Genomic DNA, 57671 nt, shown 5'->3' on the forward strand with positions numbered 1-57671 from the left:
ACCGGGCGGGGGCTTTTTCATTTCGGACCTTACGGGAAACTCACCATCAATCCCGATGGGCATGGTTCTGTCTCTCGTATTTTAAACAATTCCCCCTTAAACTGCCCTGATGGAAACGACCGGCCGGCAAGGACCGGTCCGGAGGTCGGAATGGCAAGTTGGCAGTCGAGCATGGTGAAGACGGGCGCACTGGCCGCCCGTGTCAGCGCTGCGGAAATCGTGGCGATTGCCCGTGCCAATCTGGGCCTGGTGGTGGGTGATACCGCCTCGCTGGACTTCGTTCGCGAGGTCAACACCATCGCCGAAGGCCCCAACAATTCCTTCTATGTCGGCGAAGGTGATTCGCGCAGCAACGTGCTGGCCGCCGTCCGTTATGAATTGATCAATCCCCGCGCCATCGCCGACAATTGGTTGCTGGCCGGGGCCTATGCCGGAACCGAGGTTTCGGACTGGCAGGCCAGTGCCCGCGCCGGGGACCAGGTGCGGCTGAACTGGACGCCATCCGCCAATGAGGCCCAGCGCGCCCATGCCTTCATCGTCTCGGGCGTGAACCCGACCACGGGTGCCATCAGCCGCCTGGACACGACGGGCCGCAATGGTGCCGTGGCCGAAACCGTGATCAGCGCCGCCGATTTCACCGCCGCGATTCCCAACGAACTGCTGGTCTATCGCCTGCGCTCGGAATTCGATGCGCGCACCGGCACTGCCGCCGCCGACATCATGGCCGCCGCTTCCGGCAGCGCCGGATCGCTGCTGGATGGCGGATCGGGCAATGACAATCTGACCGGCAGCGACTATGCCGACATTCTGATCGGCGGGCTGGGCAACGACACGCTGACCGGAGGCGGCGGGTCGGATTTCCTGCGCGGCGGCAGCGGCGTGGACAGCATGGCCGGTGGGGCGGGTTCCGACAATTACGAGGTCGATGTTTCCGGCGACAAGGTGGTGGAGAATGAAGGCGAAGGCGTCGACAGCGTCTTCATCACCAACAGCTATACCCTGCCCGACAATGTCGAGAACCTGGTGATCGTATCGGTCGCCAGCCTGGTCGCCACGGGCAACGGGCTGGACAACATCATCCTGGGCTATAACGGCAATGACACGCTGAATGGCGGGACCGGCAGCGACACGCTGGAAGGCGGGGTGGGAAACGACCTGCTGAATGGCGGCACCGGTGCCGACGTGATGGTGGGTGGCACCGGCAACGACATCTATGTCGTCGATGACCTTGCCGACACGATAATCGAGGGGCTGGCCGCCGGCACGGACGAGGTGCGGACCACGCTGGCCAGCTACACGCTGGGCGCCAACCTGGAATTGCTGACCTACCAGGGTCGCGACACCTTCGCCGGCCTGGGCAACGCGCTCAACAACAAGCTGACGGGCGGGGCCGGCAACGACACGCTGGATGGCGCGGCCGGCAACGACACAATGATCGGCGGGGCCGGTGACGATACCTATGTCGTCGATGCCAGCGGCGATATCATCACCGAACTGGTCAAGGGCGGCACCGACACGGTGCGGACCAGCCTGCTGCGCTATTCGCTGGGCGCGGAGGTGGAGAACCTCGCTTATACCGGCACCGAGGGCTTTACCGGCACGGGCAACGCGCTCAACAACATCCTCACCGGCGGGGCCGGCAATGACCGGCTGAACGGCGGCAACGGCAATGACACGCTTCTGGGCGGGGCCGGTAACGACACCCTGGTCGGCAGTTCCGGCATCGACGAGATGACGGGCGGTGAAGGCCAGGACCTGTTCCAGTTCACCACGGTGATCGAAGGCCGCGCCACCGGTACCGTCACCCGTACCGGCATCGACCTGATCCGCGACCTGGATCTGGGCGGCGATGGTGGCGACTGGGCGGACCGCATCGACCTGCCCTTCACCGTGCGCACCATCGTGGAAGGCGGGGAGACGGCGATGACCGGCACGACGCTGGCCGCCGCCGTGAACCGCCTGTTCGCCGCCAGTGGCCCGCTCGCCAAGAACGGCACGGCCGGCATATTCATCTATGGCGAGGACAAGTATCTGGTGGTCAGCGGCATGGTCACCGGTCAGGTATTCGGCGCCGACGATTTCATCGTCAACATCACCGGCTATACCGGCGCGCTGGATATCGGCGATCTGATCTGAAGGCAGGGGCCGCCCGCCTCACATGCGCAGGATCTTGGCCATCGCCTTGCCCTTGGCAAGCTCGTCGATCAGCTTGTCGAGAAAACGGATTTCCTTCATCAGCGGGTCTTCGACGCTTTCCACCCGGACGCCACAGACCACACCCGTGATCAGGTGTCGCGATGGGTTCATCTGCGGCGCCTGACCGAAGAAATCCTCCACACTGGTTTTCTGCGCCAACGCACCATCCAGCGCCCCCTGGCTATATCCCGTCAGCCAGCGGGTGATCTCATCCACCTCTTCCTTGGTGCGCCCCTTCTTTTCCGCCTTGGCGATATAGTGCGGATAGACGCTGGCAAAGCTCGCGGAGAAGATGCGATGTCCGGTCATACGGCGTCCTTGGGCTTGGGGCCAAGCAGCGGCATCACGTCGACACTGTCGCAGGGGAAGATGGTGAAATGCGGATGACCCTCGAACAGTCTGGCCGCCGCGTCATGCGACGGGGCGCGCACGACGACGAAGACCGTCAGCTCATTGACCACATCCGCCACGCCATCGGGCGACGTGCGCTTGGTCGGACCCAGCGGCCCGCCCGCATAGACGATCACATCCTTGTGCGCCTCATCCCAGGCCTTCAGCGCGGCCAGCCCGATCTCGTCCGTGGCCCGCCGTTCCTCCGGCGTCATCGCGTACCAGGCCTGCCAGCGCGGGCTGGACTTGTTGCTGGTGAAAACCGCGAGATAGGTGTCGTTTGCGCTCATGGCCTCGCTCCCGGCGGGTTCTGGGCTGATCTGGGGTCGCCGCGGCTGCAATTATGGGCATGCGGCGGACACCCGTAAATGACGGCCTTGTATGATCATGCGCCAAATGTGCCTGTCCACGTTTCACTGGTGGCGTTTGCGCCATAATACCGCGTTTGCGCGGTATTATGGCGCAAACGCCACCGGAGGCCTGACATGAGCCTCTGGAAGCGGATCACCCTGACGTCACATGCTCGCCACCAACCCTCGCGAACCCGAGCGAGGCGTGAGATGACATATTCTCATTGTCGAGACGATGTCGCATCATGCTCAAATCATGATCCGCGAATTTATGTGGCTTTGCATTCGCCATTCTGTTTCCCCAATTCTATCCAGGCTGGACGTCTCGGGTGGGGTAGCGTCTGCGATTCTGATGGCCAAGCCTCTCGGAGCGGAGGCAACTATGCTTGAGACTTATGCCAGCATGGCACTGCAGTTTGTTATATATTTTATTATAATAAGATCAGTTGTTGGGGTTATTTCTTCTCCTTATTTTGCATGGAAAGACGAGAGGGCAAAATATCAAAGCACCCAATTAAAGCTCTCATCATTGGAGAGAGACATCAGGTATTCTGAGAGTGTCTCGAAACATGCCATGATGATTCGCAGTCATTTCATGACAATATTCTATAGGTCAACCGATCCAGACTCTAAATGGTCGGATATTTCTGACACAAATATGGATATACATCTGCTAAACGCGCTTGATGTAGTTGGTTCAGATAAACTTAGGGAACTTTCAAAAAAAGCAACTGCCTCCATAGTGGCGCTTCAATACAGATCGAGCAAGGAATATGAAAAAGAGGGAGGGATGAACGCAATTGAATGGGTTGAGTATGTAGAGTCATCGGATTTGATTGATAGAATTAATTTGGAATGTGGGAAAATAATATCAATGTGCAATGGTCACAATTAGATCATGTCAACCCTAATTGTGTCGCAGCCTATGTTCTTCATCGCGGCCAACATGAATGCCGCCGTGAAGCCACCACGGCTGAGTTTGCTGGCGATCGATGCTTTCGTCTCAGGGATGCCCTGATCCGTCAGGCGCTGCGCCAGTTCTTCATAGGTCACATTCCGACGCTTCAGCTCCGCTTTCACGATCCCCTTGGCGATCTCCGCCCACTGCGCATCCGTTGCCATGCTCGCACCATGTCGTTTCTGACTGATAGTTAGCATATTCGACATCTTTCGCGTTGACAAGGATTGTGGATAAGATAGCATATCTGACAACAACACGTCGGAAATGCTACCTCAATGTCTCAACACTTCCTCCTTTCCTCTGCCGCACGGACGATCAGCCTTCGGGCTGTTCTGTCCCTGACGGACGCGGATGCGTGGAAGCTGTTCCAGCGCATCCGCTGGCCGGCGACGGATGGCATGCCGGTGTGTGCGAAGTGTGGTTATGATCGTTGCTACGACGTCACCCGCGGCGCGACTCCGCGCTTCCGTTGCTCTGCCTGCCGCAAGGACTTCAGCCCGACCAGCGGGACGCTGTTCGCCTATCACAAGCTGTCGATCCGCGACTATCTGGCGGCCATCGTGCTGTTCGTGAACGCAGTGAAGGGCATCAGCGCCTTGCAGCTCGGCCGGGATTTGGACATTTCGTTCAAGGCCGCCTGGGTGCTGTGCCACAAGCTGCGCGAGGCCATGACGCTGGAGATGAAGGGCGCCAGTGTCGGTGGCGCCGGCAAGACCGTTGAGGTGGACGGCATGTATACGGGCGGCCATATCCGGCCTGCGAACCACAAGGAGGACCGGATCGACCGCCGTCTGGCCGCCAACCAGAACGGCAAGCGCAAGGTTGTGGTGGCCATCCGTGAGCGTGGTGGCCGCACCGTCACCGCCGTGTTCCCCAGCGAGGATGCCTCCACCGACTTCATCAAGGCCCGCGTCGCCAAGGGCACCGTGGTGCATACCGATGAGGCCACGACCTGGGATAGCCTGCGGGCCCGGTTCAAGATGCGCCAGGTCAACCACAGCGTCGCCTACAGCCATGACGACGCCTGCACGAACCTGGCGGAAAGCTTCTTCTCTCGGCTGCGCCGCGCCGAGTGGGGCCAGCACCATTGCATCAGCGACGCCTACCTGAACCGCTACGCTGCCGAGATGGGCTGGCGGGAGGATCACCGCCGCCAGCCCAATGGCACGCTGTTCAACCGCGTCGGTGCGCTGGTCGGTCAGTCCGCGATGTCCGTGGACTTCACCGGCCGGTGGCAGCGCAAGGCGGCTTGATCACTTCACGGCGATGTCGATGCCGCCTCTGGCGTTCTGGGTGAGTTCATAGGTCCACCTGACATCGCAACGAACCTCAAAACACCTGGAAAGCAGGCATTGCCTGACCAAGTCCGGCCTATTGCAGGTGTAACCGTTCAATCGCACATAGTTGACAAGTTGGCGTGCTGTCTCCATTGGCAGCGGCGCCACGATCTGGTCGCTGGTCATTTGGGTGGTCGGCTGTACCTGCGCTGACGCGCTGAACGGAAGCGCGGCAATCGCGACCGCGACGAATAGATATCGAAATGCCTTCATGATGAATATCCCCCGCATCCAACGTTACGAATCGGCTCGTTTCACAGGCCGAAAATTCGGATCGGCGACTGATCGTGTCCAATCGTCGGGATGCACGGGACCGCACCATTCTGCCCACGGATACTTGTTCCAGACCGCCCCCTTGTCATCGCCTTGTATCGATAGTTGATAGGGCGCCTCATTCACGAAGATGACCGCGAAGCGAGTCATACCGACATAGCCGCCCATCCGGTTCTTGGCGTTGAAAGCACCGCAGACGGCGAAGTTGCCGGAAGGGTCGATGGAAGTGAAATCGTATCGATATTGCACACTGGCCTGGTCAATCATCCCCGACGACACAGTGGCTTCGACAGGACCACGCCATTTCTCATCGACACTGCCGACGATCTTCTTGGCAGCGAAGCCGCTGTCCAGGCCAATTGCATCCGGAGCTGTTGTTTTACAGCCTGCTCCAACAAGGCCGGCGACCAAGCCGATGCATAAGAGGCGTACGCAGGATCTTAAATTCATATGGGAGTCCCCCGTGCGAGCCCGGCGACCGGCTGGCGCCGGGCGGTTGGCCGCATGCACACAGGGAGACATGCCCCACCTATTCCCCTGGACACGCCGGGATAACCGGGCGTCCGGGATAAGGGTATTGTATTCGGTGGGCCGCCCGACAAAGCGGGAAACCCTGTGTGAACGCGGACTGCGTACCGTCGTCGAGCGGCCAAGCCCTCAAACGGTGACAGCACTATGGCATGGGAGGATTATGATATCCAGTCATTGAGGCAATTGGGAATTGCCGTAATTGTCAGATGACGGGTCAGGAGCAGTGTCAGATTTGACACATGGGCTTGCGATCAGCAGAAGCCGCTCACACCAAATGTTGTCTCGAAAGGACTCGACTCTTCCGGTTGGGTATGGAATCCTGCAACCGTTTTATCGCTATTTCCGCTGAAATACAGATACGCCCCCGAACCGAATGGGCCGAGGGCGTACTTGATTGATCATCGGGGCTGGCACAGTGCAGGGAACGGCTTTCCATCCAACTCCCTGGGGGTGCAAGTCCCCTCAGCTCCACCTTTTTCATCGGTCATCCACGGCGCGCCAACGCTAGGAAGACCAAAACATCAACACCAAACCCAACCTGGAGAATGGTAGGTGATGCATGAAGACATGAAGAACCCCCTCATGTGCGCCCGTAGCTCAAACGGATAGAGCAGGTCCCTACTAAGTTCCCGGTTGCCAGTTCGAGTCTGGCCGGGCGCACCATTTTTCTACCCTTTTTTGACGGTGTTATGCAAGGCCGCATTTGATTGCGGTGCCAGAAGGTGGAGCATTTTGTCAGTTGGTTACTCATCCGAAATCATCCATCCATCTGCACTATCCATCACTAAACCCCGCTTCCTCAGTGACCGCAGGCCGCCTAGCACCACCAACACATGGCGCCTGACCGTGACATCGTCACGACCTGGAATGCCAAGGTGGCGCATCAGCATCGTGGCCAGCTCCGCAGAAGGAAGTGGCGTCTCAGAATCGCGCAGGGTATCCAGAATGAACGCCGTAACGTTGATGCTGCGGCGCGGGCCGCGCTTCTCGATTGGCTTGATCGTCTCGGGCGATGTGCAGCCCCACATGATCAGGCAGTGATCCAGCGCACGAAGGTCAATCTGGAGGGCGCCGATGCGGCGGCGCAGCTTGGCCATCTCGCCGGCAAGCTCGGCACGGCGGCGGATCAGACCAAGGAGAACAAGGGATGTTGCCATGGAATAATCGTACCGGAATCAGCCCGATACGACATGGCTACCGTGGTGGCGTTTGCGCCATAATACCGCGTTTGCGCCATAATGCCGGGCCGCCCTCGCAAATTCTGCATGTTGACGGATAATATCCGATATCGGATGATTTCACCTCCATCCGATCAAAGGACCCCAATCATGCGTTTTCTTACCCTGCTGGGCCGGCTGGCCCGGATAGTGCCCCCCCATCCCGACCTGCCGGATGTCATCCTTCGCGACCTTGATCCCGCCACGCGGCGCGCGCTGGAGGACACGGCGCGGCGGCATCGCCGGCCTTTTTCGTTCCGAATTCATCCGATATCGGAACTGACGGAATATAGGGACAGATTGTTCCTTGCAACCTTCCCGTCCTTCGGCGATAAATCCTTTTGAACCCTTCCCTGCCACCACCCAGCCAAGAGGAGAAATTTTCCATGGATAATCTGTTTAACCGTACCGGTACCAAGCGCGGGGTATCCCCGTGCGGTACCGGCTATCTGATGACCGCCCGACAAATCCCCCTCAACCAACAAACGATCTTCCGAACAATCGAGGGCAGTGATGAGCTTCTTCATGTCGCTGGGCAAGGGCCCGAAATTCTTCTTTGAACTGACCGACCGGCCCCATCGGGACGCCCCACGCACGCGCGGCTATGAAGTCCGGCGCGAGAATGGCGAGACCCTGATCTGGTTCGGCCGGCTGCATGTGATTTATACGCCGGGCCGCTGGCGCCCGGTGGCCAGGGGACCCACAAACGATGGCCGTCACCATGATGCCTACCAATCCAGGGACCGCCGCCTGGCATCCTGAAACGCTGGACCCGCTGGTCCGCGTCCTGGAAGCGCTCCGGACATTGGATCCCGACCTGCCCATCCAATATGCGCTGTCGTTCCTGACGATCGCGCAGAATGAGGGCCTGTCGATCCGCGATCTGTCGGAGCGGCTGGGCATCGCCCAATCCTCGGCCTCGCGCAATGTGGCGGCCTTGTCGAAGTGGCACAGCTTCGGCAAGGCCGGCCATGATCTGGTGCAGGCTGAAGAAGACCCGCGCGAGCGCCGCCGCAAGATCATCACCCTGACCGACAAGGGGCGTGAACTGGCGACGCAGCTGTCGGAGCTGATCCAGCCCCATCACCGCCCCACCTTACGCCGCACGGCGTAAGGTTTTCTCGTTCCCTCAGGCGCCGGGTGCCCGCATCCGTGGGCTTGGGCTTACGCGCCCACGTGGGCGCGGGCCGGCGGTCGCCGGCCTGCAGCGGTCTTCTATGAGCGCTGTTTTACTTGCCATAGGCCGCCAGGAACACCCTCACCGCCGCTGCGACGCGGGCCGCACGTTCCGCCTCTGTCATCGGCTGCAACACGCCCAGCAGGCCGCGCAGCTGCATATTGCCATTGACCAGGCCGATGAAATGTTCGGCCGCCTGCAACGGGTCCGGCGCGTTCAGCCGTCCCTCGCCATGCAGGCGTCTGACATAGGCGGCGATGCGGGAGAGGGAGACGGAGGGGCCGGTCTGATAGAAATGCTCGCCCAGCTCCGTATCCGACCCGGCCGACAGGATGACGCGCAGCAGGCAGATCATCTGCCCACCCATGATCAGGTTCAGGAAACGGTGGCCCAGATTGGTCAGCACCTCGGCCACCGGCCGGTCGGGATCGGCCATGGTCACCGGTTCGGTCATCCGTTCCGACCGGCGTACGACCATGGCGTCGAACAGCCGGTCCTTGGCGGTGAAATGCTTGTAGATGGTCTGTTTGGAGACGCCGGCCATCTCCGCCACCTTGTCCATGCTGGCGCCATAGCCATCCTGGATGAAGGCATCCTCGGCAGCGTCCAGGATGGCGTCGCGCTTGGCCATGTCCAGGGGACGGCCGGCGCGGCGCGGCGCCTTCGCATCGGGCTGTTCCATCACCATCGCACTCACTCCTGCCTCCACTTTCTTGTTAGTGCGCCCCTTCCGGCGCCCCGCGCAGCACCGGCCGCTTCACAAACGGCAGCGTCAGCAGCGCCAGCGTGAACACCACCCCCATGGCCAGGAACAGATCGGAGAAGGTCATCACCGTCGCCTGTTTCTGGATGGATGCTGCCAGCACGTGCAGGCCGGCCGTGGACGGGTCGGCACCCGTGGCTTCCGCCACGCGGCCCCCCACAGCGGCCAGGAAATTCTGCACCTCCGGCCGCGTCGGGTCGATCCAGTCATAAAGCACACGGCCATGCTGGGCCATACGCTCCGTGATCAGGGTATTGATCCCAGCCAGCCCGAAGGCACCGCCCAGATTGCGCATGAGGTTGAACAGGCCCGACGCGTTGGGCACCTGCTGCGGCGGCAATGTGCCCATGGCCAGCGACGTGATTGGGATGATGCAGAACATCAGGCCCGCCCCGCGGATCATCTGCGGCACCAGCAGCTGGTCGAACTGCCAGTCGGCGGTGACGGGCACGGAGATATAGAAGCTGACGGCCAGCAGGGTGAAGCCGATCCCCAGCACCTTGCGCACATCGATCTTGGATGACAGCGTGCCGGCAATGGGCGAGGACAGGAACTGGCAAATGCCCGTCACCACCATGGTGGCGCCGATCTGCTGGGCATTCAGCCCGCGCACCTGCCCCAGATAGAGGGGCAGCATATAGACCGAGCCATAGAGCCCGATGCCGATGATGAAGCCATAGATCGAGCCCATGGCGAAATTGACGTTGCGCAAGCTGCGCAGATCAACGATCGGCTTGTCATAGGTGAACATGCGCCAGAAGAAGCCGATGCCGGCCAATACCGCGACGATGGCGAAGTCGCGGATCGTCTCATCCTGGAACCATTGTTCGCGCGCCCCTTCCTCGATCACGTAATCCAGGCTGGCCAGGAAAATCGCCATCAGAGCGATGCCGGTCAGGTCGATGCCCTTCAGCAGCGACGGGTTGGGCTTGTCGATATCGATGCAGTTCCAGACGATGGCGGCCACGGCCAGACCCGGGATCAGATTGATCATGAACAGCCAGTGCCAGGAGAATTGCTCCGTCAGGAACCCGCCCAGCGTCGGCCCGATGGTGGGGCCCAGCGTGGCCACCAGGCCGATGACCACGGTCACCGGGGCGCGCCGTGCCGGGGAAAAGGCGGTGAAGCTGGTGGCGAAGACGGTGGGGATCATGCCGCCGCCGATGAAGCCCTGTAACGTGCGCCACACCACCAGTTCATCGAGCGAGGAGGATTGGGCGCAGAGCATGCTGGTCAGCGTGAACCCAAGCGCCGCCACCGTGAACAGGACCCGCGTGGACAGAAGCCGCGTCAGGTAACCCGAGAGCGGGATCATCACCACTTCGGCGATGAGATAGCTGGTCTGGACCCAGACGATCTCATCGGCGCTGGCCGCCACCCCGGCCTGGATCTGGCGCAGGCTGCTGGCCACGATCTGGATGTCCAGGATGGCCATGAACATACCGAACACCATGGCCACGAACCCGATCAGGGTGCGTTTGGAAATGCCGGCGGTGACGGGTGGTGGCGAAGCGGCCGGGACGGCCGGCAGCACCTCCCCGTCCAGGGTGGCGCTGCTGCTCATGGCCGCACCGCCACCTGCTGGGGAATGGTGATGTCGGCCTTGGCGATGCCGATCAGGTCACGGCCCTGCTGGCGGGTATCGACATGGGCCTCCACCGACAGGCCGGGGCGCAGGCGGCCGGCCAGCGGCCCGTCCTTTGGCAGGGCGATGCGCACGGGCACGCGCTGCACGATCTTGGTGAAGTTGCCCGTGGCGTTTTCTGGCGGCAGCAGGCTGAACTGTGCGCCAGACGCCGGGGACAGGCTGTCGATCTTGCCGGTGACCACCAGGCCCGGATAGGCATCGATGGTCAGCTCCACCGGCTGGCCCACGCGCAGCCGGCCGATCTGGGTTTCCTTGAAATTGGCGGTGATATAGGCGTCCTGGACGGGGACCAGCGACATCATCTGCGCACCGGCCTTCACGAACTGACCGACACGGGCCCCGGAACTGCCGACCACGCCGTCGATGGGCGCGCGGATGGTGCTCTTGTCCAGGTCGTTCTCCGCCAGGTCCAGGGCGGCCTTGGCCTCCTGCAAGGCGGCCTCCGCCTTGGACCGTTCGGTGGACAGGACCGACAACTGGTCGCGTTCGGCCACCAGGGCCGCCTGTGCCTTGGCCAGAGCAGCGCCGGCCTTCTGCGCGTCGGCCTGGGTGGTGGCCAGCTTCTGCTGGCTGGCGAATTCGCGGCCGGCCAGGGCCGTATAACGCTGGGCGTCGGCCCCGGCGCGGCGCTGTTCGGCCTGGGCCGAGGCGACGTTGGCTTCCGCTTGCCGGATCAAGGCACCTTCCAGCGTCAGGCGGCTGTCGATATTGGCGATGGAAGCCGCCGCCGCATCGCGCCGAGCCCGGGCCTGGTCGGCCTTGGCGCGCAGGTCGCGATCATCCAGCCGGGCCAGCACCTCACCCGCCCGTACCATCTGGTTCTCCACAACCTCCACCGCGGCAAGGTGACCCTCGACACGTGGGCTGATCATGGTGATGTCGGCTTCGACATAGGCGTTGTCGGTGCTCTCTTCAAACCGCGCGACGGACCACCAGTGCCAGGCGCCATAGGTCCCGGCAAGCAGCAGCGGCACGGCGAGGGTCAGGGCGATCTTCCTGTTCATGGGTCTTGATCCTGGTCGGCAAATACGGAACTGGATGGTCCAGTTTTTCCATGAAGGTGCGCTCTGACCGTCTGGCGGTCAAGCGGATTAATAGACTTGATAGTTTACTATTCTCAGAGGCTGTCATGCCCTGACCGCATGGTCATAAGCCGGTGCTTGCGATGGGCAACGGTTTGTCGTTCTATTCAAACCCGTGACCGGGCATCACGGGGCGAACGATGACAGGGGCGAATTTCGACAGGCGGGCATTCCTTCGGCTGGGTGCGGGTGCACTGGCTGCCTGCGCATTGCCATTTCCGGCCTTCGCGGCAGAAGCCAACCTGGATGATCCCAAGCTGCGCTTCGTGAATGTGCCCCCCCTGTTGCTGCCGGGGCGGGAACGCTATGCCTTCATCCGCATCGCCATGCAGCTCGTGGTACGCCGGACCGAGCAGCTGCCGGTGGAATCGGCCCTGGTCAACAGCTACATGCCACGCATCGTGGGACTGCTGACCGAACAGCTGCCCGTGGATACCAGCCTGACCCGCACCGCCGGACCGGACCAGTTGAAGGCCGTGAAAAGCCATGTGCGCGATCTGGCCAACAACATCATCGGCCAGCCGGTGGTGGAGGATGTGCTGATCGTCAGTTTCCTGACGGGTTAAATTACCCCAGCAATCCCCGCAGCTTGTAAAGCGCGTCCAGCGCTTCGCGCGGCGTCAGTTCGTCAGGGTTAATGTCCCGCAACTCCGCTTCCACCAGTGATGGTTCCGGTTCCGCAACAATCTGTCTGGGCGCCGGCTTCTGCGCCATGGCGGCGAACAGCGGCAGGTCGTCGGCCAAGCGGCTGGCGGCACTGGCCTGGTCGCCTTTCTCCAGGATCTGCAACACCTGTTCCGCTCGCGAAATGACGGCCGGCGGCAGCCCGGCCAGGCGGGCAACATGGATGCCGTAGGACCGGTCGGCCGCTCCCGCCGCCACCTCATGCAGGAAGATGACGTCGCCCTTCCATTCCTTGATGCGCATCGTATGGCAGGACAGGTCGGTCAGCTTGGCCGACAGCGCCGTCAGTTCATGATAATGCGTGGCGAACAGGCCGCGGCAGCGGGCCATCTCATGCAGATGTTCCACGCAGGCCCAGGCGATGGACAGGCCGTCGAAGGTAGCCGTGCCGCGACCGATCTCGTCCAGGATGACCAGGGACTGGCGGGTAGCCTGGTTCAGGATGGTGGCCGTCTCCACCATCTCCACCATGAAGGTCGACCGGCCACGGGCCAGATCGTCGGCCGCCCCCACGCGGCTGAACAGCTTGTCCACCGTGCCGATGCGGGCCTTGGCCGCGGGCACGTAGCTGCCCATCTGCGCCAGCACGGCGATCAGGGCGTTCTGGCGCAGGAAGGTGGATTTACCCGCCATGTTGGGACCGGTCAGCAGCCACAGGCGCTGGCCCGGCGACAGGTCGCAATCATTGGCGACGAAGGTGCCGCCGCCATTTTCCGCCAGCGCCTGTTCCACCACCGGATGTCGCCCGCCCGCCACGTCGAACGACAGATCGTTGGCCATTTCCGGCCGGCACCAGCCGCCATCGACAGCCAGATCGGCCAGCGCGGCGGTGACGTCCAGCGTGGCCAGCGCCCGGGCCGTGGTGGCGATCGGGTCGGCCAGATCGATCACCGCCCGCACCAGCTGGGCGAAAATCTCCAGCTCCAGGGCCAGCGACCGGTCGCCGGCCTCCGCCACCTTGCGCTCCAGTTCCGACAGGGCAACGGTGGTGAAGCGCACCGCACCCGCCATGGTCTGGCGATGGATGAAGTCGGCCCGGTGCTTCTCCGACATCAGCTTGTCGGCATGTACCGCCGTGACCTCGATATAATAGCCCAGCACATTGTTGTGCCGGATCTTCAGCGACGCGATGCCCGTGGCATCGACATATTGCGCCTGGAGATTGGCGATATGCCGGCGGCTGTCATCACGCAGCGCCCGCAATTCATCCAGCGCCGGGGCATAGCCGGCGGCGACGAAGCCGCCATCGCGCGCCAGCAGCGGCAGTTCCGGGCCCAGCGCTCGCGACAATAGCCCGATCAGCGCCTCATGATCGGTCCCCTGGCCACCCCCCAGCCCCTCGACGATCCGCGACAGGCCCGCCGGCAGGGGCGGAGCGATGCCACCAGCGCCATAGGCCAGCCGCCCGCGCAGGGAAACGGCGCGGTCCAGCGCATCGCGCACGGCGGCCAGATCGCGCGGGCTGCCCCGATCCAGGGTCAGGCGGGTCAGCGACCGTTCCATGTCCGGCGTGCGGCGCAGTTCCTCGCGGATATCGATGCGCAGCGCCGTCTCGCCGGCCAGATAGGCCACCATGTCCAGCCGCCGCTCGATCCGCGCCGGATCGGTCAGCGGTGCCGACAGGCGGCCAGCCAGCAGGCGGGCACCGGCCCCGGTGACGGTACGGTCGATGGCCGCCAGCAGGCTGCCCCGGCGTTCGCCGGTCAATGTCCGGGTCAGTTCCAGATTGCGGCGGGTGGCGGGGTCGATCTCCATCACCTGACCGGCGGCCAGACGGCGGGGAGTATCGAAGCGCGGCAGACGGCCCTTCTGGGTCAGTTCCACATAATCGACCAGGGCACCGGCCGCCGCCACCTCCGCCCGGCCAAAGGCGCCGAACGCGTCCAGCGTGCCGACATTGTAAAGCGACAGCAGGCGCTTGCGCCCATTCTCGCTGTCGAACCTTGCATTGGGCTGCACGGTCAGGCGCGCGCGCCATTCATCCCAGAGGGGGGACAGTTCATCGGTCTGCGACAGCCGCTCCGGCAATAACAATTCGCCCGGCGACAGGCGGGCCAGTAGCGAGGGCAGGTTGACCCGCTCCACCGGCGACAGGGTCAGTTCCCCCGTGGACAGGTCCAGCCAGGCAAGCCCGCCCTCGCCCCCAGCCTCGGCCAGGGCCGCCAGGTAATTGTTGGACCGGGCATCCAGCAGCCCATCCTCGGTAATGGTGCCGGGCGTGACGACGCGGACCACGTCGCGGCGAACGACGGATTTGCTGCCGCGCTTCTTGGCTTCCGCCGGGTCCTCGGTCTGTTCGCAGATGGCGACGCGGAAGCCGGCGCGGATCAGGCGGGAGAGATATTGCTCGTGGGAATGGACCGGCACGCCGCACATGGGGATATCCTCCCCCTGGTGCTGGCCGCGCTTGGTCAGGGTGATGTCCAGCGATGCGGCGGCCTGGACCGCATCATCGAAGAACAGCTCGTAGAAATCCCCCATCCGATAGAACAGCAGCGATCCGGGGTGCTGGCGCTTGATCTCCAGATACTGCGCCATCATGGGAGAGACGGGAGAGCTGTTGTCGGTCACGGATCGATCATGGGGCTGCCGGAAGGATGGGGCACCCTAAAGTCTTTCCGGCACTTTTTAAAGCGTCAGGGGCATTGCCTGGAACCCCAGCAACTCATCCTCCACCACCTCGTCCGTGGGGCGCAGCAGGGGGGATGGCGGGCGGCGCATGGACGACCCCATCACCCCGCACAACAGCATGTCGATGCGGCCGGGATGGTTGGAGAGCGGCAGGATCACCCCGTCCAGGCGCAGGCGCCCGCGCCTGGTGTTCAAGATAGCGCCGGTGGCCACGGGCAGCGCCTCGCGGCTGGCGCGATCCATCCAGTGGCGCCAATGGCCGCCCATATGGGCGGGCCAGGACTGGCGCAGGGTCGTCCCCGTCAGGGCCCGGCCGAACAGCCCGTCCAGACCCGTACCGACCAGCCGGTAGCGGTAATCATCATCCAGCACGTCCAGCAGCATGATCCAGGGCAGAAGCGGCTGCATATCGGCAGGATCCAGCTCATGCCGGGCGGGGGCCGGGCGATCGGGCCCCCGCCTTGCCGCCCAGTAATCCACCAACCCGCGCAAACGCGGATCGCAAACCGCGTCTGCCTCGGCCGTGGCCGCTTCCTGCATGTTGGCAACGCCGCTCACATCGCACCCCGAACCCGTGCCGGCAAAGTGCCGACCGGACGAAGCCTACGCCACAGGGGTAAACAAAGGCTTAGGCCGGGACAGATTGATCGCGGCATGGCGCATGTTTATTTCACCGCACCCCCAGCAAAGGCCCCAACAGCTTGATCCGCCGCGCCAATTCGTAGGTGACGAAGCATCCCGCCACCGTCAGGGCGATCAGCAGCACCGACTCGATCCCGACGGGAAGGGCCAACGGCGTCAGATTGTGCCCGATCACCACGATCAGGGTCTGGTGGATGATATAGAAGGGGAACACCCCCACCGACAGGTAACGCAGCAGCGGCGTCGACCGGTTCAGGTACCGCCGCGCCAGGCCCAGCATCGCCAGGATCATCGCCCATTGCTCCACCGCATAGGCGGTGCGAGCGGTCATGCGCAACGCATCGGGCGGCGTGGGCGACCCGTCCTGCCAGTAGGTCCAGCCATACCAGGCATAGAAGGCCCAGGCCCCCAGCCCGACGCCCAGCAGCAGCCAGCGCCGCGCCGCCAGCCAGTCGAACAGCGCCTCGTTGCGGGCGAAGCCGAAGCCCAGCAGGAACATGCCGAAACTGACCGCATGGTTGTACCAGTCCCAGGCCAGGTTATGGGTGATGGGGAACGGGTCGAGCATGAAGATACGCAGCAGGGTCAGCACCAGGATGGGCAGGACCAGCACGGCCCAGCCGCGCGTCCACCCCCCTTCCCCCAGCCGGACCAGCCAGCGCCCGGCCCCCAGCTTCAGCGCCAAGGCCATGATCAGCGTGTAGACCAGCAGATAGGCCACGAACCACATATGGTTCCAGGTGGGCAGGGTCAGGCAGTCATCGCCGCGGCAGAAGCTCTGGTCGAAGGACAGGTAGCGACCCCAGAAGGCCCAATAGCCGTCGGCATAATCGATCTTCTCCACCACCTCGTAATAGGGCTGTGGCACGACCAGCACGGCCATGACGAACAGCAGCGGGATGCCCAGACGCGGCAGGCGTGATCCGGCCAGCCGGCCCGGCCCCATGCGGTCGGCCATGAAGCGGGTGGCCACACCGGAGATCAGGAACAGCAGCGAGAGGCGCCAGGGATTGGTCAGCAGCATCAGCGGCTCTATCGCGAACCCTGCATGCTGGCTCTTCACATGCCAGTCCCAACTCACATAGAACATGCCGACATGATAAAGGATCAGAAGGCCGAAGGCGCCGACCCGGACCCAGTCCAGGAAGGCCAGGCGCTGGCTGCTGGCAGGCGGAACGGATGGGACAGGGTTTGTCATCGTCATCATCAACTTCCCAAGAAGAACGGGGCCAGGGGACGGGGGAAACGGGTGCCGGCCCCCGCTTCTGGCCCTGGACCCGGCGGGCCGGCAAGACGGCGGTGACGGACGGAACCCGCCCTGACGCGGCCGGGACGAACGGTGCTGTGCGTGTGACGAGCGGCCTGGGCGGCTGGCGGCCCTATCTGGGGCTGGTGCCGCTGATGCTGGGGTCGAACATCGTCAACATCACGTCCGCCTGGGAAGATCGCAACTGGCCCACCTGGCTGCCGGTGCTGACGGAGTTCAGCAGTGCCATCGTCATCCTCTGCCTGTGCTGGCTGCCGGCCCTGGCACTGGCCAAGGCACCGCTGACGCGGCCCTGGGGCCGGGTGGCGCTGATACATGCCGTCACGGCCGTGGGTTTCAGCGCGCTGCATACGCTGGGTATGGCGCTGGTGCGCAACAGCACCTCGGCCCTGCTGGACCTGAATTATCATTTCCATGTCACGGCCCCAGTCCTGATCTATGAGGGGCGCAAGGACATGATGACCTATCTGGTCATCTGCGGCGTCTTCCTGCTGTTCGGCCATGGCAGGCCGGCAGCCAAGCCCATCCCCGCCGCGATGCCGCCAGATGCGGCTCCACCGCCCACCGCCCCGGTCCTGTTCGACATACGCGACGGGGCCCGGCTGCTGCGCGTGGCGGTGGCGGAGATCATGGCCGTGCGGTCGGCCGGTAATTATGTGGAATTCCTGCTGGCCGATGGCAGGCGCCCCCTGATGCGCGCCACCCTGACCCAGGTTGCCGACGAACTGTCACCCCATGGCATGCTGCGCACCCACCGGTCCTGGCTGGTGAACGGGGCCCATGTCAGGGGGCTGGAACCGGAAGGGTCGGGCGACTATGCCCTGACCCTGGCGGACGGCAGCACCGCGCCCTTGTCACGGCGCTTCCCCGACGCGCTGGAGATGCTCAGGCGCGCGTAACGCGTTCCAGCAGCGCCCGGGCGCCGGCTTCCACCATGTCCAGCACCTCGGTAAAACCCTCCGCCCCGCCATAATAGGGGTCGGGCACGTCGCGGCCCCGCCAGGGGGCGGGGGCGAAATCGGTGAACAGCGCCAGCTGTGCCGCCGACCCGGCCGGGGCCAGGCGACGCATGATGTCCATATGCCCCCGGTCCATGGCCAGCATCAGGTCGAAGCGGCTGTAATCATCGGTCACCAGCTTGCGCGCACGCAGCGGCGACAGGTCATAGCCGCGGGCACGGGCGGCGCGCACGGTACGCGGGTCGGGCCCCTCCCCGATGTGATAGCCATGGGTGCCGGCACTGTCGACCAGCACATCCAGCCCAGCATCGGCCACCAGCTTGCGGAACACCCCGTCGGCGGTGGGGGAGCGACAGATATTGCCGGTGCAGACGAACAGGACGGAGCGCATGGGTTGACCGCTGAGGAAGTTGCCGGATCGCGGATGAATTCATAACAGGCGAACACAACCCTGACGACATGGACTTGTCCCGCAGGCGGCACCCATGCCACCCTGCGCCCGGCTTTTCCATCCATGCCGGCGGCCCCCAATGATCGACCCCAGCCTGAAGCGCCTGTTGCAGGGATTGCGCCCCGATGCGGGGCTGGTGGTGCTGACCGGGGCCGGGATCAGCCGGGAATCGGGCCTGCACACGTTCCGCGACGCCGATGGCATCTGGGCACAAGTGCGGCTGGAGGAGGTGGCGACACCGCAGGCCTTCGCCCGTGACCCGACCCGCGTCCAGGGTTTCTACAATGCCCGCCGCCGTGCCGTGCTGGACCCGGCGGTGCAGCCGAATGCCGCCCATGACGCCCTGGTCCGGCTGGAACGGGAATGGCGCGGGCCCTTCCTGCTGGTCACCCAGAATGTCGATGACCTGCATGACCGCGCCGGCTCGCAAAAGCTGCTGCACATGCATGGGGAATTGCTGAAGATCTGCTGTGCGGCTTGCACGCGGATCGATCGGTTCGACGGTGATCTGGCGACCGATGCAATCTGTCCCGATTGCGGCGCGCGGGGCACGCTTCGCCCGCATATCGTCTGGTTCGGGGAGATGCCCCTGTTCATGGAGGAGATCGGCGAGGCCCTGTCCGGTGCCGGCCTGTTCCTGTCCATCGGCACCTCGGGCACCGTCTATCCGGCCGCCGGCTTCACGGCGGAGGCACGTTCCAACGGCGCCATCACCCTGGAAATCAATATGGAGGAAACGGGCGGCCGGTTCGATGGCGGGCTCTATGGTCCCGCCACCCAGACGGTGCCTTCCCTGGTCGAATTTCTGCTGAAGGAGGTCCAATGAACAGCATCCATGTCACACTTGCCGACCCGACACAGCCCGATGCCCGCGCCCTGATCGCGGCCCTGGACCTGTATCTGGGGCAGCTTTACCAGCCGGAGGATAATCACCTGCTGGACCCCGAACAGCTGAGGGCGCCCGACATGCGCTTTCTGCTGGCCCGGCGCGACGGACGGGCCGTGGGCTGCGGCGCGCTGCGCCTGGACCCGGCAGCAGGCTATGCGGAGGTGAAGCGCATGTATGTCGATCCCGTGCATCGCGGGCGCGGCATCGCCGGTGCCATCATGGCACAGCTGGAGGAACTGGCACGGGCCGAGGGCATCCCCCTGCTGAAGCTGGAAACCGGCGATCTGCAGCGCGAAGCCGTGGGCCTGTACCGGCGGCTGGGCTTCACCGATTGCGGGGCCTTCGGCGAATACTCCTGCGGGGGCGGGGCCAGCATCTTCATGGAGAAACATCTGTGATCGCCCCTGCTTCTGCGGCATAGTGCGGTCAAAATTGACAGCGCTATCAATAATCATGGGAGGATCAAGGCATGCGGTGGATCGGCCTGGGGCTGGCGGCCCTGTTGCTGTTGGCGGGTACCGGCATCGGGGCGGGAGCGGTGGAGGTTGATCGGAAGCTGGAGGCCATTCTGGCCGGTGATCCGGTCTACAAGGCCCAGCGCCTGACCCTTACCGACATCCCGTCACCCACCGGCCCGGCGGTCAGCCTGCTGAATGGCAAGGACCTGTCGGACTGGGACATCTGGCTGGGCTATGCCGACCCGTCCATCACCTATACCAACAAGACGGAGAAACCGTACGGCGCCCGGCCCGGCGGCGATCCGATGTTCACCATGGTGACACTGGAGGGTGAGCCAACGATGCGCGTCGATGGCGCCACCTGGGGCTCCATCGTCCATCGCGGCACCTTCGGCAATTATCACCTGCGGCTGGAATTCAAATGGAGCGGCAAGCGCCATGTCCCGCGCCTGGATCTGCCGGAGAATAATGGCCTGCTCTACCATTCCTTCGGGCCCGCCGGCGGTGTCTATGGCACCTGGATGCCGGCGGTGGAGTTCGAGATCATGCGCGGGTCCACCGGCATGGTCGTGCCCGTGGGCACCATGGTGAAACCGGTGACCGACGCCGCCCGCGACCGGTCCCTGATCGATCCCCAGCGTCGCTACATGGCGGGCGGCCGTGCCGTGACGGTGGAGGCGCCGGCCTGGAACGTGGAGGCCGCCATCGATGCCGAACGGCCCGTGGGGCAATGGAACGTGCTGGACCTCTATGTCCTGGATGATCGCGCCATCCATGTGGTCAATGGCGTGCCGGTCATGGAACTGCGCAACCTGTCCGTGCTGGGGCCCGACGGCAAGCGCACGCCCCTGACCAGCGGCCATATCCAGTTCCAATCGGAAGGGGCGGAGACCTTCTTCCGCCGCATCAGCCTGGAGCCGATCGACCGGCTGCCGCGGATTGTGGTGAAATGAAAAGAGCGGCCCTGGTCAGGCCGCCCCATTCATATTGTGTGACGCAGGTCAGGTCGAGGGCGCGCGGTTACAACATCCCCTGTTCCGGCGGCTTGGGCAGGGCGATCTGGCCCAGGAAGGCCTCCAGCCGCTGCCACAGCACGCTGATCTGCTGGGCCGAGCGCGGATCGAAATGCCGCAGCATCTGCATCGTCGCATCGTCCAGCCGCGGATAGGCCATCAACAGCCCGTCCGCCTCCCCCGCCGGCGCACGGGCATAAAGCCGGAACCGCAGGGAATTGACCACGAAGAAGGCCAGCAGGGCCACAAAGCCCGCCCTGTCCTCCAGGAAAAAGGTGGGGCATTCGACATAGGCCGCATCGGGCACCATGCCGCTCCAGGTCGCATCCGGCACCACCAGGCAATTTGCGGGCAGGTCGCAGGCGGCGATGCCCCGCGACAGGTCCCGCGGGGCCGCCTGGATGCGCCAGATGAGACCGGAGCCGCCCTGTGCCGGGATCATGCTCCGTCTCCTCTCCTCAGCTTTCCTTGAACGCGCGGAAGAAACTGTCGGTCAGCGGCCGGAACAGATATTCCAGGATCGTCCGCTCACCAGCCTTGATCAGCGTCTCCGCCGGCATGCCGGGGACCAGCTTCTGGCCATCCAGATGCTTCAGCTGCTCCTTCGGCACCCGCACGCGCGAGATGTAATAGCGGTTGCCATGCTGGTCGGTGGTGGCATCCGCCGCCACCGTCTCCACCGTGCCCGTCAGGATGGGGATATGGCGGGTGGACAGGGAGGAGAAGCGCACTTCCGCCTCCATGCCCGGCATGGCGACATCGACATCCATCGGGGACACCATGGCCTCGATGATCAGATCGTCATTGCTGGGCACCAGTTCCATCAGCGGGTCGCCGGCACGGACGACACCACCCACGGTATGGACGCGGGAATTGACGATGGTGCCGTCCGTCGTGGCCTTCACCTCGCGACGCTTCAACACGTCGATGGCGCTGGTCAGGCGGTCCTGAAGATCGAACACGCGGGCCTGCGCCTCGGACAGGCCCTTGGCCACATCCTCCTCGAAGGTCTTGCGGACCTGGATGATCTGCAGGCGGGCCTCGCCGATCGCCACCCGGTTGCGGGCCATCTCGGCCGCGTAATTGCCGCGGTCGCCGTCCAGCTCCGCCCGGCGGCGCTGGAGTTCCAGCAGACGGGTCTTGGAGGCATAGCCCTTCTCGAACAGCTGCTGAAGGCCCTCCAGCTCACTATCGATCAGAGTGATCTGTTTGGTGTTGGCATCGACCTGGGCCTGCAGGCCCTTGCTCTGCTCCTCCAACTGCTTGATGCGCGCTTCGTAGATGGAGAGCTGGCCGTTCAGGGCGTCGCGACGGGACTTGAACACTTCCTGCTCCGACCCGCGGATGGAAGCGTTGCGGTTGTTATCGCCGGCACCCTGCAGCTCGGCCGGGAAGGCGATGTCCTTCGCCCCGTCGCGTTCGGTGATGAAGCGGGCCTCCTGGGCCTTGGAGGTCAGGAACTGGCCATACAGCACGTCGCGCTGGGCCTGGGGCGTCACCTCGTCCAGACGCAGCAGTACGTCACCGGCCTTCACCGTGGCGCCATCACGCACCAGGATCTCCGACACGATGCCGCCTTCCAGGTGCTGGATGGTCTTGCGGTTGCTGTCCACGGCCACCAGGCCGGGGGCGACGATGCCCTTGGCGATGGGGGCCAGGAAGGACCAGAGCAGGATGCCGCCGAAGGCAAAGACGATCAGCGCCAGACCGGCGCGGACGACCGGCATCTCATCGGTAGGAACCGCGGGTACATCCGCATCCGGCGCCAGGGCCGGCATCTTCTGGGTGGTCAGGAGCTTCATCATTTCCGACACTTTCCAACGAGGGTCGACCGGGGACGCGCGATCAGGCGCCCGCACCGGCGGAAGAGGCGATCTGGCCCGGGGCCGGCTGCTGCTGCTGCACCTGCTGCGGCTGCGCAACGGGGCGGGTCAGGCGGGCCAGCACTTCCTGCTTGGGACCGAACATCTCCACCAGCCCGTCACGCAGAACCAGGATCTTGTCGACATGGTTCATGACGCTGGGGCGGTGGGAGATGAGGATGACGGTCGCCTTGCGTTCCTTCAGCTTGGCCAGCCCCTGGACCAGGGCGGCCTCGCCTTCGCTGTCAAGGTTGGAATTCGGCTCGTCCAGCACCAGGAAGCGCGGATCGCCATAGACGGCACGGGCCAGGCCCAGCCGCTGGCGCTGGCCACCGGACAGGGCGATGCCGCCCGGACCGATCACCGTGTCATACCCGTTGGGCAGGCGCAGGATCATCTCATGCACCCCGGCCAGCTGGGCCGCTTCCACCACCTTGGCCGGATCGACCTCGCCGAAACGGGCGATGTTGTCCTTGATGGAGCCGTCGAAGATTTCAACATCCTGGGGCAGGTAACCGATATGCGGCCCCAGGCTTTCATGGTTCCAGGCATAGACATCGGCGCCGTCCAGGCGGACGGAACCGCTATGCGCCGACCAGACGCCGACCAGCAGACGGGCCAGCGTGGACTTGCCGGCGGCACTGGGGCCGACGATGGCCAGCGACTCGCCCGCGCCCAGGGCGAAGCTGACGCCCTTGATGGTGGGGGTATTGCCGCCCGGCGGCACGGCCACGACGCGCTCCACCGACAGGTTGCCCTGCGGCGGCGGCAGCTCCATGGTCTCCTGGCCACCGTCGAAGGCGCGCAGCAGCTCGTTCAGGCGGGCGTAGGAACCGCGCGCGCCGATGAACATCTTCCAGGAACCGATGGCCTGTTCCACCGGGGCCAGACCGCGGCCCATGATGATGGACGACGCGATCATGATACCCGGGGTGATCTCGTTCTCCAGCGCCAGATAGGCACCCATACCCAGGATGGCCGACTGCACGGCCAAGCGGGTGAACTTGGTCATGGCGCTGATGAAACCGGCATTGTCGCTGGCCACGGCCTGCAACAGCATGGCCCGGTCCTGGCTGGCGCGCCAGCGGCGGCGGATGCCGGGAAGCATGCCCATGGCCGCCAGAACCTCGCTGTTCTTCAGGCTGGCCTCGGCGAAGGAGGTGGCGCGCAGCGCGTGGCCATTGGCCTCCGACAGCGGCTTCTTCGTCACCACTTCCGTCGCATAAGCAAGCGCGAACAGCAGGATGGCGCCGCCCAGCGCCACGACACCCAGCAGCGGGTGCATCAGGCAGACGATGCCGATGAAGATCGGCGCCCAGGGCGCATCGAAGAAGGCGAACGGCCCCTGCGAGGTGATGAACTGGCGCACATTGTCCAGGTCGCGCAGCGACTGGCTGCGGTTGGCCGCGGGCATGCGCAGGTTCAGCGCGAAGATCGCGTCGAAGACGCGCGCGCCCAATTCCTTCTCCATCTTGCCGCTGACGCGCACCAGCACGCGGGAGCGGATGACCTCCAGCATGGCCATGACCATCATCATGGCCGCGATGACCAGGCTGAGATACAGCAGGGTGGATTCGCTGCGTGCCGTCAGCACACGGTCATAGACCTGCAGCATGTAGATGGGCGAAGCCAGCATCAACAGATTGACGAAGAAGCTGAAAACCCCAACGAACCCGAAGGCTCGCGCGGACTTCTGTAGCGCCTGCCGCAGCGGAGAATGAGCGCCTGCGGGGCGGTTCGGTATGATCTTCATAGACTTGGCTGCCTTATATAAGGGGTGCCTGCACGAGGCCACCCACTCAATCGCGCCGGCATTGTATCCGCGCATGTACTGCAGGGCAATATCAGTAAGTTGCTGATGTCACAATGGTGACCGGTGCGGGCCGCAGCCGGCCCACCGGCTTCCGTCCGGTTCAGCTGAGCCGCAACCCCTCCGGGATCACGAAATGCGTGCGGCGGTCCAACCAGGACATTTCGCTGATATCCCATTGGGCATAAACGGATTTTTCCCGCAGGATCGACAGAAGGTGATGGGCCTTGTCGCGTCCTAGATCGATCTCCGCCCGCGCTCCGTCGGCATCGTGGAACAGCAGCTGCATGATACCCTGGCGGATGGTGATATCCGTCTTGACCAACAATGCGGCGGGGGCATCAGTTTGCCGCACCCCATCTCCGGCGGCGGCACCGGACGGGTCGGCCGCCGGCACCGGACCTTCGATGCGCTGCCAGCCCGCCGCAGCCTCCATATGTTCGAACAACAGCACGTCGTTGCGGCTTTCGCCGGGTGCGGCCGCCACCTCCCGGCTGCTGCGCATCAGCAATTCGATCATCCCGGCCACAAGACCCCGTGTCATCCGGCGGGTCACCAGCATATCCACGCTGTCATCATCGGACCGCAGGGTCAGGCCCAGCCTGTCCTCCTGCTGGATGAAGCGGACATCGATGGCGGTTGCGCGCAGGCTCATGCCGGTATCCCCTTACGCCTTGCCGGCAGCCACCCGCTCGACCAGTTCCATCTGCCGGGGCAGGCAATGGCGCTTCAGGTCGTAACGGTCGATGATGGTCTGCCGGGCGGCCTGGCGCATGCCCAGATAACGCTGCGGATTGGCCAGCGCGTCGGCCACGCGGTCCGCCAGCCCCTCGCGGTCGAAGAAATCGACCAGCAGGCCGTTCTTCTGGTCCTCGATCACTTCCTCGACCGGCTGGGTGCGGCTGCCCACCACCAGGGCGCCCAGGCTCATCGCCTCCAGCATCGACCAGCTCAGCACGAACGGGTAGGTCAGATAAATATGGGCGGCGCTGAGGCGCAGGATATTGATGAAATGGGCGTATGAGAGGTTGCCAAGGAAGATGACCCGCGACAGGTCGATCTGGTCCTTGACCTCTTCCAGGAAGATGTTCTTCCAGCTCTGCCCCTGCGGCGGCGCCGCACCATAGGAGACACCATCGCCGCCCACCACCAGGAAGATGGCGTTGGGACGCAGCTTCTGCAGCCGCGGCAGGGTCCGCATGAAAACATGGTAACCACGATAGGGTTCCAGGTTGCGGTTGACGAAGGTGACGATCTCCATCCCCTGATGCAGCATCAGCTTGTCGGGCCCGACCTGGCTCGCCTTCGCCGGGCCCGGCACCAGCACATCGGTGTCGACCCCGTCATGGATGACCTCGATCCGCGGCTGATAGATCGCCGGATAGCTGGAACGCTGCCAATAGGTGGGGCTGTAGGCCGCATCCATGCTTTCCAGGTTCAGCAACCCGTTGCTGTTCTTGGCGCGCACCCGCGCGGGGCTGCGCCAGTCCTGGTCCCAGAACTCCTCGTCGAACCCGACATCGGCGCCGTCGGGACTATAGTAGAATTCCAGGAAATGCAGCTGCGGCACCCGCGGCCATATCTCCCTCAGGAACAGCATCTCCCCCCAGCCCGGATGGCCCAGCACCAGATCGGGCTGATAGCCTTCCCGCTTCATTGCCAGGGCCGCCTGCGCACAGGATTCGCCGCGGATCAGCTTGGTCTCGAAATCGATGGCCCAGGGATGGATCCCTTGGGAGGAGGTGCGGGTCACCGGATAGTTGATCAGGTCGACCCCCGGTAGCGCCACCCCCTTGATGGCAAGGCTGCGCACCTGGTGCCCGGCCCGCGCCAGGGCGGCGGCCAGATGCTTGAACTGTCCGGGGAAATTCTGATGGACGAACAGGATCTTCATCCCACGTCTCCTTGGGTGTCGCCAGGAGGCGAGAGTCGAACAAAGCCGTACTTGGCCAGGAAAGCCAGGGCCGGCGCCAGGATGGGAGCGATGGAGGGGCCGCCGGCCGCTGCCAGGCCGGCGATGGACACCGCCCCCTGCGCGGGCAGCAGGTCCAGCACGGCCGTCAGCCGGTCGAAGCCCGGCACCGCGGCATGCGCGTAATTGACCATGCCACTGGCATGGATGGCGGCCAGCCGGTCGGGCGGTGCGCCCGTGACCTCCACCCGTGTGTCCAGTGCCAACAGATGTGTGGGATAATGGGCGAAGGACCGGAACGGGTCCGGTCGCAGGGGCCAGACCACCGGCCCGGATACGGGCGGGGGCTTGGCCGCGGCCCGGCGGGCAGCCAGCTCGACCATCAGTTCCTTGTAGGCACCGACAACCACACGCCAGTCGAACCGTTCGCGTGCATGGCGGCGCGCGGCCTCCCCCATGCGGCGGCGCAGGCCCGCATCGGCAACCAGGGCGCGGAAGGCCTGTGCTGTCCGTTCCACATCGACGCTGACGAACTGGCAGGTGGCGCCACAGTAATGGTCATAGCTGTCCACGCCGATGGCGTGGCGCTCCGCCATCTCGCGCCCGATCGGGGGCGGTGGCATCCAGGTCGGAACACGGAACCCGTCGATGCCGTCGCGCACCGTCTCCTTGTACCCATTCCAATCCGACACGACACAGGGCAGTCCGGCCGCCATCGCCTCGATCGGGGTCAGGCCGAACGTTTCCTGGATATTATCGGACAGGGAACAGAAGATGTCGGCCGCCTGCCAGATGCCGTCGCGCACCGCCTGCTCGCGCCCGTCCAGCACATGGCGTACCACATCGGGGCACAGCATGCCGGCCGCTTCCTCGAACGCCCGCCGGATATGGTCGCTGGCGAACCAGCCGGCCTCGATCAAGTGCAGCCGCGCACCGTCGGGCAAGGCGTCGCGCGCCTCCTGCAAGGCCATGTACATGGCCATGGGATGGGCCTTGGCATGGAAGCTGAGGCGCCCCATGAACAGCACCACGACATCAAGCGGGCCGATGGCCAGCCTTTCGCGCCACTCCCGGCGCAGCTCCGGCCGTTCCGCATACCGGTCGCATTCCACGCCCAGCGGAATGACCGGCAGCTGCGGCAGCCGCAGCGGCACACCGGACGGCATGGCGAAACGCTGGCCGAGATATCCCGCCTGGTCGCTCAGCGTGCGGACCACCATGGATTTCACGGCCTGCGAGGTGCAGATCAGCGCGTCCCATTCCTCCAGCGGCGCCGTCAGCAGCTCCCCGATATTGTCCAGGGCCGAGGCCGAGGCGGTCGTGTGGGTCAGGCCGATGATGGAATGATTGCCAGGCGACAGACCGCGCGACCGGCGAAGCCAGGCCGGGGGGGCCAGCATCGGACCCGGCAGAATGACACCGCCGACCGCGGACAGCGTTTCCGGCTGTTCCAGCCGGTGCACATGCACCTTGCCCTGCCAACCGTGACTGGCGGCCTCCTGGGCGAACATCCTTGCATGGCGCAGGTCGCCGACCTGGGCATGCAGCGTGTCGAATCCGCCATGCCGCGCCCATCCCCGCAGGAAGCCCTCGCCGGCAGCGTGGCGGCCCATCAGTTTGGGACTTTTCGTGTCGAACCCTTCCGGATGGAAGAAGATCGCGGCATTACCTGACAAAACCGACCTCCGCAGGGGCGTACAGCATGATCTCCGGGACGGGACGCCTCATCGCGGCCCGCCCGGTTGAAACCCGGCCCCGGGACCGCGCTCAATACGGCTTGTAGGATTTCTCCTCGACGATGGCGCTGCCCAGCAGCAGGTTGATATCCTTCTTGATGCGGGCCCGCTCGTCATTCTTCATATAGACATGGCGGGCCAGCTGAATGAAGCCGTCATCGAAGGTCTTCTCCCGCTCGCACCGCCGCTTGCCGTCCTCAATGTCCCAGAGCTGGGAATTGATGCCGTGCAGCGCGTCGACCAGCGCATCCAGCCCGGCGGGGAACCGCGCGCGGTCGCCAACCACCTTCTCGATCTCCACCCGTTCGCGGGCGACGTTGCGCACCTTGTCCGGGTCGCCGATGCGGGCCTCCTTGATGACAAGGATGGTCCATTTGTCGAAGACTTCTCCCCAGGCGACGGGAAGCAGGGGGATGTCGGTCCAGCTCTTGGACATGGGGTCCACTCCGTAGATCGTGCCGCCGGCCGTGCCGGTCAGTTGAATTGAACGCGCTTCAGGCCCTGGACCTTCACCTGGTCGCTGACGGCCAGCAGAATGCTGCTCTCGTTCTTGCCGGGCTCCAGCTGTTCCACCCAGCACTGGTACTTGATGGGCAGCAGCAGGGTGGCGATCTCGCGCACATCCTGGAACGACGCCAGCGGACCGATCAGCACGGCGGCCTTGGTCCGCTCCAGCGTCTCCAGCGCCGATTCCAGCACCAGTTTCCACGGCGCCGGCGCCGACATGACGATACTGGACAGCGTATCCAGTTTCATCTCGTCGATGCTCTTCGGCCTGACAGTCTTCTTGTCCCGCAAACCGCCCCAATTCGCGGGGTTGGTCTCGCTGAGCGCATCCTCCAGTCCGAAGCTGGCCTGTTCGACCTTGCCGGGGAACGTGTCGTAATGGGTCACCGTCAGACCGTGCGCCGCCCGGTCCAGGATGTCCATGCCGATCAGTTGGCGCCGGGCGTCCCGCGGCTCGAAGACATGCATCCGGCCTTCATGTTCCAGCAGCTGGGCGATGGCGACGGGCAGCTCGCTCTGGCCGGGGGTGACCATGATCATTTGCGTACGCGGGCGGATCAGCGTCCGGCCGATCTCCTGAAGGCGGCGCTGCGCCCGGGTCCATATTTCCGGCGGGTTCTCATACGGCAGTTCCCTGCCCTGCGCCGTCTGGCGGTAGCGCTGCTTGGTATGGGGCCCATGGATCATGCGGGTGCCCATATGGTGGGGCACATTGCCTTTGGCCGCGATCTGCGCCTGCAGCAATTCATAGACCTTCTCGGGATCCAGCCGGCCCCAGGCCTCGCCATAGGCGTCCTTGATGCCGTCCCATTCCTCGTCGGTGTTGGTCTTGAACTTCTTGTAGAAGGACAGCTTCTCCCCGTCCGGGATCAGGATGCCCTTGTGATGGGGATAATAGGGATAGGCATAGGGATCGATGGAGGCGAACAGCCCCACCGCCGGCACGTTGCCGCTGTCCGCCGCATGCAGAGCGAAGCTGTCGACGCTGATCACCCCATCCATCTGCGCCACCAGGGCCGCGAACTTGCCGGCGGAGTTGATCGCCTTCGACAGGTCGATCAGGCGCGGATGATCCAGCTTGATCTCCCGATCGACCACGATCGTGACGTCCGGCGCGATCTTCAGCAGCTTTTTCAGGAATTTCGGCACATGCGCGTCGGCGAAGGTGCGCAGCGGCACGCTGGCCTTGGGATTGAAGAAGATCTTCTTGCCCTTGATGCCTTGCAGGGTGCGGGTGACATCCTGCCAGACCGGCCATTGGTGCGACATGACATTGCGCTTGTCGGCCGCCGGCACCGTTTCCGGATCCAGGCCGCACCACCACAGGTACCAGTCGGAAATCGCGATTTCCGTGATGCGCGGCAGGGCGATCAGGCCGGAGAAGTCGAAATAGGCATCATACCGGCTGAATTCCTGCAGGGTCGGCCCGATCAGGAACTGGTCGCCCACCCAGTCGTCATGACCGGCAATGTCAAAATTGGTGATACCGGAATTGGCACCCAGCAGCAGGTCGATGGTGAAGCTGCCCAGATACCGCTTCAGATACTTGGCGACATGGCGCAGTGCCGTCATGCCCAGCATGCAGTCGCCCAGGTTGCTGCCGAAGGCATTGACCACGGCCAGACGGAAATGCTTGCGCCCCGGATGCCTGGCCTTCAGCGACTCCAGCTGTGCGCCCAGCACATCACCCTCATCGGGATGCCGGAAAAGCCCCGGACCGTTGAAGCGGGCCGAAACGCGGCCCAGGCGCGGCGGCGTGCCGTCCCAGCTCAGCAGCGCGCCTTCATTCACCGTCGTGATGAACTGCGGCATGTCGGTTTTGGGGGCGTCGGCACCGGAACCGTCACCACTGCCCGTACCTGACGGCTGTTCCGCACCGCTGCCTGTACCGGAAGTGTCGAGGTTCAGGACCTCGTCCTTCTCATGCTTTTTCTTGTGATCAGCCTCCATGGCCTTGCGGACCATGTCGGCTTCCCCGCCGATATCGATGACCAGCCGGTCCAGCGGAACCTCACCTTCCAACTTCCCGCCGCGATAAAGCCGAACGAAGCGGGTGGTGTTCAGTGTGAAATCTTCCGCAACCAGGAACGCGTGCATCTCAACCTACTGAATTCGGACCGGAGGAGAGTATCTCTCAAAAAAAATCCGCCGCCCCGGTTGGGGCGGCGGAGGTCTGGTACTTCAACCTTTGTGAACGCTTCAGCCTTAGAGGATGAAGTTGCCGTTCGCGAAGGTGTTGATGCTGTCACCCGTCACCAGGTTGATCGTGCCGATCAGACGGATGTCGTTGGCGGAGACGTCCGCGGCGTTGCTGTCCAGGTCACGGTCAACCAGATAGACGTTGACAGCGGTGGAGCTGGTGCTGGCCGTAGCGAACACGATGAACGGATCGTTGTTGCCAACGTAGATGTCCGTGTTCGACTGGGAAGCCGTCACCGTGAAGTCGGTGTTGCTCAGCGTGAGCGAACCGTAGGTGAGAACCACACCGTTGGTACCAACCACGAGGTCGGCCGCGGTGGTGGCGCCCAGGTCATAGGCGGCACCGGTGGTCGCGATGGTCGTACCAGCCACGATCGCCGAGAAGTCCAACACGTCGCTGGAAGCACCAGCGTCGAAGTTGTTGAACACCAGGCCGGTGATGCCGGAAGCGGAGAAGCCCGTACCGAACACGATCGTATCCGCACCACCGGTGGTGGTCAGGTTGATCACGTCAGCACCGGTACCCCAGCTGCTGAAGGTCACACCGGTACCCGTAGCAGCACCCAGCAGGATCGTGTCCGAACCGGTGTTGCTCAGGGTCACGGTATCGACACCGCCACCACCAGTGACCGACTCGATGCCGCTGATGACGGCGGTCAGGCCGCTGCCAACGAAGGTCAGCGTGTCAGCCGTACCATCGGTATCGGTGATCGTGGTGGTACCAGTGGTACCCGACAGCGTCACCGCGTCGTTGCCCGAACCCAGGCTCAGAACGCCCGAACCGGACGCGGTCGAGGTGAAGTGGACGGTATCAGCACCCGTCGTGCCGTTCACGGTGATCGCACCGGTTGCGGTCGCCGAGGAGACAACCGTGACCGTGCTGGCGTTGCCGGTACCGATCGTGATCGTGGCAGCGAAGTTGCCGGTGTTACCATTGAACGTGACACCGCCACCAGCGTCGACAACGGTAATGCTGTCGCCAGAGGTGCCCAGGGTGAACACGTCGGCACCCGACGAACCATTCACCGTCTCGACGCTGTTCAGCGTGGCCGTGTTGGCGCCGCTGGCAGCGAACGTGACCACGTCGTTACCCGCACCGCCCGTCACCGTCGCGGAGGCAACCACGCCGGAGAAGGTCAGTACGTCGGCACCGCTAGCCAGGTCATAGACATGACCCGTCGCAGCGCTCGACACGGTGATCGTGTCGACACCGGCAGCGCCGGTCACGTTCAGACCGTTCGTGTCGGTGATCGTGATCGCCGTCGTGCCGGACAGGGTGACGGTACCCGTGGCGCTGTCACCCGAGTAGGCCTCGATGCCCGACAGGGTCAGCGCGCCCACACCGGACTGGGACACCCGGTCGCTGGCCGCACCACCGATGAAGGTGCCGCTGCCGGTGTTCACGGTGTAGTCCAGCGCCACGGTGTTGGTGGCGATGCCGGTCGTGCCCGACAGGGTGATGTACAGATCGTTACCCTGGAGCAGGCCGTTGCCGTCCACGTCGATGACCAGCTGGTTCAGGTCGGAGACATAGACATACTGGCCGGCGTTGGTGCCCGACTGACCGGTCAGCAGCGACAGGGCGTTGGCGTAGGAGGAAGCCGAACCCTTGTAGCTGTTGTCGATCGAGATCGCGCCCGAACCGCTCAGATACAGACGGACCACATCGCCCGACGAGAAGTCGGTGATGGTGTCGGCGCCCGTGCTGGTGGACGAACCGGAGGTGATGGCGAACACGTCGTTGCCAGCGCCGCCCGTGATCGTGTCCGCACCGGCATTGCCGTACAGCAGATCGTCACCCGCACCACCGTCGACGACGTCGTTGCCGGCGCCAGCGTCGATGCTGTCATTGCCAGCACCACCGAACAGGCGGTCGGCACCGGTACCGGAGCTGACCAGCAGGTCGGCAGCCGCACCACCGGTCGCCGAGATGGCGCCATTGTAGCCCGAAGCACCCGTCAGGGTCAGGGTCTCACCCGTGCCACCCAGCGCCGAAGCGTCGATGCTGATCGCCGCGCCGCTGTTGAAGCCGCTGGCCAGGGTCAGGGTGAAGGAACCGGTGGAACCGGTGCCCGTCGCGGTGTCGGAGATGGTGATCTGCTCGATACCGGAGACGCCGTTGCCCAGGGTGCCGGAGAAGGCGATGCCCGTGCCGCTGTTGGTGCCGTTGGTCAGGATGATCGTGTCGGTGCCGGAGCCGCCGATCAGCGAGTCGCTGCTGTTCAGGCTGCTGGCGCCGCTGAAGGTGAAGCTGTCATTGCCAGCGCCACCGGTCAGGGCAACATCACCCGTGGTCGCATTGACCACGAAGGCGATGCCGCTGCTGTAGCCACCGGCGTTGACAACATTGTTGGCACTCGCGGACAGAGCGACGGTGACGATACCGGCGGCCTGAGCGCGGGTGTCCAGAACCACGGCACCCGTGCCGGAGCCCAGGGACAGGGTCTCGATGCTGGTGACGTTCAGGAACGCCAGGTCGCCAATGCCACCCGTGCCCTGCTCGACCGACAGCGTATCGGTGCCCGAACCGCCAGCGACCGTGTCGTTGCCGTCGAAGAACGTGCTGAACACCAGGGTGTCGTTGCCGTCGCCGCCGGAGACGTTGTCGAAGCCGGAACCGGCCGTCAGGCTGTCAGCGCCAGCGCCACCGATCAGCACGTCATTACCGGCGGAACCGGTGATGCTGTCGTTGGCCGCACCACCGGTCACCGTCACGGTGCCCGACGAAGCGGAGGCGTCGAACTTGAAGGTCTCGTCCAGGCCCGACGAACCGCTATCCAGCGAGGAAGCGTCGACGGTGACCGACTTGGTGTAGCCGGTGGCCAGAACCAGGGACACGTCCTTGCCAGCGCCGGTCGAACCGGTGCCGGTGCCGTCGCCGGCATCAACGATGTTGATGACTTCGACGTTGCTGCCGGAATGCAGCGTGACGATGGTGGGGGAGCCACCGGAAGCGCCGGTGGCGCCGCCCGTCAGGTACAGCGTATCGGTGCCGGTGCCGCCATAGATCAGCTGACCGGTGCCGGAGCCATAGGCGACGTCGGTGACATGGACGGACAGGGCAACGTTGGCGCCGGTGTTCACGACGCTGTCACCGGAACCGAGCGTCACGGTGGTGGCGCCGGTGTAGCCGGAAGCCAGGGTCAGCGTGCCGGCCGTGGAAGCCAGGCTCAGGTCGAAGCTGCTGAACTGGATCGGGGCGGACAGGGTGGCGTCGCCGGAGAACACCAGGTTCTCGACATTCGTCACGCCGGTCAGCATGGCCGAGGTCACGGTGCCGCTGGACAGGACCAGCGTATCGACGCCGTCACCGCCATCGATCACGTCGCCGGAGGTCAGAGCGCCCGACAGGATGAACGTGTCGTTACCAGCGCCACCCGACAGGACGTCGTTGCCACCAGCCGAAGCGTCGATCGTGTCGTTGCCAGCGCCGCCGAAGACGGTGTCAGCAGCGGAACCAACGATCAGGTAGTCGTTACCCGCACCACCGGTGACGCTGAACTTGCCGCCGTCGGTTTCAGCGGCGCCACTCAGGGTGAACGCCGTGCCGGTGCCCAGGGCCGAAGCATCGATGACCAGCGTCTTGCCGGAAGCAACCGTGGCTTCAGCCGTGGTCAGGATCGCGGAGGTCGCACCGGTAGCCGCCAGGATGGTGATCTTGTCCAGGCTGGTGACGCCAGCGCCGAACACACCGGAGCTCGCGCCGGACGCAGCCGTCAGGACCAGGGTGTCGGTCGTGCCGGTACCCGTGGAGCCGGTGATTTCCAGCCCGGTGTTAACCGTCGAGACCGCCGCATTGACGACCAGATTGGCAGAGCCGCTGGCCGTCACGGAGATGGCGGAATCGGTGTTGCTGTCAGCGCGCAGGTTGACCGTCAGCGTGCCGGTGTAGCCGGTGCCAAGGGTCAGGTCGATATTGCCCGAGCCCGTCTCGTTGACCGTGACGATGCCGGCGGCAGCCGCCTTGCTGTCCAGGGTGATGGTGCCGGTGCTGCCCGCACTGGACATGTCGATCGTCAGCGCCTCGACCGACGTGACATTGCCGAACACGGCGTCAGCGACGACGTTGTTGTCGATCTGAATCTTCAGCGTATCGGTGCCGGAGCCGCCAGCGACCACATCCAGCTGAGAGCCAGTACCGGAATTCTGGATCGTGGCATCGAAGCCCGTGCCGAAATCGAAGCTGTCATTACCAGCGCCGCCAGTCACGGTGACGTTGCCGGCAGTGGCGTTGAGCAGCGTCAGACCAGAAGCCAGACCGGAGGCGTTGACCGTCCGGACGGCGCCGGCGACCAGATCCAGGGTCAGCGCCGTGGAGCCCGAAGCGTTGACCGTCGTCGTGCCGGCGATCGCGCCAGTGCCCAGACGAACCGCATTGGCGGCGCCGTTGGAGGCGATGTTCAGCGTCTCGATGCCATTGACATCGAAGCTGGTGCCGCTGTTGGTGCCGCCGTTGACACCGGTGCCGAAGCCGCCCAGCGTCAGGGACAGAGCGTCGCCCGTGCCGGAAACGACGCCGGAAGCGAAGCCGACCGACAGGTTGCCCACGCCCTTGGCGTCGACCGCAACGATCTTGGAAACGTTGGTGAAGGCAACGTTCGAGCCGGCGTTGACCGAGGAGGTCACGCTCAGGTTGCTCAGCGAGCTGTCGGTCAGAGCCAGATCGAAGGTCGCCGTACCGGTGCCGTTCAGAGAGCTGGCAATGGTGATGTGCTCGATGCCGACCAGGGTCGGGGTGACGGTGCCCGTGCCCGTGCCGCTGCCGGCAACGGAGAGGGACAGCGTGTCCGTACCGGCGCCACCGACCAGGCTGTCACCAGCGGTCAGCGTCGTCGTGGTCGTATCGGTACCACCGGTGGTCAGGTTGAACGCACCGATGAAGGTGTCGTTGGCCGTGTCGCCGACGAAGCCCGTGCCGGCGTCGGCGCCGGTGGAAAGGGTGATCGTCTTCGGGGTCACCGGAGCGGCGGCGTCGACGATACCGACAACGTCGGAGGTCTTGACGACGTTCAGCGAGCCGTCGAACAGGGTGACCTTGAAGCCTTCCAGACCTTCCGACACGCCATCAGCCGTCGGGGTGACGGTGAAGGTGGCGGAGGTGGAGCCGGCCGGGATGGTCACGGTGCCGGTAACGGAACCGAAATCGGTGGCCGAAGCGGCGTTCAGCGCGCCGCCCTTGGTGTCGCCCGTCACGTTGAACGTGTAGGTGACGTCATGGGACAGCGGGATCGACAGGGTGACCGTGAAGGTCGCGGCATTGCCCTCGGTGACGGTGGCGCCGCCGGCGGCGAACGCGGTCACGGTCGGGGTCGCCACCGGAACGGTGCGGCCTTCGCTGATGCCGAAATTGTAGTAGTGGAACCAGCCGGCCTTGGCGATGTTGGCCGAAGTATAGCCGTTGATGTTGCCACCGGCATCCAGCAGCGCCTTCAGGTCGGCGTTGGCATTGATGTAGGCGACGGGGTCGAAGTCGGCCTTGGCGATACGGCCTTCATAGACGCCGCTACGCAGGAAGTGGGCTTCCAGGGCCTGACGATCGGTGATCCCGGCAGCAGCCAAATCCGGGTTCTGCGCCGCATAGATGTCGGCGTTGAACACGGCGGCGCTCAGGAACACGCGCGGCTCGTTGTGACCATAGGTCGTGAAGTGACGGACATAGTCCGCATCGGTCGTGAACCCGGCCTCTTCGTTCAGGTCCGGATTGTTGTCCTTGTAGGTCTGCAGGTCGAAGAAAGCAGACGAAAGACGGCCCTCGGACTGGCCGTAAGCCTGCCAATGAGCCAGACCGTTCTGGTAAGCGCCGGCGGCGACAGCGGCGGCAACATCCGGGTTCTGAGCCAGATAGTAGGCTTCGTTGAACACCACAATGGAGGGACTAGCCATCTAAGTATCTCCGTGAAGTAGGCTTGGTCGCGCTTAACCGTTGCTGGGACCGTTATTGGAAAATGGCGTGCGGCGAGCCAAAGGGCCTATTTGCAGACGGGTAACCGCCGGCAAAAGATAGGATAAAACGTTGGCATCCGCCGTGAACTGGGCGGCACGCACTCGCAAAAAGCTGACAGAAGACATTTTGCTCGGCCACACCATGCTCCAAAAACGCTCCTCACACGTTATGCGTCGTTAGGTTCTTTATGCGAGGTACATTCTTGATGCAAGCGGCAAATGCACTGCGAAACCGCCAGGAATGAGGTTTTGTATAGTAACTCTTTAACATGAGGTCGCTGATAGACGACGGCGCTTGAAGAAATCCACGTAGATAACTGAAAATACTAGATAAAATGCGCATGCCTTCGAGTGGTGCATTTCTGCCACAGAGCATGTAGAAGTGTTGGTGAACACATCCGGGGTCGGATTTATGACCGATGGTGGCACCGCTATCGGTGACTGCGGATGAAAATCACCGCGACGCGGCAAAATCGGAGATCGATTCCCCGACGAGGGGGCTTAACCCTGATTCTCCCCTACCGGCCATTTCACATACGAAGCAGAAAAGCCAGCGTCTGGACCCGGGACTCCAGGTGGAATCCATGCCGGATCACCGTCCAGCGACGTCCGATCGGACCCTGCCGGCGCAGTCCGGCGAAGGCGGAAAGCACGGCGCGGCGATCGGCCGGCAGCTGCGCGCCGTGGCGAGTCTCGAAAGCGGCGGCCTGGACATAGAGCCGGTCCAGCCAGGCCCTGTAAGCCTTGATATTGGCCATGATGGTGGAGAGCCGGCGCAGACCCGGCAGCGCGTCCAGCACCGTGTCATGGCGTGCGCCGACAACGTTGCCACCATGCTGGCGATAGTCGATCAGGCACTCGGGCATGACCTTGACCAGCCCCATCCCGGCACAGATCAGCGCCAGCCACCAATCATGCATCTCCGCCTCGGCCGGCACGGTCCCGCAGATATCCAGTGCCGCGCGGTTCACACCCATGGCGCAGCCGGTGACGACATTGTTCATCAGCAGCCGGTCGAACCGCGCCCCGGCCACCGCGTCCAGCCCCTGGAACGCCCGGAAGCTGGGATACAGCGGCTTGCCGCCCCCATCCACCAGCGCCAGATCGCAGAAGGCCATGACCGGCCGGTCCGTCCCCCCGGACTCCGCCTCACCCGCGCGTAGGGCCGCGACGGTGGCGGCCACCTTGGCAGGTCGCCAAAGGTCGTCCTGATCGGCGAACAGGACGTAGTCGGCGCTGGAGGCCGCCATCAGCCGTGCGAAATTGCCCGCGGCACTGCCCGTGGGCTGATCGGACGGCAGCAGGGTGACCTGGCCCGGCCGGCGGGCCGCCCAGTCCGCCAGGATGGTTCGGGTACCATCGGTCGAGCCATCGTCGCGCACCAGCACCCGGAAATCCGCCCCCTGCTGCGCCTCCAGCGAGGCCAGCATCTCCGGCAGGTAGCGGGCACCGTTATAGGTGGCCAGCAATATGTCGATGCTGGGCGCCATGATCCTCATTCCCCCCGGCGACGCATGCGCCGCCACAGCGCCAGGATGGCCTCGCGCATCGCCCTGTCAACCGCCAGCCCCACCAGGATCACCGCCATACCAGCCGCCGTGCCGGCCGCAAGGGCGGGCAGCAGGGCCAGGGACCAGCAGGTGACGATGACCTGCGCGCCCAGCACCAGCATCCCCGCCGGCAGCAGGGTCCATAGCCGGCGCCAGCGCAGGCCCGACAGATGGAACATCAGCAGCGCGTCAACCGCCACGCGCAGCGTCCAGGCCGCCGCGGCACCGGGCAGGCCGAACCGGTCGATCAGCAGCCAGAGCACCCCGATGAAGGGCACCAGTTCCAGCACATGCATCTTGGCCGCCAGATCGGGCCGCCCCTGCCCCTGCAGCAGCGACAGGGCCACGAAGGCCAGACCGTTGATCCAGGCGCCCGCCAGCAGGATATGGGCCACGGGCGTGGCCACCTGCCCGAATTCCGGCGAGATCCACAGCGCCAGGAACGGTTCTACCAGGAAAAGCGCGCCCACGCAGGCCGCCCCGAACAGGTAGGCCAGACCGCGGATCGACCGCTCGGCCAGATCCACCGCCTCCTCCTTGCCGTAACGCGACAGGCGTGGGAAGGCGGCGCGCGACAGGGCGGCGGCGATGATCTGCACCCGCGTCGTCAGGTTCATCGGCACCGAATAATGCGAGACGGCGGCCGGCCCCAGCTTCGACCCGATGATGAACTGGTCCAGCGAGGTCAGGATGGGGCCGACGATATTCGTGACGGAAACCCAGGCGCCGTACTTGAACAGGGACTGTCCCTGCCCCCGGTCGTACCGGGTCAGCCGCAGCCGATCGACACGGCTCAGATGCCAGAACACCTGCACCGTGGTCAGCAGCCGGATCAGGAACGCCGCCGGGATCACCCATTCCAGCGAGGGGGAGACGAACACGGCGCAAAAGGCCGGCACCACCTGCCCCGCCGCCGCCCCGGTCATCTGCAGAAGGTTGACGGCCAGGAAACGCTCCCGCGATTCCAGCGCCCCGAACCCGACACCGGATGCCAGTGCCAAGGGCAGCATAGCGGCCACCCAGGGCATGCCGCCGGCCAGTTCGGCCCATAGATCGGGGGACAGGTTGAACTGCGTGCGGAACAGATAGCCGCCGGCGAAATAGATCAGCGCGCCGCCGACGATGCCCAGGCCCAGGTTCAGATAGAGCGAGGAGGAGAAGACGCGCGAACGCTCCGCGTCCGGTGCGTCGCGCAGCTTGGCCAGCGCATTGGCCGAGGCCCGGGACAGGCCCATGTCCAGGAAGCCGAAATAGCCCAGCAGCAGCCAGACGATCGACAACACCCCGTACCGTTCCTCCCCGATATGGTGGATATAGATGGGGATGGTCGCCAGGGCCACGATGACGGGTGTGGCCATGCCGATGACGGTATAGGCGAAATTCTTCTTCAGACCAGGGTCGGTCAAAACGGCGCACTCCAACCGGCGCGGACAAGCGCCGGCACAATCTCAGACCGGCTTCCAGGCCGTGATGGTCAGCGCTTCGGACAGGCGGGAATCCTGTGCGGCGGCCGCATCGGCGGCGGCGGCCTTGGCCTCCCAGTCGGGCGACCAGCCCGCCGGTTCGCCTGGCCCGTAGGGATCGGCCCCCACCTGCTGTGCGCGGCTCTGGCTGTAATAGAAGCCGGCCTGCGGCACGGCATCATGCAGTTCCACCCGCTCGAACCCCAGTTGGTCCAGCAGGGTCATCAGCCCCGCCGGCTCGAACAGGGTCAGGTGACGGGGCGGTTCCAGCCCGCGCCAGGCCGGCCCGAACTCCTTCAGCCCCAGGGCCGACAGGTTGGGCTGGGTGATCCACAGGCAACCGCCCGGCTTCAGCAGGCCGAACAGCTCCTCCAGCGTGCCCACGGGGTCGTGGACATGCTCCAGCACATGGCTGATGGTGATGTAGTCGATGCTTTCCGGCGCCAAGCCGGTGCCGGGCAGGGAACCCTGACGGATATCCAGCCCGGCGGCCTTGCCGCGGGCCACCGCCTCATGATCGAAATCCAGGCCCATGGCCTGGTAACCCAGCTGGCCCGCCATGCGCAGGAAATCGCCGCTGCCGCAGCCTGCATCCAGCAGCACCCGCCGTTGCCCCTTGGCCGGCGGCAGGTGGCGGATCAGCTGTTCCACCCGCCGCTGCCGATCCGGAAAGAAACCCGCCAGCAGCCAGCCCAGCGGCAGCGCCCAGGGCAGCTTCACGCCATAGCGATGGTTCAGCCAGGCGTTGCGGATACCGGTGATGAAACGGGTGCGCAGGTCCAGCGGACCGGGCGGGTCCAGCCGGAAGGATTCCGCCCCGCCATGCGTGTAATAGCGTTCATAGGCCTTGACGATGAAGGCGGCGGCCGGCCGCGGGTCCAGATAGGCCGCCGTGCAGCCGCCGCAGCGCCACAGCGTCCAGCGGCCCGGCGCCACGCGGAAGGCCATGTCGTGCAATCCATCCAGGAGCACGGCACGTTCGGTCGAGCCGCAGACGGGGCAGGCGCCCAGCGTCTCCAGCTCATTCTCCGGCCAGGGTTCGTCAAAGATCATCGACAACGCTTTCAACTTCGAACAAGGGCGCCGGGAGCGCCCATCAATCCATCAACAGGTTCCAGTCGCGGCGCAGGGCCGAGCCGTCCGCCGTCCCCACCTGCCCGATCAGCGGGCGGCGGTTGTTCAGCGTCTGGCCCCCGTCACGCGTCAGCGGACGCCACAGCCAGCCCAGGCTGCCGCGCGTGGATTTCACATAGAGATTGTCCAGCGGGAAGACGAAATAAATACCCTTGTCGAATCTTCCTTCGCCGAACTGCTTTGCGGAAACATCGGTGAAGGTGGCGAAGGCCCCAACCGTGATGCCGCTGTCGAAGGTGCGGGACAGCTCGAACGTCGCACCCTTGTCGCCGGCAAGGTAACGGCCGACCTTCAGGCGCGCATCCACGCCCATCGGCTCGTAATGATAGTAACCGGTCAGGTGGCCGGTCACCACGTCATAGGGGCGGAACTTGAACCACTGGTCATAGTCGCGCTGCTTGGCCCAGGCGACATCCAGGCCGATGGCCCATTCCTTACCGAACGGCTTGTACAGCACCTCGCCGCCGACACCGCCGAACATCTCCTCCAGATACCCGCCATAGAGGCGTGCATAGGTGTCGGTGGCCACCTGCTTGGTATAGTCGGCCTGCAGGTAGGTCATCGCGGTCGTGCCCTCCTGCAGGTAGTTCTTGATATCGGAACGCACATGCGGCAGCAGGCTGTCCGACGGGATGCGCATCTTGTCGAAATTGTTCGACACGTTGATGCCCAGGCCGCCAGCCACGTTCAGGCCCGGCGTAATCACCATGGTGCCGTTCAGCCGCACCCAGGCCTGGTAGAGGATGAAGCTTTCCGGCCGGCCCAGCGTCTGGCGCAGCGCCGGGCGGATATTCCAGCCGAAGCCGGGATAATCGGCCTTCTCGGGATTGCTGGCATCCTCAGCCTTGGCTTCCGGCCGTTCGATCCGGGTGCGCAGCCAGGCCTCCTCGATGGAGCCGCCATAGGGCGACAGGGCCCGTTCCAGGTCCGCCCGGTAAAGCGTGGCCGACAGCATCTCCATGCCATTATCCATGAAGATGATCTCAAGCTCCTGATATTCCGGCGGCAGCACGGCAGCGGCGGTGCGCGCCGCACGTCCGATGGCCTTGGGCACCTGGCGGTACCGGCCATTGGTCAGGAACAGGGTGGCCTTGGGCGATTTGTAATCGACAGCCGTCAGGAAGAAGCCCTGCTTCTGCAACTGGCTGGCCAGTTCCTTGCGCACCTCCTCCGCCGGCGGCTGGCCGGTGATGGCGGCCGCGGCGGGCGCCACCTGAGCCGCCGGTGCGGCGGCGGCGCGCAGGCCCGTGCCGGACCGCAGGCTTTCCGCCTCGAAGCTGGTGACCATCCAGGGCAGATTGTATTCCACCCGCGTCACTTCGATCCGACCCTTGAAGTCGGGCGCCAGTTCCGCGGCCCTGCGGGCCAGATCATAGGCCACGGCGGTACCGTCGCGCAGCGGCGTACCGGACACGGTGATATGGATCTCACCGGCCATGCGGGTGAAATGCTGCAGCGCCACACCATCCAGCGCCGCCTGCCGGCCCAGACCGGTGCGGACATCGTCCGTCGGGCCGGGGGCGGGGCCGACGGCGGCGACCGGTGCGGACACCATTGCCGGGGCCACCGTGGCGCTGGGGACCAGCGGCGGCGGCGGGGCGTCGATCTTGCCGGGCCCCTTGGCCTTGTGGAAATTCGTGGTGGTGGCGAAGCGCAGCATCAGCCGCTCGCCCCGCTCGAACGCCGCCCCCACCTGCAGCCAGTCCCAGGGCTTGTAATCGAAGCCGACATTCACCGGTACGGACTGTTTCAGGTTATTGTCCAGCGGTTCCTGCTGGTAATCGTTGGGGTCGTATTCCAGCTTCAGGCGCAACCCTTCCAGCGGCGTCTGCCAGGAAACGCCGCCGAACATGGCCACGTCGCCACGGAAGAAATCGGTGGACAAGGCACCGCCACCGGCCGTGAACCCCTCGCCGCGCCGCTTGAACTTCTTTGAGATGAAACCCAGCGGATTGCCGAAATGGCTCCGGGTGCCCATGTTGCCCCAGCCCATGCCCAGCGACACGTCGAAATCGCCGAAGCTGCGGTCGGCCACGATATATTCGGCACCGAAAAGACCGGTGCCGGCAATGTCGCGCAGGCCCACGGCAATGCTGGGCCAGTCGGCATCGCCTTCGACCAGCCGCACCTTCACGTCGATGCCGCGATCCTTGAAGGACTGCAAACCGGAGAAATCCTCCGGACCGTAATAGCGGTTGGCCACACTGGTATAGCGCAGTGTCGCCTCAAGCCAGGGCAAGCCCTGGACCGTGATGAAATAGCGTGAATAGGGCCAGACATAGGTGAAGCCCGCATAGGCCTGGCCATCCTCCGCCGCACGCGCGGTCGGGGTCTGGAACAGACCCGTGCCACCGAAATCATTCACCGATTCCGGCGGCCGCCAGGGCAGGAAGGGATTGTTGCTGTCCTGGGCCCCGGCCGGGGCCGCCATCGCCATGAGGGCGACAGCGGCACCGGCCGTACGGGCGAAGCGGAGCTTCTTCACGATAAGATGTCCGCCTCAGTTCCGGGAGATGACGGCCAGGGAGGCCGCGGCCAGCGCCAGGTCACTGACCAGGCCGACCACCGTACGGGTCACGCTGAGGAAGCTGAAGGGCTGCGGATCACGCGGCACGACGATGGTCGATCCCGGCGGGATCGGCACGCTGCCGTCGCTGAACCGGCCCAGGCTCAGCGGCTCGCTCTCGCCGTTCGGGTAGATGACGAAGGCGTCCGACAGTTCCGCCGCAGCCGTCTCGCCACCGGCCAGGGTGATATAATCGCGGGCCGTCTTGCCGCTCTTGAACATGACGGAGCTGGGGTTCAGCACCTCGCCGGAGACCGTGACGTGGGAGGGGCGCTTGGGGATGATCAACTCGTCGCCCGGTTCCAGCACGAAATCCAGCTCCGGACGCGCGGCCAGGACGGTCGGGTCGACCTCCACCACCACGCGGCCCACGGCGCGCGTGCTTTTCAGGCTGGTGATCAGGCCCTGCAGGAAAGGCAGCGCCTGACGGGCCTGTTCGGCCTCCTGGCCCGAGGCACCGGCCATGACGCTGGGGATGGACTGTTCCAGCTCCAGTGCCGCCCGGCGGAAGCCCGCCTCCTCCGCCTCGCGCACCCGGACACGGGTGAAGACGGCGCCATAGGGGAAGGCCTCCGGCGTCAGGCCGTCGACACGGCGCAGCAGTTCCGACAGGCGCTCCCCGCGCTTGATGTCGTAACGGCCGGGACGCACCACCTCGCCCGCCACCTTGACCACGCCCACTTCGCGCCGGGCGATGCGGGCGCTGACGCGCACCACGTCGCCGGGGTTAAGGGTGGACTGGGTCAACTGGCGCAGGTTCATGCCGCTATTGCGCTCGCCCGACACATTGGTCATCTCCACGGCGTCGCCGTCGGCATCCAGTGTCACGCCGCCCACGGCGCGCATGACGCTGTCGGCCTTGGCACCGGGCACCACGGGATAGACGCCGGGGAACCGCACCTCGCCCTCGATGGAAATGGCATATTCCAATAGGAAGGGCAGCAGGTCGGGGTGGCGGTGGAAGACCTTGGGGCAGGACCGGATATCGATCACCGGCGTATCCGACGACCGGCGCGCGCCGGTGCGCAGGGCCACGGCATAGCGCTGCTGCAACCCTTCCGACGCCAGTGCCGCCAGGGTCTGCAGGCCGCCACACTCGACGTCCGATTCCACCAGCCGCACGCCCGAGGGGCTCTGCGGGTCGAAATAGGTGCCGATCAGGCGACGCGGACGGGCGGTCTGGTCATCACCCTCGCGGCCTTCCGGTATATCATCCCGGCTTGCCTGGGCCGTGAAACGGTCGCGATTCTGGTAACCATCCAATCCGGCATTGGCACGGGTGCGGTCGGAGCCGGCCTGGGCCTGTGACCGCTGCTCCGCCTCTTCGCCCAACAGGTTGACGGAAGCACCGGCCATGGCCAGCTTCTCGTTGGTGACGGTGCGATCGACGGCCAGCTTCACGCTGGGCGGCTGTTCACCGCGCAGCACGGCCTGCACATCGGCCGACCCCAGATAACGGATATCGGCCTGGGACAGCACGATCACCCGGTCGCGCTCGCGCAGGGTGACATTCATCGACCCGTCCATGACGCGCTGCAGGTCGACCGGCACATAGCGGCGCTGACGCGTGACCGGATCCTCGGTATCGATGACCGCCAGCGGCAGGTACGGGTTGGAGGACAGCACATAAGGCTCGTTCAGCACGTCGCGCAGGGTCTTGCCCTGGCCCAGGCCGCGCCCGCCAGGCCGTTCCGCCGCCCCTTCCAGGGCAAAGGCGTCGCGCGGCAGTTCCACCGTCAGGATGTCGCCGGCCAGCACCTTGGTCTTGGCACCGGCGTCGCGGAGGGTCTGGTTGCGGCCGGATTTGTCCAGCCGCAGGATGTCGATGCGGTTGCCGCGCGCGCGCTGCGCCCCGCCGGCCAGTTCCACCACATCGGACAGGGCCGGCTGGCCGGACTTCAATTCATAGATGCCGGGGCGGACCACGTCACCCTGCACGGCCACCGTGTCGCCGATGGCCGGCACCACGATCTGGTCGCCATCGGCCAAGCGCAGATCGTTGACGGTGCGGCTGCCCAGCAGCACCTCGTACAGATCGACCGGGATGGACTTGCCGCCACGCAGGATGCGCAAGTTGCGAAGGGAACCGGTCTTCTGGATGCCGTCGGCCTGGCTCAACGCGTCGATCAGGCTGGAGAAGCTGGTCAGCGTGTAGCGGCCGGGCGCCTTCACCTCACCGGTCACCAGCACGCCGATGGAGCGGACGGAACCGACGGAGACGAAGACACTGGTCTGCAGGAAGGCGGCATTGGCCTGGGCGGTCAGGTCATCGCGGAATTCACCGAAGGGCCGGCCGGCGGCAGCCACCGGCGCCATGTTGGGCAGCACCACCCGGCCCTCGCGGTCCACGCGCACCGACGTGGTGCTGTTGACCTGGCCGCGCAGGGTCACCACCAGCTCGTCACCGATACCCAGGACGTAATCGTCGGGCACGGCACCGTTCAGCAGGCTGGTGGCCGTCAGGCGGCGGTCGGCACGCAGATCATAGCCGAACTGTTCCAGCTTCTTACCGCCCCGCTGGCCATATTGCTGTTCCAGCACCGACGGCTTGCGGTAACGCGCATCATCCTGCCCGAAGGCGGGGTCGCGGGGATCGCGCACGTCGAACTGCGACTGGCCCCGCGGCGTGCTCAGCCAGCCATCCACACCATTGCCGGCACGGGCCCGGTCCAGGTTGCTGGGGGCCGACAATTGCCCGTCGCCGCGCTGGCCATACTGGTTCTGCAAGCGCTGGAGGTCCAGCGAACCCTCTGATAACTCGACGGTCTGGGCCGGGGCGGGCATCACGGCACTGACAAGCAGGGCGGCACATGCTAGACCGAACCGCAAGTGCCGTCCGCCGACGGCGCCCCTGAACACACGACGCATCGAGTTCTCCATGACTCTTCCCAAAAGCGTTTCCGGTAGCCCAACGGCACGGATCAGTCGCCGCAAGTGCCTGGGTCTTGTTGCCGCCATCATACCGGCCGGCGTCCTGGCAGCCTGTGGTGACCTGGGTAACACTGAATCTCCGTACTGGGCAACTGTGGCGGCGGTCGGCGGCATCGGCGGCAAGGCACCCGTGACCCGCGCGCAGGCCGACGCCCTTCCCTATGCCTCGATCCTGGCCTGGCTGGAGGATAGCAGCCAAGCCTTCATGGTGCTGGGCGAGGTTGGCCAAAATGGGGCGCTCTATTATTACAGCCAGACCCGTCAGGTGCTGGTGACGCGCGGCCCGTTCCTAGTGCAGACCGTGGGCCTGCCCGGCGACCTGTCCCATACCCGCTTTCCTGCCGACAAGGTACCCGACCTGCGCGAACTGGTCGGGGGTGAATTCGTCCGTCAGGTCGATATCCAGGCCGGCGGCCTGTACGATGTCGAGGTGCGGGGACGCTTCACCCTGGTGGGCACGGAAACCGTCACCATCCTGGAACGCCCCGTCACCCTGACCCGTATCCGGGAAGAGGTGACGATGCGTGGCATGAAGCCCTTCACCAATGATTATTGGATCGACCAGACGGGTTTCTGCTGGAAATCGCGCCAGCACATCCACGACCGCACGGATGCGGTGAATATAGAGATCACCAAACCGGCCGGCTGAGCCGGAGGTTTGGGCCACCTGCGGGATGTCATCCCGCAGGATGCGGTTCCGGCCGCTCTGCAGCGCGGATGGCGAATCACCCACCGGGCGGACAAGCGAAAAGGACCTCCGGATCTCTCCGGAGGTCCAGCTCATTACCCCAAGTCCACAGCCTGCTGGTGCGAACCCTGAACGGGTTAGCGCGCCGACGACGTCGCCGTGCTGGTCGCCGGGGGCGTGGTCTGCGTGCCCGGGCCGGGGCCCGGACCGGGGCCCGGCTGCTCTTCGTCACCACCGCCGGAAGCGGCCGCCACGATGCCGGCAACGGCAACGGCGCCAACAACGGCAACAGTGCCCAGGGAACCCAGGGCGACGCCGGAAGCGCCAGAACCCGCCGCCGAACCGGTCGCGGTCGGGGTCGCCGCCGGCTGGTTGCTGGTGGAGTTCTGCGCATTGGCAACACCCGGAGCAGCACCCAGGGCGAGGGCAAGCGTCAGAGCCAGGAGTTCCTTTTTCATTGGTAAATTCCCCAGAGGTTGGACTGATGTGCCTTATACCACTTCTTTTTCGCGTTGCGAGAGGCTTCTTGCGGGAAGGCACGCCCAAAATACCATCATGACCGCACACTTCAAGGATGTATTGCGGGTTTCCTCTGCTGCGGCGACACAGGCCGTTGGCCGAACTGACGGGAATATTTGTTTAATATCAATCAGTTAATAGAAAGCCTCCGAAAAACGGCCGATCCGGCCCGACCATTTCGGATGTGCATCTATCACATGCGTCGTAATGCTGAATGGTGATGGTGCAGCACCGCAACGCCCCCCGCGGAAAATGAAACGGCCCTTCAATTACAGTTTTGGGACAACAGAGACAGACGCATCGGGCCTCTTTCATTTCCCCGCTGCCGTTCCCGGCGATTCGGTTTATACCTTTCGTTGGAGGTGTAACCGGATGCAGACCAAGACCGCCGATCGGACTATACAGTTGCAGCTTGCCCTGTTGCAGGAAGACCTGGTCCGGCTCCAGACCCGGTGCGCCGGACTGGCCGCCCCGCCCGACGTCACCATCGCACTGCGGCAGTTCAAGGAACTGGGCCCCGCGTTCGAGGCGGTGGCCGCCTTCACCTCCGTCCTGCGCTCCAACACCATCTCCCTGGACGCCGAACGGCGGGAGCAGGTGGAAGGACAGCTGCGTCAGTTGACCGTGGCGTTGTGGCAGCTGCACCTGTCGGCCGTGGCCCCCCGGCTGGAACGGATGGTGGCCAATATCGGCCACATGCCCATCGGCACGCGCTTTGTCCTGGAACGCTGGGTCAAACAGCTGGGCGAACTGCGGGAGGAGGAGGAGACGGTGTCGGGGCTCGACCCCGCCCTGCTGGTCCGGGTGGAGGAAATGGCCCGGCATCTGGCCAGCGCCGCTCCCGATCTGATGGATTTCGGACGTGGCTGAACCGGCAACGCGCCCTAGCCAACCGGCCGGGGTCCTGTGTTAAGCTGACCCATCGGCCGGCCTTTCCCGATGCCGGCGCCAAAGGAACATCGCGCGCATCATGAGCAGCATCCTCGATATCCTGAAGCCCTATGGCCGCCCCAGCCCCAAGGAGGAGTCGGTCCTCGACGCCATCCTGGAACGTCTGGGCCGCGGCGCCCTGTCGCCCGAAGACGCCATCGACGAGATCATCGAACGCCTGAACTGGCCCCTGGAACGGGCGGCCGCCGAAGTGGACGGGTACCTGGAGTAAATATCCTCTCCATTTCTATGCTTTGGGATAGGGTGGTGCCGTGATGCTGGCCTGCCCGGCCTGATTGCGTCATCGTCGCACGGTCGCGCTGTGCGGGCGGTGGTTCCCGTCCCCGGACAGGAACAGCCGCCCGGACCGGCCTCCCATGCGCTTGCGCCTGCTTATTCCCCTGCTGATCCTGGTCATGGCCACCTCGCTGGTGGCCCTGGCCCTTATGGGGCTGCCCCGCGACTGGGCGGACAAGAGTGCCGCCGACCGGTTCCTGGCCGCCGACCAGGCACGCGGTGGCCTTGTGGAACTGGCCGGCAACTGGGCCCTGGAAAGGGGCAGCGCCTATGTGCTGCTGGCCCGCCCGGAGCCCGCGGCCGAGGCGAGGCTGCTCCATCTGCATGATGTGCGCCGGCGTGCCGACGCGGAGCTGGACGCGCTGCTGGTCCTGCTGACCTCGCCCGACCGTGCCCCGGGCGGCGGCGAGGAGATGGCGGTAGGCCTGTCGCAGACCCGCCGCGCCCTGGCCGACCTGCGCGAGGAGCTGGACCATGCGCTTGTCCGGCCTGGGGCATCGCGCCCGACATCCCTGGCCGAACGCTGGTTCGGCACCCTGACCGCGCTCATCGACCAGGCCCGCACCGCGCACCAGGCGCTGGCCGACCGGTCGCCCGTCGTCGATCCGCTGATCGCGGCCCATGCCCAGCTGCGCCAATCGGCCTGGATCGCCGCCGAACAGGCGGGGCGCAACCGCGCGCTGCTGTCGGTCGCCCTGCTGCGCGGCAACGGCCCGGCCACGACCGAAACCCTGGCCGAAGCCGATACCCGCTTCGCCCTCGCCTGGGAGAATGTGCGCCAGCTGGCCGCACGCGGGGATGCGGGCATGGACCCGGTGCGTATCGCCGTGACATCGGCCGACAGCCTGATGGCCAATCGTGTGGACCCGTTCCATCGGGCCGCCCTGGACGCCGCGCGCCGGGGCATCGTCGATCCGGCGATGGCCGATGACTGGTTCTCCATCGCCACGCTGGGCATCGATGCCATCCAGGATGTGCAGACGGCGTCACGCGCCGTCACGGATATGCGGGCCCGCGAACTGTCGCGTGATGCGTTGTTGAGCCTGATCAGGGGTGTGCTGCTCTGCGTCGCCACGCTGGCCATCGGCGCCTCGGCCCTTTTGCTGGTGCAATGGCGCGTGCTGCGGCCGCTGGCCTCATTGACCGATCTGTTCGAACAGATCGCCCGGGGAAAGACGGATGTGGCCATGCCCGACGTCAACCGCCCGGACGAGGTGGGCGATCTGGCCCGTGCCGCCACCGCCTTCCGCGCCGTCCATCTGGCCAGCCAGAATCTGGCCGAAGCATTGCGCAGGCGCGAGCATCTGCTGGACCTGTTCATCCGCCACACGCCGGCCGCCATAGCCATGCTGGACACCCAGATGCGCTATGTCGCCGTCAGCCGGCGCTGGCTGTCGGACTATGCGCTGGGCGACCGCGACCTGGTCGGCCGCAGCCATTACGAGATATTCCCGGAGATCGACGAGCGCTGGCGCGACATCCACGGGCGCTGCCTGCTGGGCGAGCATGCCAGCGCCGACGAGGACCGGTTCACCCGCACCGACGGGTCCGTCATCTGGGTCCGGTGGGCGATCCATCCCTGGCACGATATCGACGGCAACGTGGGCGGCATCGTCATGTTCACCGAGGTGGTGACCGCCCGCAAGCAGGCGGAGGACGAGATGCGCCGCCTGGCGACGGAGCTGCAGGCCATCGTCGACAGCGCCGCCAACGCCATCATCGTCACCGACCCCGACGGCACCATCCGCTCCTTCAACCGCGGGGCCGAGCGCATGCTGGGCTATCAGGCGGGCGAACTGGTGGGCAAGGCCACGCCCAAGCTGTTCCATGACCAGGCGGAGATGGATGCCGCCCTGGCCAAGCTGACGGCCAGCCAGGGCCAGACGCCGGCAGATCCTTTCGAGGTGTTCGTCCACCGCGCCCGCCGCGGCAAACGCGACCAGCGGGAATGGACCTATATCGCCCGCGATGGCCGGCGCGTGCCCGTGCTGCTGTCGGTGACCGCCATCCGCGACGGCGCGGACCAGATCCAGGGTTTCCTGGGTGTGGCCAACGACATCTCCCACCTGAAGGAGATGGACCGGCTGAAATCGGAATTCATCTCCACGGTCAGCCATGAATTGCGCACGCCGCTGACCGCCATCCGCGCGTCGCTGGGCATGGTCAATTCCGACATGTTCGGCACCCTGCCGGACGAGGCGCGCCAGCTGACCGACATCGCCCAGCAAAGCACGGAGCGCCTGATCCGCCTGATCAACGACCTGCTGGATGTGGAGAAGATCGCTTCAGGCAAGATGCGTTTCGATCTGGTACCCCGCCCGCTGGCCGGCCTGCTGGAGGATGCGATCCGCGACAGTGCGCCCCTGGCGGAACGTTCGGACGTGCGGCTGGCGGCCGGCCCCGGCCCTGCCGCCACCGTGCTGGTCGATCCGGACCGGCTGGCCCAGGCCTTCGCCAACCTGATCAGCAATGCCATCAAATTCTCCCCCGGCGGCAGCACGGTCACCCTTTCCGCCCGGATCCTAGAGGATGGCTGGGTGCGCACCACCGTGGCGGACCAGGGCATCGGCATCGACGAGACCTTCCACCCGCGTGTCTTCCAGCGCTTCGCCCAGGCCGACGGGTCCGACAGCCGGGCCAAGGGCGGCACGGGCCTGGGCCTGGCCATCACGCGGGAGATCGTGGAACGCCAGGGCGGCCGCATCAGCTTCGACAGCCGGCCGGGCGAGGGCACGCGCTTCCATATCGACCTGCCCGTCCATGCCGCCCCATCACTTCCCCCGCCGACGGCCGCCATGCCGCCGGACCTGGAAAATGGCGGTCAGGGCGCCGGCATCCTGATCTGCGAGGACGATCCCCATATCGCCCGCCTGCTGTCCATGATGCTGGCCCGGGCCGGCTTCGCCCCCGTCATCGCCGCCAATGCGGGGGAGGCCATGACGCTGCTGTCGCGGCACCGGTTCCAGGCCATGACCCTGGACCTGATGCTGCCCGACCTGCCGGGCATCAGCCTGTTCCGTGCCATCCGCGCCCAACCGGAAACCCGCGACCTGCCGGTCATCGTCGTCACCGCCACCGGTGACGGCGACCGCGAGGCGATCGAGGGCGAGGCGGTTGGCATCATCGACTGGCTGTCCAAGCCCATCGACGAGGATCGGCTGATCGCCGCCCTGCATCGCGCCGTCCGCGACACGGCCGGCGACCGGCCCCGCCTGCTGCATGTGGAGGATGACGCCGACATCCGCGCCATCGTGGAACGGCTTCTGTCCGATCAGGCGGAAATCCGTGCCGCCGCCACCCTGGCCGAGGCGCGGGAGCTGGCGGCCAGCCAGACATTCGATGTCGGGATCATCGATATCGACATGCCCGACGGCTGCGGCCTGGATGTCATCCAGTTCCTGCGCGACCGGCATGGGGAGCCCGTGCCCATCGTCGTCTTCACCGGCGCGGACGCGGGTCCCGTGGATTTGCGCCAGGTGGCCGCCACCCTGGTCAAGTCGCGTGCCCGTAACGAGGAACTGGTGGACACCATCCGCCGCCTGATACATAGGATGGCACCCAATTTGGAAACCCCCGCACCGCCGCCTTTTGTGGAGTCCCCGCCATGATCCCTGTGCTGGAGCGCATCCTCTATGTTGACGATGAGGAAATGCTGCGCACGGTCACCAACCTGGCGCTGACCCGCATCGGCAAATTCACCGTCGAGCTGTGCGACAGCGGCACCAAGGCCGTGGAGGCCGCGAAACGGTTCAGGCCCGACATGATCATGCTGGACGTGATGATGCCCGGCATGGACGGCCCGGCGACCCTGCGCGCATTGCAGGACGACCCGGAAACGGCTTCCATCCCTGTCATTTTCATCACCGCCAAGGTCCAGCCGCGCGAGGTGGAGGCCTTCCATGCCCTGGGCGTGGTCGATGTCATCGCCAAGCCGTTCGAGCCGATGGGGCTGGCCGGACAGGTGCGCGGCGTCTGGGAGCGTTTCCACGGCGGATAACGAGGCGCGGCATCGCATCTCGACCTGAACTGCGGCTGAAACCCGGCAACCCTATATCCCCGCACCCGCCATCGTCTCTCCCATGATGGCACCGGCCAGTTTCTGCGCCTGCACGCGGATATCGGGCACGGCGGTGATCTCCCACTGCGCGCCGCGCATGATCGGCCCCATGGCATAAAGGCCCGGCACGGCAATCCCCTCCCGGTCCACCAGCCGCGCCCCGGCATCGGTATCCAGTCCCAGGCGCAGCGGGTCGGGCCGCACCAGCCCCGCATCCAGCAAGCCGCGCAGCAACGGGTCCCGCGTGCCGGCAATGTCGCCGCCCGGACCGACGCAATTGATGGCGTGGCGGACCGACAATTCCTCCGCATGGTCCTGCCCCCGCGGCCGCAGCCGCAGGCAGAGATCGTCCGCCTTGCCTTCCGACAGCCGCTCCAGCCGCCCGGCCACCACCCGCAGCCGCCCGGCCGCCATCATGGCGCGCAGCCTTTCATCCACCGGCGGGGCCAGCCGATGACGATGCACGTCCCACCAGGGCCGCAGATGGCGCAGGAACCGCGCCCGTACCGCGACGGGCAGCGCGTGCCAGAAAGCGGCCGTCCCGCCCCGCAAACTGTCGATGACGAAATGCCAGGACCGGTCCTCCTCCCCTGCCGCCCGCACGGCGGCGCGCACGCTGCGCAGCGATGCCGCCAGCGACGGCCCGATGGGCGGCGGCACCTGCGGCACCGTGGGCGGAGCGGCCGGCCCGTGCCGGCGGGGCAGCAGCCCGCGCCGCGACAAAGCCAGGATCGGCCCCTCATGCCCCTGATCGGTCAGCGACAGGGCCACGTCCACCATGGTCAGGCTGGTGCCCAGCAGCAGCACGGGCTCGGTCTTGCCGATCCGGCTCAGGGCTTTGGGTGCCCATGGATCGGTCTGGAACCGGAATGATCCCAGCAGCTCCTTGTCCACTCCCGGCGGCGGGTCGGGCGGGAAATTGCCCATGGCCAGCACGGCCCCGTCCACCGCATAGGACCGGCCGACATCCGTGGTCAGGCGGAAGCCGCCGTCGGGCACGCGGGTCAGCGATACGGCATCATCGGCGACCAGCACCAGCCGCCCCACCGCGTCCGACCCCATGGCCGCCTGCGACAGCATCTCCTGCAGATACTGGCCATAGGTGGCGCGGGCCACGAAACCCGCCGGGTCGGCGACTTCATTCCGGTTTCGCAACCAATCCAGGAAATGTCCGGACCGGTCGGGAAAGGCGCTCATGTTGCCAGCGCGGACATTCAGCAGATGCGCACCATGGCGCGTGCTGTAGGCCACACCCTTGCCGAAGCCGCGGGCCCGCTCCACCAGCAGGATGCGGGGGGCGGCGGCACCGGCCGCCAACAGATGCAGGGCCACCAGCGAACCACTGAAACCGGCACCAATCACGGCGATGGTGGGACGTCGGGCGCGGTCAGTCATGCGGGCGTGTCTCCGTGGCTGGCGGCGTTATCCTACGTTAAGAATAGGGAATAACGCCGGGCCGGAGTCAAGCCGAATGCCTGTGATGATTAAATGAAGGGCACCAGTTCCCGGCTCGTCGGGAACTGGTACGGCGGCGACTGCCGCCGCGCCGCCCGTGCGGCGTAGCCAAGCCGTCGGATGACGGCGCCGGCGATTTGAGGCCCGGTGATCGGTCCGATCACCGGGGACAAGCATGACCCGTCAGATTACGAAGTCCAGCGGATGGCTCAACGACCGGCGGCGGCGGGAAGCCTCGGCCAGGGTACAACGATCCAGCACGGTGGCCATGGCGTCACGGGCCTTCAGCATGGCCCAGCGGATGACGCAGGTGGCGGCATCCTCGCAATCCTCGCACGGCTCGAACTTCAGCCGGCTGGCGCACCGGATGGGGGCCAGCGTGCCGTCGATGACGCGGATGATGTCACCCACCGACAGGTTCTCCGGTGCCCGCGCCAGACGATAGCCGCCATGGCGGCCACGCTGGCTTTGCAGCAGTCCGGCCTTGCGCATGTCCAGCAGGATGGCTTCCAGGAACTTGGCCGGAATATTCTCCGCCGCCGCGATCTCCGCGATCTGGACTGTCGTTGCGTCTTCGTAATGATCAGCCAGATGGATACAGGCGCGAAGGGCGTACTTGGCCCGCTGGGTGAGCATCGAGGGTCATACTTTCCAGCACGGAACGATGGAATACTTCATGGCGCTTCCCGGCACGGATGGCAAGGGGGCGATTTCGCCGATCAGCCAACCTTTTCAGGGGCATCCTCTGCCGTGGCGGCGCGCGACAGTTCCGGGATGCGGTCGGCCAGGGCCACCTGCGCCCGCCCATGGGCCGTCAACAGATGCGCCAGCGGCGTGGCCACCCCGTCGCGGTCGGCGCCATTGTCGATGGCCTGTTCCAGGTCGCGCGCCGCCCGCGACATTTCCATCAGCCCGAAATTGCCGGCCAGCGACACCATGGAATGGGCATGGCCGCGCAACATGTCGAGCGGCGTGGCCGGATCGGCGGCGATGCAAACCCGCTGACGCAGCGCGGTCACCACCTCCTGCAGCATGGCCAGCAAGGCCCCCGCCCCCATCAGCATTTCCAGCTGCGACTGCATGGCGCCCGACATCACCTCCGCCTCCGGTGGCTCGGGCGAGCCCGCCACCGGCACCGACATCGGTGCGGGACCGATGCGCTGCGACCAGCGGGCCAGCGCGGCGATCAGGTGGCTGGCTTCGATCGGCTTGGCGATATGATCGTCCATGCCGGCCTTGCGGCAACGCTCCACCTCCGACGGCAGGGCATTGGCGGTCAGGGCCACGATGGGGATACGCCCGGCGGCCGATGGCAGGGCACGGATGACCCGCGTCGCCTCCAGCCCGTCCATGCCCGGCATCTGCACGTCCATCAGCACCAGGTCATAGGGTTGGCGCTGCACCGCCTCCACGGCGGCGATGCCGTCCATGGCGATATCGACCTTGTGGCCCGCCCGTTCCAGGATGGCGCGGACCAGCAGCTGGTTGACGGGCAGATCCTCCGCCACCAGCACATGCAGGGGCCGGACGGGCGGCCCGTCCTCCCCGGCACCGGGGGTGGGCAGGGCCGGACCATGGGACGGCGGATCGGTGGGGCGCAGCGGGATCTCGATCCAGAACAGGCTGCCGCGCCCGGCCTCGCTGGACAGGCCGACCCGGCCGCCCATCAGCGTCACCAGCTGCTTGCAGATGGCCAGCCCCAGGCCCGTGCCGCCATAGCGCCGCGCGGTGGAGGCATCGGCTTGGTGGAAGGGCTCGAACAGCTGTTTCTGGCGCTCGGGCGCGATGCCGATGCCGGTATCGGCAACGGCGATGCGCAGCCATTGCCACTCGCCCTCCCCCTCGCCGTCACCCACGGCGCTGACCGACAGGGTCACGCTGCCGGCCTGGGTGAATTTCACGGCATTGTTCAAGAGGTTCAGCACCACCTGGCGCACCCGTGTCGGGTCCAGCATCAGCCAGGGCGGCAGATAGGGCGGCAGGTCGACCTTCAGGTTCAGCCCCTTCTCCTGTGCCATGGGCCGTACCAGTTCGGCACAGGTCTGCAGCATGCCCACCGTGTCGGTCGGCATCTCCTCCAGCTGCAAATGCCCGGCATCGACCTTGGAGAAATCCAGCACGTCGTTGATGACGGCCAGCAGCGTGCGTCCCGCCTCGGCCTGCAGGCGGATATAGCGCCGCCGCTCGGTTTCCGGCAGGTCGGCGGTCAGCAGCAGGTCGGCGAAGCCGATCACCGCGTTCAGGGGCGTGCGCAGTTCATGGCTGACCGTGGCCAGGAAGTCGGTCTTGGCCCGTGCCGCCGCCTCCGCTTCCCGCCGTGCCACCAGCAGCGCCTCCTCCTGCGCCGTGCGGTCGGTGACGTCGCTGACGGCGCCGAACAGGGCGAAGGGCTTGCCATCGGCCCCGAACTCCACCACCCCGCGCGTCACCACATGCCGAACCTCTCCACCCGGCCGGACGATCCGCAGCCCCATCTCATAGGAACTGCCCGTGCTCATCGCCGCCCGCACCAGCTCACGCAGCCGTCCCTGGTCGTCCGGATGGTGGGCGGCCAGCGTCGCCTCCATGGTGGGCTGGAACTTGTCCTTGCGCAGCCCGTGGATGCGATAGACCTCATCCGACCAGGTCAGGCGCCGGGTCGACAGCTCGAACCGCCAATGGCCGACCATGGCCAGCTGTTCGCCCAGGCGCAGCAGGCGGTTGGCTTCCGCCAGGTCACGGGCCTGGGCCCGGCGGCGGCGCGATTCATGTTCCAGCGCCCGCATCATCAAACCCAGGCCCAGGCTGGCGACCAGCGCCGCGATCAGCGCCCGCCAGGCCAGGGACCACCAGGGGGACAGGATCTCCTCCAGCCCCCGCCCGACGATGGCAACCAGCGGATAGGCGCGGATATGCCGGAAAGCCAGCAGACGGCGGACGCCGTCGATGCTGCTGGCATTCTCCACCACCCCGTCCGGCACCTGCCGGGCCATGCCCATCACGCCGCTGTCGGCCATGGACTGGCCCAGGCCGGTGACATTGTCCGCATTGTCGGCACGGCCGGACCGGGCCCGCACGATGCCGTCCATGCCCAGGATATTGACCACCCCCTCCTGGCCCAGATCCAGCTTGTGGAAATAGTTGGAGAGGTAGAAGGGGTCGACGGCCATGACGATGACGCCGCCGAAGCTGCCATCCGGCTGGTTCAACCGCA

The 57671-nt window shown here is 65.4% G+C and carries 47 protein-coding genes and 1 tRNA gene (1 of these 48 running past the window's edge); 17 read left to right on the forward strand and 31 right to left on the reverse strand.

What is annotated here, in order from left to right; genetic code table 11:
- Nucleotides 1-150 precede the first annotated feature (150 nt).
- The gene (locus ACM9HJ_RS21395) at nt 151-2136 is read left to right on the forward strand and encodes a calcium-binding protein (protein WP_416573794.1); all 1986 of its coding nucleotides are present in this window, start codon (nt 151-153) and stop codon (nt 2134-2136) included.
- 18 nt (nt 2137-2154) lie between these two features.
- Here the strand turns inward: ACM9HJ_RS21395 and ACM9HJ_RS21400 are convergent, their stop codons facing one another.
- Together ACM9HJ_RS21400 and ACM9HJ_RS21405 are read right to left on the reverse strand one after the other, a co-directional pair.
- Nucleotides 2155-2505 carry a DUF2200 domain-containing protein gene (locus ACM9HJ_RS21400; RefSeq protein WP_416573795.1) on the reverse strand — a complete coding sequence of 117 codons (351 nt, stop codon included), beginning with the start codon at nt 2503-2505 and terminating at the stop codon, nt 2155-2157.
- Nucleotides 2502-2876, reverse strand: a complete 375-nt coding sequence (locus ACM9HJ_RS21405) for a hypothetical protein (protein ID WP_416573796.1) — start codon at nt 2874-2876, stop codon at nt 2502-2504. The genes ACM9HJ_RS21400 and ACM9HJ_RS21405 overlap by 4 nt, the downstream gene beginning before the upstream one ends.
- A 412-nt stretch (nt 2877-3288) precedes the next feature.
- On the opposite strand from ACM9HJ_RS21405, the gene ACM9HJ_RS21410 reads away from it, so the two are divergent.
- The gene (locus ACM9HJ_RS21410; protein WP_416573797.1) at nt 3289-3831 is read left to right on the forward strand and encodes a hypothetical protein; all 543 of its coding nucleotides are present in this window, start codon (nt 3289-3291) and stop codon (nt 3829-3831) included.
- Here ACM9HJ_RS21410 and ACM9HJ_RS21415 read toward each other — a convergent pair.
- Nucleotides 3828-4058 carry a DUF6471 domain-containing protein gene (locus ACM9HJ_RS21415; RefSeq protein WP_416573798.1) on the reverse strand — a complete coding sequence of 77 codons (231 nt, stop codon included), beginning with the start codon at nt 4056-4058 and terminating at the stop codon, nt 3828-3830. The genes ACM9HJ_RS21410 and ACM9HJ_RS21415 overlap by 4 nt on opposite strands.
- A 114-nt stretch (nt 4059-4172) precedes the next feature.
- Here ACM9HJ_RS21415 and ACM9HJ_RS21420 point away from each other — a divergent pair, with 114 nt between their 5' ends.
- Nucleotides 4173-5150, forward strand: coding sequence for an IS1595 family transposase (locus ACM9HJ_RS21420; RefSeq protein ID WP_416573799.1), 978 nt, complete (start codon nt 4173-4175; stop codon nt 5148-5150).
- Here ACM9HJ_RS21420 and ACM9HJ_RS21425 read toward each other — a convergent pair whose 3' ends face one another.
- A complete protein-coding gene (locus ACM9HJ_RS21425; RefSeq protein ID WP_416573800.1) occupies nt 5151-5447 on the reverse strand; it encodes a hypothetical protein in 297 nt (98 codons plus the stop codon).
- A 24-nt stretch (nt 5448-5471) separates the two neighbouring features.
- Nucleotides 5472-5957, reverse strand: coding sequence for a hypothetical protein (locus ACM9HJ_RS21430; RefSeq protein ID WP_416573801.1), 486 nt, complete (start codon nt 5955-5957; stop codon nt 5472-5474).
- Between the two features lie 667 nt (nt 5958-6624).
- On the opposite strand from ACM9HJ_RS21430, the gene ACM9HJ_RS21435 reads away from it, so the two are divergent.
- Nucleotides 6625-6701, forward strand: a tRNA-Ser gene (locus ACM9HJ_RS21435).
- An 80-nt stretch (nt 6702-6781) separates the two neighbouring features.
- On the opposite strand, the gene ACM9HJ_RS21440 is transcribed toward ACM9HJ_RS21435, so the two are convergent.
- On the reverse strand, nt 6782-7195 hold the full coding sequence (locus ACM9HJ_RS21440; RefSeq protein WP_416573802.1) for a hypothetical protein: 414 nt from the start codon (nt 7193-7195) through the stop codon (nt 6782-6784).
- A 171-nt stretch (nt 7196-7366) separates the two neighbouring features.
- On the opposite strand from ACM9HJ_RS21440, the gene ACM9HJ_RS21445 reads away from it, so the two are divergent.
- The 3 genes from ACM9HJ_RS21445 to ACM9HJ_RS21455 all read left to right on the forward strand — a co-directional run bounded on the left by ACM9HJ_RS21445 (nt 7367) and on the right by ACM9HJ_RS21455 (nt 8369).
- The gene (locus ACM9HJ_RS21445; RefSeq protein WP_416573803.1) at nt 7367-7600 is read left to right on the forward strand and encodes a hypothetical protein; all 234 of its coding nucleotides are present in this window, start codon (nt 7367-7369) and stop codon (nt 7598-7600) included.
- Between the two features lie 168 nt (nt 7601-7768).
- A complete protein-coding gene (locus tag ACM9HJ_RS21450; RefSeq protein WP_416573804.1) occupies nt 7769-8017 on the forward strand; it encodes a hypothetical protein in 249 nt (82 codons plus the stop codon).
- Complete coding sequence (locus ACM9HJ_RS21455; protein WP_416573805.1) at nt 7977-8369, forward strand: MarR family winged helix-turn-helix transcriptional regulator; 393 nt, start codon at nt 7977-7979, stop codon at nt 8367-8369. Before ACM9HJ_RS21450 ends, ACM9HJ_RS21455 begins: the two co-directional genes overlap by 41 nt.
- A 115-nt stretch (nt 8370-8484) precedes the next feature.
- Here the strand turns inward: ACM9HJ_RS21455 and ACM9HJ_RS21460 are convergent, their stop codons facing one another.
- Genes ACM9HJ_RS21460 through ACM9HJ_RS21470 form a run of 3 tightly spaced genes read right to left on the reverse strand, consistent with a single transcriptional unit; the run spans nt 8485 to nt 11847 of the window.
- Complete coding sequence (locus ACM9HJ_RS21460) at nt 8485-9120, reverse strand: TetR/AcrR family transcriptional regulator (protein WP_416573921.1); 636 nt, start codon at nt 9118-9120, stop codon at nt 8485-8487.
- Between the two features lie 28 nt (nt 9121-9148).
- Nucleotides 9149-10759 (reverse strand): DHA2 family efflux MFS transporter permease subunit, encoded by a 1611-nt coding sequence (locus ACM9HJ_RS21465; RefSeq protein ID WP_416573806.1) that lies wholly within the window; start codon nt 10757-10759, stop codon nt 9149-9151.
- Nucleotides 10756-11847, reverse strand: coding sequence for an HlyD family secretion protein (locus ACM9HJ_RS21470; RefSeq protein ID WP_416573807.1), 1092 nt, complete (start codon nt 11845-11847; stop codon nt 10756-10758). Before ACM9HJ_RS21470 ends, ACM9HJ_RS21465 begins: the two co-directional genes overlap by 4 nt.
- Nucleotides 11848-12065: 218 nt before the next feature.
- On the opposite strand from ACM9HJ_RS21470, the gene ACM9HJ_RS21475 reads away from it, so the two are divergent.
- On the forward strand, nt 12066-12491 hold the full coding sequence (locus ACM9HJ_RS21475) for a hypothetical protein (RefSeq protein ID WP_416573808.1): 426 nt from the start codon (nt 12066-12068) through the stop codon (nt 12489-12491).
- 1 nt (nt 12492) lies between these two features.
- Here the strand turns inward: ACM9HJ_RS21475 and mutS are convergent, their stop codons facing one another.
- From mutS to ACM9HJ_RS21490, 3 genes are all read right to left on the reverse strand, one after another.
- Complete coding sequence (mutS, locus tag ACM9HJ_RS21480) at nt 12493-15150, reverse strand: DNA mismatch repair protein MutS (RefSeq protein ID WP_416573922.1); 2658 nt, start codon at nt 15148-15150, stop codon at nt 12493-12495.
- 87 nt (nt 15151-15237) lie between these two features.
- Nucleotides 15238-15798, reverse strand: coding sequence for a PAS domain-containing protein (locus tag ACM9HJ_RS21485; protein WP_416573809.1), 561 nt, complete (start codon nt 15796-15798; stop codon nt 15238-15240).
- A 112-nt stretch (nt 15799-15910) separates the two neighbouring features.
- On the reverse strand, nt 15911-17080 hold the full coding sequence (locus ACM9HJ_RS21490) for an acyltransferase family protein (protein ID WP_416573810.1): 1170 nt from the start codon (nt 17078-17080) through the stop codon (nt 15911-15913).
- 146 nt (nt 17081-17226) lie between these two features.
- Here ACM9HJ_RS21490 and ACM9HJ_RS21495 point away from each other — a divergent pair, with 146 nt between their 5' ends.
- Nucleotides 17227-18048, forward strand: coding sequence for a LytTR family DNA-binding domain-containing protein (locus ACM9HJ_RS21495; RefSeq protein ID WP_416573811.1), 822 nt, complete (start codon nt 17227-17229; stop codon nt 18046-18048).
- Here the strand turns inward: ACM9HJ_RS21495 and ACM9HJ_RS21500 are convergent.
- Nucleotides 18035-18499: a low molecular weight protein-tyrosine-phosphatase gene (locus ACM9HJ_RS21500; RefSeq protein WP_416573812.1), complete on the reverse strand. Its 465-nt coding sequence runs from the start codon at nt 18497-18499 to the stop codon at nt 18035-18037. The genes ACM9HJ_RS21495 and ACM9HJ_RS21500 overlap by 14 nt on opposite strands.
- A 139-nt stretch (nt 18500-18638) precedes the next feature.
- On the opposite strand from ACM9HJ_RS21500, the gene ACM9HJ_RS21505 reads away from it, so the two are divergent.
- The 3 genes from ACM9HJ_RS21505 (at nt 18639) to ACM9HJ_RS21515 (ending at nt 20859) form a co-directional block, all read left to right on the forward strand.
- Entirely contained in the window at nt 18639-19385 is a 747-nt protein-coding gene (locus ACM9HJ_RS21505; protein ID WP_416573813.1) for an NAD-dependent deacylase, read from the forward strand.
- Nucleotides 19382-19846: a GNAT family N-acetyltransferase gene (locus ACM9HJ_RS21510; RefSeq protein WP_416573814.1), complete on the forward strand. Its 465-nt coding sequence runs from the start codon at nt 19382-19384 to the stop codon at nt 19844-19846. Before ACM9HJ_RS21505 ends, ACM9HJ_RS21510 begins: the two co-directional genes overlap by 4 nt.
- Nucleotides 19847-19917: 71 nt before the next feature.
- A complete protein-coding gene (locus ACM9HJ_RS21515) occupies nt 19918-20859 on the forward strand; it encodes a 3-keto-disaccharide hydrolase (protein ID WP_416573815.1) in 942 nt (313 codons plus the stop codon).
- 67 nt (nt 20860-20926) lie between these two features.
- Here ACM9HJ_RS21515 and ACM9HJ_RS21520 read toward each other — a convergent pair whose 3' ends face one another.
- The 14 genes from ACM9HJ_RS21520 to ACM9HJ_RS21585 all read right to left on the reverse strand — a co-directional run bounded on the left by ACM9HJ_RS21520 (nt 20927) and on the right by ACM9HJ_RS21585 (nt 46469).
- Nucleotides 20927-21361, reverse strand: a complete 435-nt coding sequence (locus ACM9HJ_RS21520) for a hypothetical protein (RefSeq protein ID WP_416573816.1) — start codon at nt 21359-21361, stop codon at nt 20927-20929.
- Nucleotides 21362-21377: 16 nt separating this feature from the next.
- The gene (locus tag ACM9HJ_RS21525) at nt 21378-22724 is read right to left on the reverse strand and encodes an HlyD family type I secretion periplasmic adaptor subunit (protein ID WP_416573817.1); all 1347 of its coding nucleotides are present in this window, start codon (nt 22722-22724) and stop codon (nt 21378-21380) included.
- A 40-nt stretch (nt 22725-22764) separates the two neighbouring features.
- Nucleotides 22765-24534: a type I secretion system permease/ATPase gene (locus ACM9HJ_RS21530; protein ID WP_416573818.1), complete on the reverse strand. Its 1770-nt coding sequence runs from the start codon at nt 24532-24534 to the stop codon at nt 22765-22767.
- A 160-nt stretch (nt 24535-24694) separates the two neighbouring features.
- Nucleotides 24695-25246 (reverse strand): hypothetical protein, encoded by a 552-nt coding sequence (locus ACM9HJ_RS21535; protein WP_416573819.1) that lies wholly within the window; start codon nt 25244-25246, stop codon nt 24695-24697.
- A gap of 12 nt (nt 25247-25258) precedes the next feature.
- Nucleotides 25259-26485 carry a glycosyltransferase family 4 protein gene (locus tag ACM9HJ_RS21540; protein WP_416573820.1) on the reverse strand — a complete coding sequence of 409 codons (1227 nt, stop codon included), beginning with the start codon at nt 26483-26485 and terminating at the stop codon, nt 25259-25261.
- Nucleotides 26482-28179, reverse strand: a complete 1698-nt coding sequence (locus ACM9HJ_RS21545; RefSeq protein ID WP_416573821.1) for a glycosyltransferase family 4 protein — start codon at nt 28177-28179, stop codon at nt 26482-26484. Before ACM9HJ_RS21545 ends, ACM9HJ_RS21540 begins: the two co-directional genes overlap by 4 nt.
- Before the next feature lie 91 nt (nt 28180-28270).
- Complete coding sequence (locus ACM9HJ_RS21550) at nt 28271-28675, reverse strand: hypothetical protein (RefSeq protein ID WP_416573822.1); 405 nt, start codon at nt 28673-28675, stop codon at nt 28271-28273.
- Between the two features lie 38 nt (nt 28676-28713).
- Complete coding sequence (locus ACM9HJ_RS21555; RefSeq protein WP_416573823.1) at nt 28714-30843, reverse strand: glycosyltransferase family 9 protein; 2130 nt, start codon at nt 30841-30843, stop codon at nt 28714-28716.
- 108 nt (nt 30844-30951) lie between these two features.
- A complete protein-coding gene (locus tag ACM9HJ_RS21560; protein ID WP_416573824.1) occupies nt 30952-36828 on the reverse strand; it encodes a beta strand repeat-containing protein in 5877 nt (1958 codons plus the stop codon).
- A gap of 590 nt (nt 36829-37418) precedes the next feature.
- Nucleotides 37419-38378 (reverse strand): glycosyltransferase family 2 protein, encoded by a 960-nt coding sequence (locus ACM9HJ_RS21565; protein WP_416573825.1) that lies wholly within the window; start codon nt 38376-38378, stop codon nt 37419-37421.
- Between the two features lie 5 nt (nt 38379-38383).
- Nucleotides 38384-39844 (reverse strand): flippase, encoded by a 1461-nt coding sequence (locus ACM9HJ_RS21570; protein WP_416573826.1) that lies wholly within the window; start codon nt 39842-39844, stop codon nt 38384-38386.
- 42 nt (nt 39845-39886) lie between these two features.
- Complete coding sequence (locus ACM9HJ_RS21575) at nt 39887-40954, reverse strand: class I SAM-dependent methyltransferase (protein ID WP_416573827.1); 1068 nt, start codon at nt 40952-40954, stop codon at nt 39887-39889.
- A 43-nt stretch (nt 40955-40997) separates the two neighbouring features.
- Entirely contained in the window at nt 40998-43520 is a 2523-nt protein-coding gene (locus ACM9HJ_RS21580) for a YjbH domain-containing protein (RefSeq protein ID WP_416573828.1), read from the reverse strand.
- Between the two features lie 15 nt (nt 43521-43535).
- Nucleotides 43536-46469, reverse strand: coding sequence for an SLBB domain-containing protein (locus ACM9HJ_RS21585; protein ID WP_416573829.1), 2934 nt, complete (start codon nt 46467-46469; stop codon nt 43536-43538).
- A gap of 193 nt (nt 46470-46662) precedes the next feature.
- On the opposite strand from ACM9HJ_RS21585, the gene ACM9HJ_RS21590 reads away from it, so the two are divergent.
- Complete coding sequence (locus tag ACM9HJ_RS21590) at nt 46663-47181, forward strand: YjbF family lipoprotein (RefSeq protein ID WP_416573830.1); 519 nt, start codon at nt 46663-46665, stop codon at nt 47179-47181.
- A 176-nt stretch (nt 47182-47357) separates the two neighbouring features.
- On the opposite strand, the gene ACM9HJ_RS21595 is transcribed toward ACM9HJ_RS21590, so the two are convergent.
- Entirely contained in the window at nt 47358-47678 is a 321-nt protein-coding gene (locus tag ACM9HJ_RS21595) for a hypothetical protein (RefSeq protein WP_416573831.1), read from the reverse strand.
- A 433-nt stretch (nt 47679-48111) separates the two neighbouring features.
- Between ACM9HJ_RS21595 and ACM9HJ_RS21600 the strand changes: the two genes are divergently transcribed.
- From ACM9HJ_RS21600 to ACM9HJ_RS21615, 4 genes are all read left to right on the forward strand, one after another.
- Entirely contained in the window at nt 48112-48609 is a 498-nt protein-coding gene (locus ACM9HJ_RS21600; protein WP_416573832.1) for a hypothetical protein, read from the forward strand.
- A gap of 100 nt (nt 48610-48709) precedes the next feature.
- A complete protein-coding gene (locus ACM9HJ_RS21605) occupies nt 48710-48901 on the forward strand; it encodes a hypothetical protein (protein ID WP_416573833.1) in 192 nt (63 codons plus the stop codon).
- Between the two features lie 145 nt (nt 48902-49046).
- Entirely contained in the window at nt 49047-52574 is a 3528-nt protein-coding gene (locus ACM9HJ_RS21610; RefSeq protein ID WP_416573834.1) for a PAS domain S-box protein, read from the forward strand.
- Nucleotides 52571-52963, forward strand: coding sequence for a response regulator (locus ACM9HJ_RS21615; protein WP_416573835.1), 393 nt, complete (start codon nt 52571-52573; stop codon nt 52961-52963). Before ACM9HJ_RS21610 ends, ACM9HJ_RS21615 begins: the two co-directional genes overlap by 4 nt.
- A 51-nt stretch (nt 52964-53014) precedes the next feature.
- Here the strand turns inward: ACM9HJ_RS21615 and ACM9HJ_RS21620 are convergent, their stop codons facing one another.
- The 3 genes from ACM9HJ_RS21620 to ACM9HJ_RS21630 form a co-directional block, all read right to left on the reverse strand.
- Nucleotides 53015-54418, reverse strand: a complete 1404-nt coding sequence (locus ACM9HJ_RS21620; protein ID WP_416573836.1) for an FAD/NAD(P)-binding protein — start codon at nt 54416-54418, stop codon at nt 53015-53017.
- Between the two features lie 243 nt (nt 54419-54661).
- The gene (locus ACM9HJ_RS21625; RefSeq protein ID WP_416573837.1) at nt 54662-55114 is read right to left on the reverse strand and encodes an RrF2 family transcriptional regulator; all 453 of its coding nucleotides are present in this window, start codon (nt 55112-55114) and stop codon (nt 54662-54664) included.
- Between the two features lie 83 nt (nt 55115-55197).
- Nucleotides 55198-57671 carry the 3' portion of an ATP-binding protein gene (locus ACM9HJ_RS21630; RefSeq protein ID WP_416573838.1) on the reverse strand. The gene runs 475 nt beyond the window's last position, so the window shows 2474 of its 2949 coding nt (coding positions 476-2949); its start codon lies beyond the right edge, outside the window; it ends in the stop codon at nt 55198-55200.

Origin of the sequence: Niveispirillum sp. KHB5.9, assembly GCF_048066115.1 — a bacterium.
Lineage (GTDB): Bacteria > Pseudomonadota > Alphaproteobacteria > Azospirillales > Azospirillaceae > Niveispirillum.

Excerpts from the sequence above, each read along its gene's own strand:
- ACM9HJ_RS21395 (WP_416573794.1), top strand. The coding sequence starts at position 151 with ATGGCAAGTTGGCAGTCGAGCATGGTGAAGACGGGCGCACTGGCCGCC.
- ACM9HJ_RS21400 (WP_416573795.1), bottom strand. The coding sequence starts at position 2,505 with ATGACCGGACATCGCATCTTCTCCGCGAGCTTTGCCAGCGTCTATCCG.
- ACM9HJ_RS21405 (WP_416573796.1), bottom strand. The coding sequence starts at position 2,876 with ATGAGCGCAAACGACACCTATCTCGCGGTTTTCACCAGCAACAAGTCC.
- ACM9HJ_RS21410 (WP_416573797.1), top strand. The coding sequence starts at position 3,289 with ATGGCCAAGCCTCTCGGAGCGGAGGCAACTATGCTTGAGACTTATGCC.
- ACM9HJ_RS21415 (WP_416573798.1), bottom strand. The coding sequence starts at position 4,058 with ATGGCAACGGATGCGCAGTGGGCGGAGATCGCCAAGGGGATCGTGAAA.
- ACM9HJ_RS21420 (WP_416573799.1), top strand. The coding sequence starts at position 4,173 with ATGTCTCAACACTTCCTCCTTTCCTCTGCCGCACGGACGATCAGCCTT.
- ACM9HJ_RS21425 (WP_416573800.1), bottom strand. The coding sequence starts at position 5,447 with ATGAAGGCATTTCGATATCTATTCGTCGCGGTCGCGATTGCCGCGCTT.
- ACM9HJ_RS21430 (WP_416573801.1), bottom strand. The coding sequence starts at position 5,957 with ATGAATTTAAGATCCTGCGTACGCCTCTTATGCATCGGCTTGGTCGCC.
- ACM9HJ_RS21440 (WP_416573802.1), bottom strand. The coding sequence starts at position 7,195 with ATGGCAACATCCCTTGTTCTCCTTGGTCTGATCCGCCGCCGTGCCGAG.
- ACM9HJ_RS21445 (WP_416573803.1), top strand. The coding sequence starts at position 7,367 with ATGCGTTTTCTTACCCTGCTGGGCCGGCTGGCCCGGATAGTGCCCCCC.
- ACM9HJ_RS21450 (WP_416573804.1), top strand. The coding sequence starts at position 7,769 with ATGAGCTTCTTCATGTCGCTGGGCAAGGGCCCGAAATTCTTCTTTGAA.
- ACM9HJ_RS21455 (WP_416573805.1), top strand. The coding sequence starts at position 7,977 with ATGATGCCTACCAATCCAGGGACCGCCGCCTGGCATCCTGAAACGCTG.
- ACM9HJ_RS21460 (WP_416573921.1), bottom strand. The coding sequence starts at position 9,120 with ATGGTGATGGAACAGCCCGATGCGAAGGCGCCGCGCCGCGCCGGCCGT.
- ACM9HJ_RS21465 (WP_416573806.1), bottom strand. The coding sequence starts at position 10,759 with ATGAGCAGCAGCGCCACCCTGGACGGGGAGGTGCTGCCGGCCGTCCCG.
- ACM9HJ_RS21470 (WP_416573807.1), bottom strand. The coding sequence starts at position 11,847 with ATGAACAGGAAGATCGCCCTGACCCTCGCCGTGCCGCTGCTGCTTGCC.
- ACM9HJ_RS21475 (WP_416573808.1), top strand. The coding sequence starts at position 12,066 with ATGACAGGGGCGAATTTCGACAGGCGGGCATTCCTTCGGCTGGGTGCG.
- mutS (WP_416573922.1), bottom strand. The coding sequence starts at position 15,150 with ATGATGGCGCAGTATCTGGAGATCAAGCGCCAGCACCCCGGATCGCTG.
- ACM9HJ_RS21490 (WP_416573810.1), bottom strand. The coding sequence starts at position 17,080 with ATGACAAACCCTGTCCCATCCGTTCCGCCTGCCAGCAGCCAGCGCCTG.
- ACM9HJ_RS21500 (WP_416573812.1), bottom strand. The coding sequence starts at position 18,499 with ATGCGCTCCGTCCTGTTCGTCTGCACCGGCAATATCTGTCGCTCCCCC.
- ACM9HJ_RS21505 (WP_416573813.1), top strand. The coding sequence starts at position 18,639 with ATGATCGACCCCAGCCTGAAGCGCCTGTTGCAGGGATTGCGCCCCGAT.
- ACM9HJ_RS21510 (WP_416573814.1), top strand. The coding sequence starts at position 19,382 with ATGAACAGCATCCATGTCACACTTGCCGACCCGACACAGCCCGATGCC.
- ACM9HJ_RS21515 (WP_416573815.1), top strand. The coding sequence starts at position 19,918 with ATGCGGTGGATCGGCCTGGGGCTGGCGGCCCTGTTGCTGTTGGCGGGT.
- ACM9HJ_RS21520 (WP_416573816.1), bottom strand. The coding sequence starts at position 21,361 with ATGATCCCGGCACAGGGCGGCTCCGGTCTCATCTGGCGCATCCAGGCG.
- ACM9HJ_RS21525 (WP_416573817.1), bottom strand. The coding sequence starts at position 22,724 with ATGATGAAGCTCCTGACCACCCAGAAGATGCCGGCCCTGGCGCCGGAT.
- ACM9HJ_RS21530 (WP_416573818.1), bottom strand. The coding sequence starts at position 24,534 with ATGAAGATCATACCGAACCGCCCCGCAGGCGCTCATTCTCCGCTGCGG.
- ACM9HJ_RS21535 (WP_416573819.1), bottom strand. The coding sequence starts at position 25,246 with ATGAGCCTGCGCGCAACCGCCATCGATGTCCGCTTCATCCAGCAGGAG.
- ACM9HJ_RS21540 (WP_416573820.1), bottom strand. The coding sequence starts at position 26,485 with ATGAAGATCCTGTTCGTCCATCAGAATTTCCCCGGACAGTTCAAGCAT.
- ACM9HJ_RS21550 (WP_416573822.1), bottom strand. The coding sequence starts at position 28,675 with ATGTCCAAGAGCTGGACCGACATCCCCCTGCTTCCCGTCGCCTGGGGA.
- ACM9HJ_RS21555 (WP_416573823.1), bottom strand. The coding sequence starts at position 30,843 with ATGCACGCGTTCCTGGTTGCGGAAGATTTCACACTGAACACCACCCGC.
- ACM9HJ_RS21560 (WP_416573824.1), bottom strand. The coding sequence starts at position 36,828 with ATGGCTAGTCCCTCCATTGTGGTGTTCAACGAAGCCTACTATCTGGCT.
- ACM9HJ_RS21565 (WP_416573825.1), bottom strand. The coding sequence starts at position 38,378 with ATGGCGCCCAGCATCGACATATTGCTGGCCACCTATAACGGTGCCCGC.
- ACM9HJ_RS21575 (WP_416573827.1), bottom strand. The coding sequence starts at position 40,954 with ATGATCTTTGACGAACCCTGGCCGGAGAATGAGCTGGAGACGCTGGGC.
- ACM9HJ_RS21585 (WP_416573829.1), bottom strand. The coding sequence starts at position 46,469 with ATGCGTCGTGTGTTCAGGGGCGCCGTCGGCGGACGGCACTTGCGGTTC.
- ACM9HJ_RS21595 (WP_416573831.1), bottom strand. The coding sequence starts at position 47,678 with ATGAAAAAGGAACTCCTGGCTCTGACGCTTGCCCTCGCCCTGGGTGCT.
- ACM9HJ_RS21600 (WP_416573832.1), top strand. The coding sequence starts at position 48,112 with ATGCAGACCAAGACCGCCGATCGGACTATACAGTTGCAGCTTGCCCTG.
- ACM9HJ_RS21605 (WP_416573833.1), top strand. The coding sequence starts at position 48,710 with ATGAGCAGCATCCTCGATATCCTGAAGCCCTATGGCCGCCCCAGCCCC.
- ACM9HJ_RS21610 (WP_416573834.1), top strand. The coding sequence starts at position 49,047 with ATGCGCTTGCGCCTGCTTATTCCCCTGCTGATCCTGGTCATGGCCACC.
- ACM9HJ_RS21615 (WP_416573835.1), top strand. The coding sequence starts at position 52,571 with ATGATCCCTGTGCTGGAGCGCATCCTCTATGTTGACGATGAGGAAATG.
- ACM9HJ_RS21620 (WP_416573836.1), bottom strand. The coding sequence starts at position 54,418 with ATGACTGACCGCGCCCGACGTCCCACCATCGCCGTGATTGGTGCCGGT.
- ACM9HJ_RS21625 (WP_416573837.1), bottom strand. The coding sequence starts at position 55,114 with ATGCTCACCCAGCGGGCCAAGTACGCCCTTCGCGCCTGTATCCATCTG.